36 protein-coding genes and 1 pseudogene (1 of these 37 running past the window's edge) are annotated in these 57671 nt (G+C 46.0%); 23 read left to right on the forward strand and 14 right to left on the reverse strand.

The genetic code is table 11. The features are described from left to right. Both QUB30_RS33760 and tnpA read right to left on the reverse strand, forming a co-directional pair. A partial coding sequence (locus tag QUB30_RS33760; RefSeq protein ID WP_445300465.1) for a transposase-like zinc-binding domain-containing protein occupies positions 1-97 on the reverse strand: 97 nt, incomplete at its 3' end. A 368-nt stretch (positions 98-465) separates the two neighbouring features. Further along, on the reverse strand, positions 466-879 hold the full coding sequence (gene tnpA, locus QUB30_RS03420; RefSeq protein WP_333329087.1) for an IS200/IS605 family transposase: 414 nt from the start codon (positions 877-879) through the stop codon (positions 466-468). A 62-nt stretch (positions 880-941) separates the two neighbouring features. Between tnpA and QUB30_RS03425 the strand changes: the two genes are divergently transcribed. The 3 genes from QUB30_RS03425 to QUB30_RS03435 all read left to right on the forward strand — a co-directional run bounded on the left by QUB30_RS03425 (position 942) and on the right by QUB30_RS03435 (position 10156). Next, a complete protein-coding gene (locus tag QUB30_RS03425; protein WP_333329090.1) occupies positions 942-2192 on the forward strand; it encodes a transposase in 1251 nt (416 codons plus the stop codon). A 975-nt stretch (positions 2193-3167) separates the two neighbouring features. Next, positions 3168-7763: a response regulator gene (locus tag QUB30_RS03430; RefSeq protein ID WP_333329093.1), complete on the forward strand. Its 4596-nt coding sequence runs from the start codon at positions 3168-3170 to the stop codon at positions 7761-7763. A gap of 296 nt (positions 7764-8059) precedes the next feature. Continuing rightward, the gene (locus QUB30_RS03435; RefSeq protein ID WP_333329096.1) at positions 8060-10156 is read left to right on the forward strand and encodes a WD40 repeat domain-containing protein; all 2097 of its coding nucleotides are present in this window, start codon (positions 8060-8062) and stop codon (positions 10154-10156) included. Positions 10157-10420: 264 nt separating this feature from the next. Here QUB30_RS03435 and QUB30_RS03440 read toward each other — a convergent pair whose 3' ends face one another. Next, on the reverse strand, positions 10421-12094 hold the full coding sequence (locus QUB30_RS03440) for a glycosyltransferase family 39 protein (RefSeq protein ID WP_333329099.1): 1674 nt from the start codon (positions 12092-12094) through the stop codon (positions 10421-10423). Positions 12095-12168: 74 nt separating this feature from the next. On the opposite strand from QUB30_RS03440, the gene QUB30_RS03445 reads away from it, so the two are divergent. The 4 genes from QUB30_RS03445 (at position 12169) to QUB30_RS03460 (ending at position 22385) form a co-directional block, all read left to right on the forward strand. After that, on the forward strand, positions 12169-13665 hold the full coding sequence (locus QUB30_RS03445) for a hypothetical protein (RefSeq protein ID WP_333329102.1): 1497 nt from the start codon (positions 12169-12171) through the stop codon (positions 13663-13665). A 367-nt stretch (positions 13666-14032) separates the two neighbouring features. Continuing rightward, positions 14033-14461, forward strand: coding sequence for a DUF4347 domain-containing protein (locus QUB30_RS03450; RefSeq protein ID WP_333329105.1), 429 nt, complete (start codon positions 14033-14035; stop codon positions 14459-14461). Between the two features lie 778 nt (positions 14462-15239). Then, on the forward strand, positions 15240-18704 hold the full coding sequence (locus QUB30_RS03455; RefSeq protein ID WP_333329107.1) for a DUF4347 domain-containing protein: 3465 nt from the start codon (positions 15240-15242) through the stop codon (positions 18702-18704). 492 nt (positions 18705-19196) lie between these two features. Then, positions 19197-22385, forward strand: a complete 3189-nt coding sequence (locus QUB30_RS03460; protein WP_333329109.1) for a DUF4347 domain-containing protein — start codon at positions 19197-19199, stop codon at positions 22383-22385. 236 nt (positions 22386-22621) lie between these two features. Here QUB30_RS03460 and QUB30_RS03465 read toward each other — a convergent pair whose 3' ends face one another. Both QUB30_RS03465 and QUB30_RS03470 read right to left on the reverse strand, forming a co-directional pair. Beyond that, positions 22622-26179 (reverse strand): WD40 domain-containing protein, encoded by a 3558-nt coding sequence (locus tag QUB30_RS03465; protein ID WP_333329113.1) that lies wholly within the window; start codon positions 26177-26179, stop codon positions 22622-22624. Positions 26180-26206: 27 nt separating this feature from the next. Next, positions 26207-29752 (reverse strand): AAA-like domain-containing protein, encoded by a 3546-nt coding sequence (locus QUB30_RS03470; RefSeq protein WP_333329115.1) that lies wholly within the window; start codon positions 29750-29752, stop codon positions 26207-26209. Between the two features lie 232 nt (positions 29753-29984). On the opposite strand from QUB30_RS03470, the pseudogene QUB30_RS03475 reads away from it, so the two are divergent. Beyond that, a pseudogene (locus QUB30_RS03475) lies at positions 29985-30610 on the forward strand (Uma2 family endonuclease). Here the strand turns inward: QUB30_RS03475 and QUB30_RS03480 are convergent. Then, a complete protein-coding gene (locus QUB30_RS03480) occupies positions 30611-31933 on the reverse strand; it encodes an AAA-like domain-containing protein (protein ID WP_333329118.1) in 1323 nt (440 codons plus the stop codon). 668 nt (positions 31934-32601) lie between these two features. Between QUB30_RS03480 and QUB30_RS03485 the strand changes: the two genes are divergently transcribed. The 3 genes from QUB30_RS03485 to QUB30_RS03495 all read left to right on the forward strand — a co-directional run bounded on the left by QUB30_RS03485 (position 32602) and on the right by QUB30_RS03495 (position 39265). After that, on the forward strand, positions 32602-34158 hold the full coding sequence (locus tag QUB30_RS03485) for an ATP-binding protein (protein ID WP_333329121.1): 1557 nt from the start codon (positions 32602-32604) through the stop codon (positions 34156-34158). Positions 34159-34263: 105 nt separating this feature from the next. Next, positions 34264-37929 (forward strand): GAF domain-containing protein, encoded by a 3666-nt coding sequence (locus QUB30_RS03490; RefSeq protein ID WP_333329124.1) that lies wholly within the window; start codon positions 34264-34266, stop codon positions 37927-37929. Positions 37930-38119: 190 nt separating this feature from the next. Beyond that, a complete protein-coding gene (locus tag QUB30_RS03495; protein WP_333329127.1) occupies positions 38120-39265 on the forward strand; it encodes an adenylate/guanylate cyclase domain-containing protein in 1146 nt (381 codons plus the stop codon). 24 nt (positions 39266-39289) lie between these two features. Here the strand turns inward: QUB30_RS03495 and QUB30_RS03500 are convergent, their stop codons facing one another. Beyond that, positions 39290-40570, reverse strand: coding sequence for a recombinase family protein (locus QUB30_RS03500; protein ID WP_333329130.1), 1281 nt, complete (start codon positions 40568-40570; stop codon positions 39290-39292). Between the two features lie 3 nt (positions 40571-40573). Further along, positions 40574-40933 carry a VOC family protein gene (locus QUB30_RS03505; RefSeq protein ID WP_333329133.1) on the reverse strand — a complete coding sequence of 120 codons (360 nt, stop codon included), beginning with the start codon at positions 40931-40933 and terminating at the stop codon, positions 40574-40576. A gap of 281 nt (positions 40934-41214) precedes the next feature. Between QUB30_RS03505 and QUB30_RS03510 the strand changes: the two genes are divergently transcribed. The 6 genes from QUB30_RS03510 to QUB30_RS03535 all read left to right on the forward strand — a co-directional run bounded on the left by QUB30_RS03510 (position 41215) and on the right by QUB30_RS03535 (position 45380). Then, the gene (locus QUB30_RS03510; RefSeq protein WP_333329135.1) at positions 41215-41580 is read left to right on the forward strand and encodes a hypothetical protein; all 366 of its coding nucleotides are present in this window, start codon (positions 41215-41217) and stop codon (positions 41578-41580) included. Positions 41581-41819: 239 nt separating this feature from the next. Next, positions 41820-42275, forward strand: a complete 456-nt coding sequence (locus QUB30_RS03515) for a GAF domain-containing protein (RefSeq protein ID WP_333329138.1) — start codon at positions 41820-41822, stop codon at positions 42273-42275. 421 nt (positions 42276-42696) lie between these two features. Beyond that, complete coding sequence (locus QUB30_RS03520; protein ID WP_333329141.1) at positions 42697-42849, forward strand: SpoIIE family protein phosphatase; 153 nt, start codon at positions 42697-42699, stop codon at positions 42847-42849. 228 nt (positions 42850-43077) lie between these two features. Beyond that, positions 43078-44313: an adenylate/guanylate cyclase domain-containing protein gene (locus tag QUB30_RS03525; protein WP_333329144.1), complete on the forward strand. Its 1236-nt coding sequence runs from the start codon at positions 43078-43080 to the stop codon at positions 44311-44313. A 55-nt stretch (positions 44314-44368) separates the two neighbouring features. Then, complete coding sequence (locus tag QUB30_RS03530; protein WP_445300463.1) at positions 44369-44959, forward strand: DUF6272 family protein; 591 nt, start codon at positions 44369-44371, stop codon at positions 44957-44959. Between the two features lie 67 nt (positions 44960-45026). Further along, the gene (locus QUB30_RS03535; protein WP_333329150.1) at positions 45027-45380 is read left to right on the forward strand and encodes a slr1659 superfamily regulator; all 354 of its coding nucleotides are present in this window, start codon (positions 45027-45029) and stop codon (positions 45378-45380) included. Between the two features lie 114 nt (positions 45381-45494). Here the strand turns inward: QUB30_RS03535 and QUB30_RS03540 are convergent, their stop codons facing one another. From QUB30_RS03540 to QUB30_RS03550, 3 genes are all read right to left on the reverse strand, one after another. Beyond that, positions 45495-46976, reverse strand: coding sequence for an ATP-binding protein (locus tag QUB30_RS03540; RefSeq protein ID WP_333329153.1), 1482 nt, complete (start codon positions 46974-46976; stop codon positions 45495-45497). Positions 46977-47106: 130 nt separating this feature from the next. Further along, the gene (locus tag QUB30_RS03545) at positions 47107-47349 is read right to left on the reverse strand and encodes an alpha/beta hydrolase (RefSeq protein WP_333329156.1); all 243 of its coding nucleotides are present in this window, start codon (positions 47347-47349) and stop codon (positions 47107-47109) included. Continuing rightward, positions 47318-47935, reverse strand: coding sequence for an alpha/beta fold hydrolase (locus QUB30_RS03550; protein WP_333329158.1), 618 nt, complete (start codon positions 47933-47935; stop codon positions 47318-47320). The genes QUB30_RS03545 and QUB30_RS03550 overlap by 32 nt, the downstream gene beginning before the upstream one ends. Before the next feature lie 158 nt (positions 47936-48093). On the opposite strand from QUB30_RS03550, the gene QUB30_RS03555 reads away from it, so the two are divergent. Together QUB30_RS03555 and QUB30_RS03560 are read left to right on the forward strand one after the other, a co-directional pair. After that, complete coding sequence (locus QUB30_RS03555) at positions 48094-48294, forward strand: hypothetical protein (RefSeq protein ID WP_006634481.1); 201 nt, start codon at positions 48094-48096, stop codon at positions 48292-48294. Positions 48295-48446: 152 nt separating this feature from the next. Continuing rightward, on the forward strand, positions 48447-50507 hold the full coding sequence (locus QUB30_RS03560; protein WP_333329161.1) for a BamA/TamA family outer membrane protein: 2061 nt from the start codon (positions 48447-48449) through the stop codon (positions 50505-50507). A gap of 312 nt (positions 50508-50819) precedes the next feature. Here the strand turns inward: QUB30_RS03560 and QUB30_RS03565 are convergent, their stop codons facing one another. Together QUB30_RS03565 and QUB30_RS03570 are read right to left on the reverse strand one after the other, a co-directional pair. Beyond that, entirely contained in the window at positions 50820-52121 is a 1302-nt protein-coding gene (locus QUB30_RS03565) for a HEAT repeat domain-containing protein (RefSeq protein ID WP_333329164.1), read from the reverse strand. A 45-nt stretch (positions 52122-52166) separates the two neighbouring features. Beyond that, complete coding sequence (locus QUB30_RS03570; RefSeq protein WP_333329167.1) at positions 52167-52742, reverse strand: CPBP family glutamic-type intramembrane protease; 576 nt, start codon at positions 52740-52742, stop codon at positions 52167-52169. A gap of 59 nt (positions 52743-52801) precedes the next feature. On the opposite strand from QUB30_RS03570, the gene QUB30_RS03575 reads away from it, so the two are divergent. Continuing rightward, a complete protein-coding gene (locus QUB30_RS03575) occupies positions 52802-53116 on the forward strand; it encodes an acylphosphatase (RefSeq protein WP_333329170.1) in 315 nt (104 codons plus the stop codon). Positions 53117-53245: 129 nt separating this feature from the next. Here QUB30_RS03575 and QUB30_RS03580 read toward each other — a convergent pair whose 3' ends face one another. Further along, positions 53246-53896: a phosphoribosylanthranilate isomerase gene (locus QUB30_RS03580; RefSeq protein ID WP_333329173.1), complete on the reverse strand. Its 651-nt coding sequence runs from the start codon at positions 53894-53896 to the stop codon at positions 53246-53248. 133 nt (positions 53897-54029) lie between these two features. On the opposite strand from QUB30_RS03580, the gene psaK reads away from it, so the two are divergent. From psaK to QUB30_RS03595, 3 genes are all read left to right on the forward strand, one after another. After that, the gene (gene psaK / locus QUB30_RS03585) at positions 54030-54314 is read left to right on the forward strand and encodes a photosystem I reaction center subunit PsaK (RefSeq protein ID WP_333329178.1); all 285 of its coding nucleotides are present in this window, start codon (positions 54030-54032) and stop codon (positions 54312-54314) included. Positions 54315-54395: 81 nt separating this feature from the next. Beyond that, on the forward strand, positions 54396-55592 hold the full coding sequence (locus tag QUB30_RS03590; protein ID WP_333329181.1) for a site-2 protease family protein: 1197 nt from the start codon (positions 54396-54398) through the stop codon (positions 55590-55592). A gap of 179 nt (positions 55593-55771) precedes the next feature. Beyond that, positions 55772-57671 carry the 5' portion of an adenylate/guanylate cyclase domain-containing protein gene (locus QUB30_RS03595; protein ID WP_333329184.1) on the forward strand. 56 nt of this gene lie beyond the right edge of the window, so the window shows 1900 of its 1956 coding nt (coding positions 1-1900); its start codon is at positions 55772-55774; its stop codon lies beyond the right edge, outside the window.

The raw sequence follows: 57671 nt of genomic DNA on the forward strand, positions 1-57671 counted from the left end.
CTCGACATTTGTAGTTTTGTTTACCATGCCGAGTCTGACCGTTACGACTAACTTCTTCGGAGCCACAATTGGGGCAAGAATTAATTTCTACTGTCATATCACCAATGGCAAACACTTCTCTGTAATAGTAGCTTAAGTTTACTCCATCCTTTCCTTCAGGGCACTACCGGAATTAATATTACCCACAGTCAAGACACCGCGAACACCTAAGTCCCTACAATTAATCGGGTTAGGGACTTAGGCTCTCGCGGTGTCCTCGGTATCATAAGAAGTGCAACTGGAAACGATATTATTTACACTCGGCAAAATAGCTTTTGGACTTAGAAAGTTTTTGCGGGCAAAACTAAACGCGCCAGTCCGCTCTCTCCCCAATATTTTGCAGCTATAGCGCGTCGCGTGAGAACCCCGGTCTTTCAAGCCGGGGATGAAACGCAGTCGTAGCCTGATAGCTACGAGTGTTCCATATTATTTATTCCTCTGCTCTTCAATATATTTTCTTACAGTTTCGGTTGAGACGTTGCCAACACTACAAACAAAATAACTGGGAGTCCACAAAGTAGGCAATTTTAATAATTCAGGAAACTCTTTCCTCAAGTAACTGGAAGCTCTGCCTTTGATTCTTTGCATGACAAAACTGGCGGAATCAGTCGGCTTAACGTTAACCAATAAATGTACGTGATCTGACATAATCTCCAAAGCAATAATCTTCCATCTGTTTTCGGTCACTACCTCAAAAATAATTTCTTGTAGCCGTTCCGCGATTTTGCCTACCAGGACAGCTTTACGACGTTTCGGAATAAAAACAAAGTGCATATTGATTAGTGAAACGGCGTTACTCTCGTGTCGGTACTCTAAATCCTTTTTCGACAAACTCGCCATAACAATGATTGACTCCGTTGATCGATCGTGTATAATCAACATATCACATCAATGAGGCTTAAATGTTTGGATGCCAACAAATACTACTCAATCCCGACCAAAAAGTTAAAGCAGTTTTAGAGTATATTTGTCAAGAATCGAACAAGCTGCACAATTGTGCAGTCTACTACGCTCGTCAAATATATTTCAAAGCTAATCTCTGTGTGCGTCCGTTTGACATAATCAACGCTTTGAAACGCAACCCTCATTACGGAGCTTTGTGCGCTCAAGCTGCTCAACAGACCTGTGGAGCTGTTGGTGAATCGGTAAAATCGTTCAAGGGATTAATCAAATCGTTTTGGGATGGCAAGCTTGAATTCAAGCCAAAATTCCCCAGTTACCGAACTCCTGGCGGATTTCATTTAATAGCTTATCCGAAGCAAGCGCTGGGAAAAAAGTTGATTGACGGTCAAGTTTCAATTCCTCTCGGTCAAAAAGTAACAGCTTGGTTTGGACTGAAGAATTTTCAGATTCCCATGCCTATCAACTTAGACTATGCCGACATTCGAGAAATTAGAATTCTCCCCAGGAATGGCTGTTTTTACGCCGAGTTCGTTTATAAAATACCCAGCGTTCAAACTGTTACAGACAATCAAAAAGCTTTAGGTATCGATCACGGTATTGATAACTGGCTGACTTGCGTTAGCAACTCAGGGACAAGCTTTATTGTTGATGGCAAGCAATTGAAGTCGGTTAATCAATGGTATAACAAGCGAGTAGCCACTCTGATGGAGGGCAAGCATAACGGTTTTTGGTCGCATCAATTGGCGCGACTGACCGAAAAACGAAACCGTCAAATGCGTGATGCCGTGAATAAAGCAGCTCGCTTAGTCATTAATCACTGCATCAAGAATGGAATTGGTGTTGTCGTCTTTGGGTGGAACAAGGGGCAGAAAAATTCTGCCTGTATGGGCAAAAAGACAAACCAACAGTTTGTTCAAATCCCTACGGCACGATTGAAAAACCGTATTGCTCAACTGTGCGAACAATACGGTATTAAATTTGTCGAAACTGAAGAAAGTTACACGTCTAAAGCATCATTTGTAGACCGTGATTTTCTACCTACAATCGGTGAAAAACCCGATGGGTGGAAGGAAACGGGTAGACGGGTAAAGCGCGGTTTGTACCGGACGGGTCTAAAGAATTGGTACATCAATGCTGACTGCAATGGGGCTGCCAATATTTTAAGAAAAGTAGCGACGATGTTAGGGCTTGACCTTGACGGAGTTGGTAGGGGCGAATTGACAGCGCCTTCAAGAATTGCCTTTTGGTAGTTTCTTTAGAATCTCCGTGGCTTTAGCCCGGAGAGTGTCAACAAACGCGAACTGTTTTGAGTTCGATCGCCCGTTTCTTTTGAAAATGCCGATCGTCAGGTCATAACTGGTAGGTAATAGGTTGTGCATAATAGGGAAGTGAAGTACCTATACTCTCCCGCTGACGCGGTACAGCCCGGGCTTCGCATTTCATCCGCCGTTGCCAGAGATCGGGACTTCCGAAGCAGTTCGTACCCTGTATCGTGGTCTTACACAGCGTCCGGAGGTTTGACAACTCGTGCCCTCACTCCCACAGTGCCGAAACACGCGATCGGACAGACTCCCTGCTTCCCAAGGAGTTTGTTGTTTATGTACCACATCTCTTGGATTTACGGCTATTGCCGACCAGCTAGAGATATTCCGGCGTTGCACAATTGGAGGATGATGCTTGTGGGGTGTCCCGCCTGCTTTGAAAATATATCGGACGGGCTCATGGGCCCATCCCACAAAACAATCAAAATCATCCCGCCATTATGCAACGCCGATATTCCTTCCCCGAGATCTGTTCTTTTGCTAGGTAAGCGTGTCATCCCTACATGAGCCTGTCTGTCCGATCGCTCGGGCGGGTCAACAACCATTTGTACTAAATCGGATTTCCTTAGCGAGGAATCTGCGGGGTGCGCTCGTTTCGTCGTCCTTCCTTTCCAGGAGTGCGAACTACGCCCAAGAACACTCCTGGAGGATCTGGCTCGACTTTCATCCACGCCCTAACTAAGAGTATGGTGTGGGGATTCTGGTCTGCCTAGCTAAAGGTGTGAAAATACTATACTGACTGTGGGGGGCGACATACGCGATACCTTGGAAAAACCCTTGGTATTTCCAACTCAGCCCACAACAGTCAAAACACGCAGGCTTTGCGATCGCCAATGCTAAACAACCTACGTCTCAAACCTCCCCTGGCTAGTTGCCTAGTAGCACCGTGAGGAGGGCGACGCCATGCAACTCCGAAAAAAAACACTATTAATCATCGGTGCAGCGCTAATCAGCCTGATTGTGGTTCTCTATGCCACTGCATCAACCATTTTGCTGCACGATTTTCACAACCTGGAGGCACAGTACGTCCGCCAGGATGTCGCGCGGGCTTTGGACGCATTAGATGACGACTTGTCGAATTTAGACACCAGCGCCCAAGATTACGCCGAGTGGGACGATACTTACTCTTTCGTAAATACACGGAACGAAAATTTTGTCAAGTCAAATTTCGTCGATTCGACATTTATTTACTTGAGACTAAACTTATTGGTGCTGCTCGACTCCAGCGGTCAGACGATCTTCAGCAAAGGTTTCGACCTGAAATCCCAAACCGAACTCCCGATTCCCGAAAGCTTAAAACAGCACTTGACAGACGCGCTGCGAGACTCCTCAACAGTCGGAGGATCTCGCCTCTCCGCCAAAACAGGCGTCCTCACCCTGCCAGAAGCCACGCTGCTGATTGCCTCAAAGCCCATCTTTAACAGCAACGCCCAAGGCCCGCCGCGCGGGACACTGATCCTGGGACGCTACCTCGACAGCAGCGAAATCGGTTTGCTTTCAGAACTAACTCACCTGTCAGTGGATTTTAGATTGCCGAGTTTGGATTTTAAAGTCGGAGCCGCGAACTACTCCGGCCACGGTGCCAAGTCGATGGCTCGATCGAGGCAGGAGTTGGAAAATGTCAAACTCAAAATTTCCAACCTCAAATCAGTAGAAATTTTAGTCGAGCCGCTCAGCGACACCTTAGTCGCAGGATACGCCCTGATTCGCGACATCCACGGCAAACTAGCCCTGCTGCTGCGAGTAGAGGCAGACCGCATCATCTACCGCCAAGGTCAGGCTACCTTGGAGCTGTTTACCTTATCAACACTGGCAGTAGGTTTAATATTTAGCGCGATCGCCCTGCTGTTGCTAGAAAAATTAGTCTTGGCGAGATTGGCTTCCTTAAGCACCAGCGTCAGCAACATCGCAGCCAACGGTGACCCAGACTTGCGGGTTCATATAGCCGGAGCAGATGAACTCGCAAGCTTGGCCGACACCATCAACCGAATGCTAGAAGCATTAAGCAATTCTCAAGTCGAACGCTTAGATAGCGAAGACCGCTATCGGTTGATGGCCGAAAACTCAACCGACATGATCACCAGACACAACCCCCAGGGCGTGTTGGTTTACGTATCGCCCGCCAGCCGCGCTTTGCTGGGATACGAACCTTCAGAACTAATCGGCCACGTCCCCAACGATTATTTTCACCCCGACGATTTAGAAACGATCGCCAAAGCTCACTGGAAAGTCTTGGCCCTCCCAGTTACTTACACCGTCAGCTACCGCATCCGCCGCAAAGACGGCAAATACATTTGGTTTGAAACCACCGGCCGCACGATTCGCGATCCCGAAACCGGCGAAGTGCAAGAAATTATCGGCATTTCCCGCGACATCAGCGCGCGCAAGCAAACAGAACAAGAACTGCGAGAAAGCGAAGCTGCAATTAAAGCTTTGTACCAAGTGACTTCGGCTCCACGTACAGACCCGTTCAACCGCCTCTCTACCTTTGATTTGCGCCTCCAAGAACTGCTGGCAATGGGATGCCGGCAGTTAAGCCTGTCCGTGGGAATTTTGTCCCGCATTCAAGGCGACAACTATCAAATAATGGCTGTTGAGTGTCCCGATGGGTCGATCGTGAAAGAACAAATCTATGATTTGGAAAAAACCTTTTGCGTCGCTACGGCAATGGCAAAAGAACCCATCTACTTTGAGTCGGTGAGGTTTTCGGGTTTATCCTTCAACACGGACGATCCAGCCTTCAAGATCGAAGCTTACATGGGCATTCCCGTCACAGTGGCAGGTGAAGTTTACGGGACTCTGTGCTTCTTTTCTCCAACTCCTTTGGCAGAACCGTTCCGATTTGTAGACAGAGAGTTGGTAAAACTTATGGCTCAATGGGTGGGAAGCGAACTCGAACGCCAGCAAACAGGCGTTGATTTGGCAAAAGCTCGCGATCAAGCACTCGCTGCTACCAGAGCTAAAAGCGAATTTTTAGCCACCATGAGCCACGAAATTCGCACTCCGATGAATGGAGTCATCGGCATGACGGGTTTGCTACTGGATACCCGCTTAACTCGCGAACAGCGCGATTTTGTAGAAACTATCCGCAGCAGCGGCGATGCCTTGCTGACACTGATCAACGATATTCTAGATTTCTCGAAAATTGAGTCGGGCAAATTGGACTTGGAGGAACATCCATTTGACATCCGCACTTGCATTGAGGAATCCCTCGATTTGGTAGCTGCCAAGGCGGCAGAAAAAAAACTGGAATTGGGTTACTTGATCGATCGTTCCGTACCCGTAACTGCGATCGGCGACAGCACCCGCTTGAGGCAAATTTTAATCAACTTGCTCAGCAATGCCGTTAAATTTACCGAAGCTGGAGAAGTGGTGGTTTCGGCGACTGCCAAAAAGATTTCATTGCCGGTGGCCAACGCTAAAGAACCGCTAGCAATTAACGGCCAACCACTAACACTTCACCAAGTATACGAAATACAATTTGCAGTCAAAGATACCGGTATCGGCATTCCAAGCGATCGTATGGATCGGCTGTTTAAATCTTTCAGCCAGGTAGATTCTTCAACGAGTCGGCACTACGGCGGTACCGGATTGGGTTTGGCAATTAGCAAGCATTTGGCCGAAATGATGGGTGGCAGGATGTGGGTGGAAAGTATGGGTAGTCTGGCGGGCAATCCTCCCGCAGATTTTATAGCCACAGTTTTTGATGTGGAATGGGGAGAATCTTGCGAAATTGCCGAAAAATATTGCTCTGGGAAATCTTTACTCAGCAACAAGCCGAGCGGCCAAAATCTCACATCCGTTGGCTCTACTTTTTATTTCAGCACGATCGTTTCTGGCTCCAACAGTTCCTTGCCCGTTAACTTGAGCAATTCTCAACCTGAATTAGCTGGCAAGCGAGTCTTAATTGTCGATGACAATGCTACCAACCGCCAAATTCTGACTCTCCAAGCTCAGTCTTGGGGAATGGTGGCTAGGGCTTCAGCTTCGGCTCGTTTGGCTTTAGATTGGCTAGCTGCTAAAGAGGAGTTTGACTTGGCAGTTTTGGATATGCAAATGCCAGAAATGGACGGGTTGGCTTTAGCTGCGCAAATTCGCCAGTATCCTAATTGCGAAAAGTTGCCGTTAGTCATGCTAACTTCGATCGGCAGGCAAGAAATTAACACCCCTGGGATTGAGGTGGATTTTGCTGCTTTTTTGAACACGCCGATTAAACAATCTCAGCTTTACAATGTTTTAATCAATATTTTTGGGGAACAGCCAACTGAAATTAGAGTGCAGCGCAGCAGCGGGCCTTTTTTGCAAAGCATACCTGTGCTGGCCGAGAAGTTACCCCTGCGGATTCTTTTGGCTGACGATCATTTGGTGAATCAGAAAGTGGCTTTGCAAATTTTGCAGCGGATGGGGTATCGCGCGGATGTGGCGGGAAACGGTATCGAAGTGCTCCAAGCTTTGCGCCGCCAGCCTTACGATGTGGTGCTGATGGACGTGCAAATGCCGGAAATGGACGGTTTGGAAACTACCCGCCGCATCCGCGAGCAATTTTCAGGAGATTTCACCTTAGAAAATCCCAGGGGAGAATCAGAAGTTTCCGCAACAGAACAGGAATCTAGTAATCTAAACTCGACAAATAATCCCGCGGGAGAATCAGAAGTTTCCGCAACTGACGAGGAATCTAACAATCGAAAATCCCAAATCGAAAATCCCAAATCGACTGACGAGGAATCTAACAATCGAAAATCCCAAATCGAAAATCCCAAATCGACTGACGAGGAATCTAACAATCGAAAATCCCAAATCGAAAATCCCAAATCGACGAGGCCTTGGATTGTGGCGATGACGGCAAATGCGATGCAGGGCGATCGCGAAGAGTGCATGGCTGCTGGGATGGACGATTATTTGAGCAAGCCGATCGAAATTGAGGAATTGGTTCGAGCTTTGAGCGCGTGTAAATCTCGCTCAAATGGGGAGTTCGATCGCCCGCAGCCGATTTTTGGTGTCAACTCGCAAGCCGAACAGATAGGAGGAACGAGTGAATTAGAAGTGCGACCGAATGGGGCTGTTGCGGGAAATCAACAACTGACAATTCCCAATTCGCACGCAGTCGTCGGGTGCGGTGAATCAAATCTCGATCGGGCTTTGTCAGATAGCCGCGATTCCCTGAGTGCCAAGATTATAGAGGGGCTGCGAGAAGTGGAAGCTTTGGACGAGGCGATCGAGATTTACCTCGAAACAGCTCCCGAACTGCTGCGAGGTATCTCTATGGCTCTGTGCAACGCCGATCCGCTGGCTTTGCGGCGATCGGCTCACTCTTTGAAGTCGATTAGCGGTACTCTCGGTGCTTTTCGCTTGTTTGAGCTGTGCGAGGAACTCGAAATCATGGGGCGCATCGGAACAGAGGCGAACAAGCCTTTATCAACTCCAGCCTGCGCGCTTTTAGAACAGGTTGAGGCGGAGTATCAAAGAGTGGAAACGGCCTTGAAAATAGAAAGGCAGTAAGCTAATGTCCAGATAGATTTCCTGTTATGTTCCAGAGGGGGAAAAGGGGAGAGGGGGACAATTTTTGACGAATAGGTCATAGGTCATTAGACAAGAGTGCAAAAATAGCTAGGACGGGAGCACAGGCCCGTCCGAAAATTTGATTAAAAAAACTGTTGCAAGAGGTCTATTGAAATATACAATTTAAAAGCACAACAGCTTATGATGTTCCAATGACAGTAGATGACTTTATGTCGCACGCGGTTAGTGTCAGATTCGCTATTTTTGCGCCCTAGAGCCAGAATACGAGCAATTTAGTGAGTATAGTTAAACAATTACCAGTTCCAGTAGAAATAATCAACAGCCCACCTGAGTTAAAGCAAAATTTAACAGATGGGAATCAGAGGCTCAATCAACTACAGCCAAAGGTATTAAACATGAGAACTGTGAGATGGTTTTTTGGTGTGGTGGCTCTGTTCATGGTGTTTAGAGCCTGTTTTTTTAGCGGGAAGCGAGTCAATCCAGCTAATCAGCAACTGTATCAAACTAATAATTTAGCAAATCCCATCCTGGAAACTGCTGTTTCCGATCGATTCCTTAAAGCCGCCTTGAAAGACGCCGTGGAAAACCCGAACGGAGGATTCAAACAGCTAAATGCTTTAGGCGAGACGACATTCGACATTCGACCACAAAGGATAGCTGCACCGAAACCAGCCAACAACGCAACCCTCACCGGGCATAGCGGTGTGGTCGCTAGCGTCGCATGGAGTCCCGATGGCAAAACATTGGCTTCGGCTAGCGGTGACAATACCATCAAACTGTGGAACCTGCAAACCCAAAAAGAGATAGCAACCCTCACCGGGCATAGCGCTGCGGTCACTAGCATCGCATGGAGTCCCGATGGCACAACATTGGCTGCGGCTAGCGATGACAAAACCATCAAACTGTGGAACCTGCAAACCAAAACACTGAGCGCTACCCTCACCGGGCATAGCGATCGGATCAATAGCATCGCATGGAGTCCCGATAGCAAAACTTTGGCTTCGGCTAGCGATGACAAAACCATCAAACTGTGGAACCCGCAAAGCCAAACACTGAGCGCTACCCTCACCGGGCATAGCAAATCGGTCAATAGCGTCGCCTTTAGTCCCGACGGCAAAACTTTGGCTTCGGGTGGCTATGGCAACACCCTTAAACTGTGGAACCTGCAAAGCCAAACACTGAGCGCTACCCAGACTGAGCATGGTTGTGGTTCGGTCAGCAGCCTCGCCTTTAGTCCCGATGGCAAAACTTTGGCTGCGGCTGGAGGTTCCACCATCCAACTGTGGAACCTGCAAAGCCCAACACTGAGCGCTACCCTCACTGAGCACAGCTATTCGGTAAGTAGCATCGCATGGAGTCCCGATGGCAAAACTTTGGCTTCGGGTGACTATGACAACACCATCAAACTGTGGAACCTGCAAAGCCAACCACTGAGCGCTACCCTCACCGGGCATAGCCAGGGAGTCTTGAGCATCGTCTTGAGTCCCGATGGCAAAACTTTGGCTTCGGCTAGCGGTGACCGCACCATCAAATTGTGGAACCTGCAAAGCCAAGAAGAGCTCGCTACCCTCACCGGGCATAGCAGTTGGGTCAAGAGCGTCGCATGGAGTCCCGATGGCAAAACTTTGGCTTCGGCTAGCGGTGACAATACCATTAAACTGTGGAACCTGCAAACCAAAAAAGAGCTCGCTACCCTCACCGGGCATAGCAGTGTGGTCACTAGCGTCGCATGGAGTCCCGATGGCAAAACTTTGGCTTCGGCTAGCGATGACCACACCATCAAACTGTGGGACCTGGAAACCCAAAAAGAGTTAGCTACCCTCAGCGGGCATAGTAAATTGGTCATTAGCATCGCCTTTAGTCCCGATGGCAAAACTTTGGCTTCGGCTGGCTATGACAAAACCATCAAACTGTGGGACCTGGAAACCCAAAAAGAGTTCGCTATCCTCACCGGGCATAGCCAGGGAGTCTTGAGAGTCGCCTTTAGTCCCGATGGCAAAACCTTGGCTTCGGCTAGCGGTGACACAACCATCAAACTTTGGAACCTGGAAACTCAAACACTGAGCGCTACCCTCACCGGGCATCGCGGTTTCATCTTGGATGTCGCCTTTAGTCCCGATGGCAAAACCTTGGCTTCGGCTAGCGGTGACAAAACCATCAAACTGTGGAACCTGGAAACCCAAAAAGAGCTCGCTAACCTCTCCCGCCATAGCGATGGGGTCAATAGCGTCGCCTTTAGTCCTGATGGCAAAACGTTGGCTTCGGCTAGCCGTGACAAAACCATCAAACTGTGGTACCTGCAAAGCAATTTAGTAAATGCCATGCTGGAAACTGCTGTTTCCAATCAATCATTAGACCTCTTGCAAAAATAGCCCGTCCTACCTAGTGGGATTACTCATCAAGGGGAGCATCTCAATGAAAGCAGCTAAGCTAGAAATTGGAGTTTTGAGGCCCGAGGCTGCGGGGCAGGAGGCAGAAGGAAAGAGGAAGAAGGAAGAAGCCAGAAGAAGTGTTTTTACAAATATGAGATGCTCCCTCATCAAAGGAGCTCGAGCAAGCTATTTGATAGGTTGAGTCGATCGAGTCATCAAATAGCTGGTGACGCACCCTACAATAACTGAGGACTAAAGTCCTCACTACAAACCCTTTGATTTTTTAGTTACTAACACCCAATCGTCGGCTGTTTTGACAATCTCAGCATTGGGCAAATCTAGATGTTTTAAAACTGGTTTTTCTAACAGAAAATAAGGTCGATCAAGAGTTTGCCATTTCTGTTTGAGTGTCGGCCCGTCGGCGACAATAACTTGGCGGTTGCTGTAAAAATTCAGCGAGGGACGCGGTAAGCGGTGAGAAGTAAAAACCTCCTGACCGGCCGGAGTTCCTGTGCGGACAATTTCGGCGATCGGCTTAACTGGATAATCCTCTGCCAGTTCCCAAACCCAGTTATCCGAAGCGACCAATACCAACAGCGTCAGGTAAGTTCCCCAAATTAAAACTAATATAAACTGCCGGTCTTTGCGGTGCAGCAACACCGCCGCCAGTGTCATTGTCAAAGCTACAAACATCAGCATTAACTGCAAATCTCGCTGGGGGGAGAGATTGCGCCCTCCCAGCGGCAATCCCGATCCGAAATACAGGAAACCGGCGACAGCAACTACAGCCAGTATTGCCAAAATCGCAGGATGAGGCAAAAAAGAAATAGCATCAAAATGTTCTTCTGCTTCATCTTTGACCGGCTCAGATGGCACCGACAGTTGCTCCCAAACTTCAGCGAGATAACTGCCAACGGCTAGAGCAAAAGCTGGATAAAGTGGCAAAACATACCAAGGCAATTTAGTATTCATCACAGAAATAGCCAGCAAATATACTCCAGTCCAAACCAACACTAATTTTGGCCCTGGAAAATTGCGATTTTCCCAACTAAAATACAGCCCTTGCAGATAAAATAACTGCCACGGCCAAGCTGATTCTAAAATTTCTAACAGATAATACCAGGGCGGGCCTTTGTGATTGCCCACAGGTTCCCAAATGCGACGGAAAGATTGGCTAACTAAATTAGCGTTGATAAAATCTTGGCCGTAGTGCAGCCACTGGGCAAAATACCAAGCAGCTACGGGGAAAGTTCCGATCGCCAATCCGCCCCAAAGATACCCAGAAGTGAGGAGTCGCGGTGTATCCCAAACCAGGAAAAAAAAGCCGATCGCCCCCAGCAGCAGCCCCAACATGACCCCTTTAGTCAGGCAAATGAGTCCGAACCCAATCCCCGCCGCCAAAGCGTAGCGCAAGTCGCGGCGCGATCGCAGCAAACACCACACTGCTGCGAGCAAAAAAAACAAAACTGCCCCGTCCAACATCGCCAAACGTCCGTGCCGCACTACCGGTAGCAGCGTCAGATAGACGAGGGCCGAAAAAATGGAGCTCGAACGCTGCGGAAACAACTCCCTCCCAATCGCGTAAAGCAGGGGTACTGAAGCGGCCGTCAGCATCGCCGGTACCAACCTCGCCGTCAATTCGCTGACGCCACCGGCGGCAAAACACAGCCCCATCAGCCAGTGTACCAGCGGCGGCTTGTTCAAATAAGGCATTGTGCCGATCGTCGGATACAGCCAATTTAAGTTGCCGCGCCAAATTTCGCGGCTTACCTGCGCTGCAATGCCTTCATCCCAATCCCGCAACGCCACGCCACCCAGATTCAGCCCGAAAATCAGCACTGCAGCCAACAAAAAAGCCAGCATCCACAGTCTGTCTGTAAAGCTGTCATTCCAGCGATTTTTCGGTTTGCTGCCCAGGGATGGAAAGATTTCTGACATAAGTTAAGAGAGTTATGAGCGTCCCAAACTGAAGGTAAACTTAGATAGCACTTATTTGCGACTAGGAAAATACCATGAACTTGCCTGTAATTATAGATATTATCATTGGCTTAGTATTTATCTACCTGACTTTAAGCTTGCTAGCTTCGGAAATTCAGGAACTGATTGCTACTGTTTTGCAGTGGCGGGCGGAACATTTAAAGAAGTCGATCGAAGTGCTGATTTCTGGCGGCAGCGAAGGCGTGAAAGATCCGGTGCAATTTCAGCGAGTCGGAAAGTTGGCTAATTCGATTTACACCAATCCGATTATCAAGGATTTAAATCAGGGAGCGAAAGGGATTTTAGCAGAGGGAGTCCGCGCTGTTACGCACCGCATGGGGGATTTTTACCGCCTAGTTACTGGCACTAAAAATGTTTTCGGCAATAAATCAAGTGGGCCTTCTTATATTCCAGCAGAGTGTTTTTCTGCTAGCCTTTTGGATACTTTAAAGATTTATAGTCTGATGGGTTCGATCTCTAAAATCCGATTGGAAAGATTTAAAAACTTACAGTTGGCACAAATTAAAGTGATTGGAGAGGGTCTGACTCTGCCGGAGTCTACTAAACCGATTATCGAGCAAGAATTAGGCTGGCTGACGGCGGAGTTTAATCGAGTGGTTGAAGATTATAAAAACGATTTGGGAAGTTTGAACAACAGCTTGGATCGGATGTCGGAAAAGTTAGGATTTTATATTAAGGATTCTCAGGTTTATCTGCCCGAAACCGAGTTAGGAGGTAGAGAATTTCAGAGGCAGATGGCATTTGTTAAGGCTAGTTTTGATAGCCAAGTTGAACGGGAGGCGCTGCGCTCGCAATTGCAACCGAGTTTGAGCAATCTGTTAAATACTGTTAGGAAACTTAGGACAAGTCAGGATACGATAGCAGAAATTAGGGAGGAACAAGAGGACAGTCCGATTTACCAACAAATTCAAGAAACCTTGGACAATATGCCAGAATCTTTGAAACGCAGCCTTTATATTTTAGCGCAGCGCGCTGAAAAAGGTGGCGGAGATACTCAAGAGCAGTTGCAGCGGTTTCAGCAAGAAATTGAAATTTGGTTTGACCAATCGATGCAGCGTGCTTCTGGCGTTTACAAGCGGAATTCCCGAGGGGTAGCGATTTTGCTCGGAACTGCGATCGCTGTCGCTGCTAATGCTGATAGCATTAATATTATTAATCGGTTGTCTAAGGATTCGATGCTGCGATCGACTGTTAATTTGTACGCTCAGCAGTTGGTGGAAAAAAATGCTAAGGCTAAATTAGATAATTTAACAAGTCTGAGAAAAGTTCAAAATGATGTAGATATAGCTTTGGATAGGGTAGCTCTGCCTTTTGGATGGAGCGAACCGAACAGGTTAGAACTAGATACCAAGGGGAATTTATTGTTCCCGGCTTTGATGGCAAAATTGTTTGGTTGGATATTGAGCGGCGTAGCTATTTCTATGGGTTCAGGTTTTTGGTTCGATTCGCTCAACAAGATTATTAATATTCGCAATGCAGGGAAGAAACCGCCATCTTCCACAGAATCTTGAGCTGTGGAGTTTCCCCGCCAATCAACTAACTGTTATACCATTTTAGATTTTATATTTTAGATTAAAAAATTGGCAATGACTGATAAATATCGAGGTTTGAAGCACCCGCCTGCAGTTGGATTCTTTTTTTAAAGTGGTGTCACGGATAGGATATAGGATCGCTCGGTAATTGCGGGTGTGCCGGTACTAGGGGAAAACACGCAGAATATAAATTCCGTGCGATCGCGGATGGCAGTCCAGCCAAAATAGGCCAAACTGATAGATAGGTGAAATAAGAATCAGCGAAATAAACAAGGTCAACGGCAGTTTCTGAGGATCTGACTCCAGGGGTATATCTACCACTAAACACCTTTTTGGAGGACAGAATATGTTCACTTCTATGACGCTAACCAATCCCGCCTCGGAATACCGCAATCCCCTATCCAAGAGCTTTGTATTCAATGACTCCAGTCTCCATGAGAGTGGATATTTTGTCTCGGAGATTTTGGCTGGTGAAGAAGTAATTTTACTTAACTCCAACTCTCAAGGCATCCAGCAAATTACCTCGGCACTTCAAATATATGCCTCTATCCTGAGAGAGATTGACAAAGTTCGCACAATTTCTAACAGTAGCTCGGGCAAACGGCAATTAGGCTCTGTTATCCTCAGTTCAGATGACCTCGAACCATACAAAAGTCAATTGCCACAATGGGACAGTTCCCTAAGTAAAAAAAGCGGACTTGGTTCGTGTTATGCCGATCGAAATAGTGACACACTCGGCAAAGGCAGCGGGCGCGATCGACTGTTTGCTAATTAAAGAGTGATCCAATTGAGGGTGTAGAGCGTGCTGAGGGAGACTGGTCTGAATCCAATTGTAATGAGGGGACGCAGGCGCGATCCAAATCAACGATTTGATTTGACTGAATCTGCAATCAGATCAAATCCCGCTGAATAATTCTAATCACGTTTGTAGTGACGAGAGCAGTCCTCAAAGTGCCTGCGCCACCGAACAAAACACGTGATTACCAGCGATTAAACTCCTCTTAATATCAGACTGTTTTGAGTCTTAGTAAATGCGATCCAACCCGCTGGGTATCAGTATTTTTGTATATCGAAAAACTAGGATTTTCCCAGCACATATAATTATTGTAAATGTTGTATATAATTGTGTTTTATATTGGATGAAATATAGGTAGGGAGACCGTAGTACCGTGCGTATAAGTAAAAAATCATATTCAAATGAAAACGAATAAATATAATTCTTAATGGTTGCTCATGGGGGAATTACCTCCATGATTTCCTAATTTTTAATTAGGGCTAACGTTAGTCAAATAAGGCTGAAAAACGGCGGACGATAGAAGCAGGATTTATGAGAATATTTCCGGTAAATTTTGTGCTATATTCCCCAGCGGTAGCCCTCAAAAAAATCCGTCTCTACCAGCGACAACAGGTAAATCAGGATAAAAATAATATTAAAAAAATATTTTTTTAATGTTGCACTTTTTCCAAATAGGGTGGTAAGATATAATCAAATAAGCCTGATGAGATTACTCCGGGGTGTATCTACCAATAATGCCCTTAATGGAGTATCCAATATGACTTCTACGTTCGCTCAAGTTAACTCACAATCTTCTTTTGAAACATTGCCACTGCGCTCCTTAGTCTTCATTGACTCCGGCGTGGAAGATTACGAGTCAATTGCAGCGGGAGTGCTGCCGGGACAGCAGGTAGTAATACTCGATAGCGCCAAAAACGGCATCGAACAAATCACCTCTGAAATTGAAAAATACGCCTCTACTAACGGGGCGATAGACTCGGTTCACATTATTTCTCACGGTAATTCTGGCAGCCTACAACTCGGCAATACTGCTCTGGGTTCAGATAACATAGAGCAATACAAAAGCCAGTTAGAAAAGTGGCAAACTGCACTAGCCCCACAAGCAGATATCATGCTGTACGGCTGCGATGTAGCCGTCGGTACAGGTGTTAATTTCGTCGATCGCTTCAGTCAATTAACCGGGGCTGACGTTGCCGCCTCCACCAACATAACCGGCAGCGACGGCGACTGGAATTTAGAATTTGCCTCTGGCCAAATTGAATCTCCCTTAGCCTTGCAAGCCGAGGCTATGGCAAGTTACCAAGGTAATTTAGCTACTATCGTAGTAGCCAACAATAGCGATAGCGGGCCCGGTTCATTAAGGGCTGCGATCGCCAGCGCTGTTGCCGGCGATACAATTACCTTCGCTCCCGGTTTAGCCAGCCAAACTATTACCCTCACCAGCGGGCAACTCGATATTCCCGCTGGCAAAAATATCACCATTGACGGTGCCGCCGCACCCGGTTTAACCATCAGTGGCAACAACTCATCCCGCGCCTTTTTTGTCAATGCCAACGTTGATATCGCCACCAGCTTTGCCGTCAAAAACCTCATTATTATCAACGGCAAAACGGCTGATAACGGGGGTGCGATCGGTACAACTGACGAAGTAGCAATGACTGTAGAAAACGTTCAGTTTACCAACAACGTTGCTGATAAAGGTGGCGGTGCAATCTTCAGCGGCTGGAACAACACCCTGACCGTGACCGGCAGTAAATTCACGGGAAATAACGCCACCGCAACTAACGATGAACGCGGCGCTGGGGGTATTGCTTTTGCAAGTAATAAAAACCTCACCGTTGTTAACAGCGATTTTACCAACAACTTAGGAATTAACGGCGGCGCCATTAATAGCCTCAACGGCAAGTTAAAAGTTGAAAACTCGCGATTTATCGGCAACGACACCACCGCAGCCGTTTTCGCTCCAGACGATCCCAACGGCAATTCTTTTTTAAGGGGTTTCGGCGGCGCAATTTACACAGACAGAGCTAGTTCTACTGACGAGCCTTCCGGCACAATTAGCATTACCAAAAGCGTATTTCAAGACAACAAAGGCCGGGGCGAAGGCGGAGCAGCTTACCTGTTCACCGGCGCTCAAGACAGCGTAACTGTTGCAGATAGCACTTTCCAAAACAACGAAATTCTGGCGCTACCCAACGGTGGAAATGCTGGAAACGGTGGTGGGGTAACGATTTTGAGCGACAGCACCAACCAGGGATTGACCCTTACCAACACCACCTTTGCGGGCAACAAAGCCGGCAATCAAGGTGGCGGCCTGTGGACACGCAATGCCCCTGCTACGATTACTAACAGTACGTTTTCTGGCAACTCAGTTCCTACTACTGTGCCTGATGGCTACGACAAACTCGGCGGTGCAATGACTCTTGGTGCACCCACAACTATTGTTAACACGACGATCGCCGATAATTACGCCGGCTGGGTTGGTGGAGGTATCTTCGCCGAGGCCAATAATGTCACCCTCAAAAACACGATTTTTTCCAACAATACAGCGGGCAACGGAGGAAACCCTTGGGGAATTAACCAACACACCACGGACCAATACACCGATCGAGGAGGGAATTTTCAGTGGCCGGTGATTAACACCGATACCAAGGTGACGGCAAGTGTGACGATCGCAGACCCCTTACTCGGCCCTTTGCAAAACATCAACGGCGCTTTAGTCAGGCCCCTGCTGACAGGAAGTCCGGCAATTGATACAGGGATTGACACCGGTGCACCCGCTACGGATCAGCGCGGCGGGACTCGCCCTCAAGATGGCGACATCATTCCAGGTGCGATCGTCGACAGCGGATCATTTGAATTCGGAGGTACTGTCGTCCCCACACCAACGCCGACTCCGACTCCGACGCCTGCGCCGACTCCAACTCCGACACCGACGCCCGCGCCGACTCCGACGCCCGCGCCGACACCAACTCCGACACCGACGCCTGCGCCGACTCCGACGCCTGCGCCGACACCAACGCCAACTCCAACTGAGACTCCAACTCCGACGCCTGCGCCGACTCCGACGCCTGCGCCCACTCCAACTGAGACTCCAACTCCGACGCCTGCGCCGACTCCGACGCCCGCGCCGACACCAACTCCAACTCCGACGCCCGCGCCGACTCCGACGCCTGCGCCGACACCAACTCCAACTCCGACGCCTGCGCCGACTCCGACGCCCGCGCCGACACCAACTCCGGCCTCGGATGCTGGCCCGCTGGATGACCTCAACGCCCCGCAACTCGACCCTGCTGCCATCACCCCCAACCCCGTCCAACAAACTCTCAACGGCGGTGAAGGTCCCGATTTCATCATGGGCGGCGGCATCAACGAGTCAATTAACGGACTTGCCGGTAACGACATTCTTTACGGCATGGGCGGCAATGACAACATTGACGGCGGTGCAGATAACGACATTCTTTACGGCAATGAAGGTAGCGATTTCATCTCTGGTGGTGCTGGCAACGATACCATCTACGGCGGCAAAGATAATGACACTGTTGTTGGCGCTGATGGCAGCGATTTTGTCAGGGGAGATCTCGGCAAAGATACAGTTGCCGGCGGCCTGGGCAGCGACACCATTTTTGGCGGCAAAGATGACGATATCTTGTTAGGTGAAGATGGCGACGACTACATTTTAGGCAACTTAGAAAATGACACCATTAATGCTGGAAATGGCAACGATACTGTGTTTGGCAATGAAGGTGCAGACCTAATTTTCGGCTTATTGGGAAATGACACGCTTTACGGGGGTAAAGAAAACGACAGTCTCGATGGCGGTGAGGGCAACGACTTGCTGTTGGGCGGCAATGAAAACGATGTACTCTGCGGTGACATCGGTAACGATACCATGTACGGTGGCAAAGGCAACGATATTCTCAGCGGCGGCAGCGGTGCTGATTTCCTTAGTGGCGATGTTGGGGATGATACTTTGACAGGCGGTTCGGGAAATGATGTATTTTTCCTAAATCAAAGTTTGGGTAGCGACCTCATTACTGATTTCAGTAAGGGAGAGGATTTAATTGGGTTGAATCCTGGTTTGAGTTTCAATCAACTCAGTATTACTTCTAGCAACAATCAAACTTTGATTAGCGTGACTGGCACCAATCAATTGTTAGCGAAGCTTAACGGTGCGCCCGGTAGTCTCACCGCTAGCGATTTCACTCAGGTAATAATCTAAGTAGCTGTGGTAGGGTGCGCCATCAGCACCTTACTACCGGGGAAAATCGGGTTGGTGCGCCATCAGCACCGCCCGAATAAAGCAAGCATTCTGAAAAACTTAATTTGGGATTTTTTGGAAGTTTTTGCGATCGGCAAACAGGTGAGATTGACCCAGCTTGGGTACGAATTTTCTGGTTCTAGGTAAGGCGAATGTATGGCGCACTATCTAGAGCCATCCTAAGTAATTCGGAATTCTATATCTCTTTTCTGAATTTACCTGACATCTTTTGCGCGATGTATTGAAATAAAAATAGCCATCCCCACATACAAACCGGAATGTGATACAATGACCGGACTTGAAGCGGGAGAAAAACTAACTTTTTTCCTGAAAGTGAAGGTTCCACATTTATCGTTTAGGTTTGAATTCGACTCGCTCCATTCTGCATCTATAGCCTTCTGATTTTAAGGTGAATCTACCAGCAAATAGTAAACTTTCTCATGGGTATGCCAAATGAGCTCAACTTTTGCCACCAACATGGATTCACAATCTGTTCTCCACAATTCTCGTTCTACATCTATTGTTTTTATTGACTCCGACTTAGAGGACTATCAAACTCTTGCCGGTGGGGTGCTTCCCGGTGCAGAGACAATCATTTTAGATAAAAATGGCAATGGAGTCGAGCAAATTACTGCGAAACTGGAAGCAATTGCTGCTGCGGGGGGAACTGTGGACCAAGTTCACATTTTTTCTCACGGCAATTCTGGCAGCTTGCAGCTAGGTTCTGCGACTTTGAATGCGGATAATTTGCCGCAATATGAAAGTCAGTTGCAAGGGTGGCGAAATGCGCTGAGCGACCAAGCTGATATCGTGCTTTACGGTTGCGATGTTGCTGCGGGTTCTGGGAGCGATTTTGTCGATCGCCTGGGCGAGTTAACCGGGGCTGATATTGCCGCATCTAGCGATCGCACTGGTCGCGGCGGTAACTGGAATTTGGAGTTTGCCAAGGGTGATATTGAAGCACCGCTAGCCTTGACTCCAGAAACAATGGCGGATTACCGAGGGACTTTAGCGACTGTTACCGTTACCAACAATAATGATAGCGGGCCTGGTTCATTGAGAGATGCGATCGCCTCTGCAGCGGCCGGCGATACCATTCAATTTGCCTCTACTCTTGCCAGTCAAACAATTACTCTCACTTCCGGTCAACTTGTTATCAACAAAAACTTGACAATTGATGCAGTTGGTGCGGCCAATTTAACCATCAGCGGCAACAATGCTTCGCGGGTGATCCTCACCGAAGGTTCAACCAATGTTACTCTAAAAAACCTGATTGTTGCCAACGGTAAAGTTTCTGGGATCGACCCGAATAATGATGAAACTAGCGGCGGTGGTGGCATTCAAACGGGAGGTAACAGCACTTTAACTTTAGAAAATTGCCAAGTCAATAATAATGTTGCTGGTTTTGGTGGCGGCATTTATACAGGTTTCCGCAGCACTACTACTGTAATTAACAGCAAGTTTAGCGGCAATGACGGTTCGCTAGCGGATAATACCGAACGCGGCGGCGGCGCGATCGCCACGAAAAGCGGGGGTTCTCTGACTATCAAAGATAGCGAATTTACCAACAACAAAGGCAGCTACGGCGGAGCTGTTAATAACCTGTTGGGCAGCATGACGATCGAAAACTCTAAATTCACCGGCAACCGCACAGAAAAAGGCGTTGGTGGGGCAGTTTACGTCGATGGAGCGAGCGAATTAACTAACGATGCGATCGGTGGCAACATCATTATTCGCGGGAGCAGTTTTGACGGGAATATTGGTGCTGGAGAAGGAGGCGCAGCCTTTCTGTTTGGTTATCCCCCAGATAAAGTGGTATTAGAAAATAGCACTTTTATTAATAATAAAGCCGTCAAAAATGCTGCCGGTTCTGGAGGTTCTGGAGGCGGAGTACGTCATGGCAATGCCGATTTGACTGTGACAAACTGCACCTTTGCCAACAATACATCCGATGATAACGGCGGTGGTTTGTGGTTGGGTGAAGACGGAAATATCAGCATTGTTAACAGTACATTTTCCGGCAACAGTGCTGCTAACCAGGGCGGGGGAATGGTTGTCGGTAACAGAGATTCTTTTTCGACTAATATCGTCAATTCGACTTTTGCTAAAAATACCGCTGGGGAATATTCGGGAGGTATTGCTACTTTTGGTAATCAGCCAATTACTGTCAAGAATTCGATTTTTGATAGCAACACGGCGGGTAATCCTTTTAAGGTTAAACAGCAAAGCGGGCGGGAATTAATCGACGGGGGAAATAATCTGCAATTTCCTAATAAACTCACGACGGGCGATCCTAACGACAATAATGTTACGGCAAATGTGACGATCGCAGACCCCTTACTCGGCCCTTTGCAAAATATTAACAGCGCTTTCGTGCTGCCGCTGCTAGCAGGAAGTCCTGCCATTGATACCGGTACTGGTGCGGGCGCGCCGGCTGCCGATGGGCGCGGTGTGACTCGCCCTCAAGATGGTGATAGCAACGGAAGTGCGATCGTGGATATCGGCGCTTTTGAATTCACTACACTCACACCGACTCCGACTCCGACTCCGACTCCGACTCCGACTCCGACTCCGACACCGACTCCGACTCCGACTCCGACTCCGACTCCGACTCCGACTCCGACACCGACTCCGACGCCCGCACCCACTCCAACTCCAACACCTATTGCAGATGATTGCTTATTCGATGCAGTCAGCGCCCCGGAATTAAACTCTGCCACCATTACTCCCAACCCCGTCCAACAAACTCTCAACGGCGGTGAAGATACCAGTTTCATCATGGGCGGCGGCATCAACGAATCGATTAACGGACTTGCCGGCAACGACACTCTTTACGGCATGGGCGGCAATGACAACATTGACGGCGGTGACGATAACGACTCGCTTTTCGGCAATGAAGGTAGCGATTTCATCTCTGGTGGCGCTGGCAACGATACCATCTACGGCGGCAAAGATAATGACACTGTTGTTGGCGCTGATGGCAGCGATTTTGTCAGGGGAGATATTGGCAATGATACAGTTGCCGGCGGCCTTGGCAGCGACACCATTTTTGGCGGCAAAGATGACGATATCTTGTTGGGTGAAGATGGCGACGACTACATTTTAGGCAACTTAGGAAATGACACCATTAATGCTGGAAATGGCAACGATACTGTGTTTGGCAATGAAGGTGCAGACCTAATTTTCGGCTTATTGGGAAATGACACGCTTTACGGTGGCAAAGAAAACGACAGTCTCGATGGCGGTGAGGGCAACGACTTGCTGTTCGGCGGCAATGAAAACGATGTACTATGCGGCGACATCGGCAACGATACGCTTTACGGCGGAAAAGGCAACGATATTCTCAGTGGCGGCAGCGGTGCTGATTTCCTTAGTGGCGATATTGGGGATGATACTTTGACAGGCGGTTCGGGAAATGATGTATTTTTCCTAAATCAAAGTTTGGGTAGCGACCTCATTACTGATTTCCGCAGGGGAGAGGATTTAATTGGGTTGAATCCTGATTTGAGTTTCAATCAACTCAGTATTACTTCTAGCAACAATCAAACTTTGATTAGCGTGACGGCTAGCAATCAAGTGCTGGCGAAGCTTAACAATATTACACCGGGTATTCTAACTGCTAGCGATTTTATTAGTCTGTAGTTATTATACCAAATCCAGGTTGGCTACTCCCTTTATCCGTCGCCGGTTGAAACCGCTACTACATAAACTCTCGCCCGAGCAGAAGGGGACTAAGAGATAAAGGGAGTATTTAAGCCTGATTTAGTATTATAGCCGAACCCAATACAAATTTTTTAATTTTAAAAATTATTGTCTAATTTTATGATGATATAGACCACACATATTAATCAATTTTTACTAATAAAGCGAACTTGATATTATTCCATGTCAATCTGCGAACACAACAAGCGATCGCCCTTCTCCACTATCGCATTCGTCTGCAAATAATCCCGCACGCGATCGCAACCATAACCCAACAAATTGAGATTCAACACTCGCTCCACATTCCACAGAATCAGCGTGTTATCCTCACTGACGGAAGCCACAAACTTTCCGTCAGAACTGTAAGCCAATCCCCTAATCGCCGCCGTGTGACCTCTAAGCGTTGTTAGTTGCGTACCGTCCAGTTTCCACAACTTCACCGTGTTGTCTACACTGCCAGAAGCAATAATTTGACCGTCAGGACTAAACGCCACTCCCCACACCGCTGCTGCGTGACCTACAAGCGTTCTCAATAACTTACCGTCAACAGTCCAAAGCTTAACAGTATTGTCTCCACTGCCAGAAGCAATGATATTACCTTGACGGTTAAAACCAACTCTCCAAACTGCCGCAGCGTGACCTCGCAAGGTTCTCACTAACTTACCGTCAAGCTGCCATAACTTCACAGTCCCGTCTCCTGCTGCGGAGGCAACTAACTGCCCGTCTGGGCTAAATGCTACGTGCCAAACAGGAGTATTGTGTCCTGTCAGGGTATGCAGTAACGTTCCATTGCGCCGCCAAAGCTTGACCGTGTTATCTTGACTTGAAGAAGCCAGGATTTGACCGTCAGGACTAAACGCTACTGCAAAAACCACAGCTTTATGACCTGTTAAAGTTGCACTCAAATTGCCGTTTCGCTGCCACACATTCACCTTATGGTCGTCTCTGCCAGCAGCAATTAACTGGCGATCGCGAGTTATAGCAACCCCATAAATTGCTGCATTCTCTCCGGTGAAAGTCGCCAGCAATTTGCCTTGGCGACTCCAAAGTTTAGTTGTGCCGTCCTCGCTGCCCGTAGCAATTGTAGAGCTATCAGCACTCAGAGCGATCGCCCAAATTCCGGCTTTATGTGCAGTAATAGTTGTCTGCAATGGATTTTGACTTTCCCACAGTCTGACGGTGTTTTCTGCGCCTGCCGACGCAATAAAGCTGCCGTCAGGACTCCAATCAACCCCCCAAATAGCAGCGCTGTGACCTTTGAAGGTCGTCAATTCTGTTCCGTCAACGTTCCAAAGTTTTACAGTTTTATCCCGACTGGCAGAGGCGATGGTTTGACCGTCCGGGCTGAAAGCAAGGGCAGATACCACAGCCGTATGACCTTCGAGCGTTCTCAGCAAAGTGCCGTCACGCTTCCAAAGTTTTACCGTTTTATCTCCACTTGCCGACGCAATGATCTTACCGTCGGGACTAAACGCCACTGAACACAAGACAGAAATATGACCTTCGAGAGTTCTCAGAAAAGTGCCGTCACGCTTCCAGAGTTTTACCGTTTTGTCTCCACTTGCCGAGGCAATTGTTTCACCGTCGGGACTAAAAACTACTGACCCTACCCCAGCAGTATGACCCTGAAGCGTTTTCAACAAAGTGCCGTCTTGGTTCCAGAGTTTTACGGTGTTGTCACCGCTGGCAGAGGCAATTGTTTCACCGTCGGGACTAAAAGCCACTCCCCACACGCTAGCACTGTGACCCTGAAAAGTTTTCAACAAAGTGCCGTCCAACCTCCAAACTTTCACGGTGTTATCGTCACTTCCAGAAGCAATGAGTTGACCGTTCGGGCTAAATTTGACTGTTTTGACGCTCGCTTGATGACCTGCGAGCGTGGCAACTTCTGTCCCGTCGCGCCGCCAAAGTTTAACAGTTTTATCTACACTTGCGGAGGCAATCAGCTTACTGTCAGGACTGATATCGACTGCCATAACAGCCGCTTTATGCCCAGCAAAACGGTTGTATTCATCTGCTTGATAAACCGCTTGTCGCAGTACATTTTCAACTTCGCGATCGATACTGGCATCTGCCCATTTTAATCTTTGTAATTTTCGTTTAGCTTTGATAGCTTCTATCAGTGCGTCTAATCTCCGGTTTGAGGCAAACAATCCCTCAGAAGAAGATGCCAGCGCTCTAATTTCACTAATCCTTGCTTGACGTTCGTTTTCTGCTGCTCGGCGATACTCAAAATAAGTTGTCACTCCTAAAATGCAGGCAAACAGCAATGCACCACTCACAGCAAATAGCAAAATTCTTTGTCGTTTGGCAGCTTTTTTTTCTTGTGCGAGCCGTATTTGTTCTTCTCTAAGTCGCGCTTCTACCTCTTTTGTCCGTTCTGCTTCTAAAACGAGTTGGATTTCTTGGCGATCGAGGTCTTGGCTGGCAGCGATAAATTGATAATCCAAGTCGCTCAAACTTTTTCCTTGCGCCCAAAATTGAGCGTCTTTCAGGGCTTGACCGCGCAACAGCCGCGATTCATCCTGTTGTTTAGAAGCAATCCAAGCATCGAAGGCTTGGGAGTAAGGGCGCAGTTTCCCTAATTGTTTCTCTACCCATTCGAGGTTAAATACTTCTTGATAAATTCTGTTTTTTACCTGCAAATACCCATGTTTTTTTACCACTAAACCCGATAGCAATAGTTCGATTTGATCTCGGCTGTCATCGGTTGACACCCCCCCTAGCCCCCCCTTAGTAAGGGGGGGAGCCGAAGGCGGGGGGGTCAGAATTTGTTGGTAAATGCCTAGCAATCTACCTGCGCGTTGTTCGTTGCGAAGAATGCGATCGCGTATCGTTTTCAAATGTTCCGGTTCGTCTTGCGATTCCCAGTTCTCGATAAGTTGCGCTCTGACCACAGATTCGACAAAAAATCCTTCAGTTATCGGTGGTATTGTTAAATCAACGCCGTGGGATTCTTTAGCAGTTCTTACCACCAATTCACATATTTTTTGGGTCATAAATGGCTGTCCTCCAGTCCAAGCTAATATTTGTTTGATAACTGCTGGTGGATGGGGGATTATATTTTCTAATCCTAAAGCTAATGGTTGTGCTTCCTCAAAAGAAAACCCCAGCAAATCGAGCGCTCGTCCGATATTAAAAGGAGTCCGATTTTTATCTACTATTAAATCGCTGGGCGTCGCTACTCCGAAAATGGCGAAGGTAATTCGATTGTATTCTGGATTGATGGCTCTTTGGTTGTAACAATACCGAATCAAGGCAAAAAAATCATCTACTGGAAAATCTAAACTTAAAATGCTATCAATTTCATCAACAAATATAAAAATTCTGTCTTCTGGAATTTTGGCTAACAAGATGTCTTCGATGAAATGGCTCAATCTTTGGAGGAGAGAAACTTCTTCTTCTTCTTTCCACCAACTTTTCAAATTAACTTGTCCTAAAAGATTGAAGCCGCGCCACAGTTCCCCAATCATGCCTTTATACCATTGTAGGGGAGTGATATTTTCGCTGCCGATGCGGGTCATGTCGATCGTACTGCATTGAAATCCTTCAGCTTGCAATCGGTGCAAGGTGCGGACTAATAGAGAAGATTTGCCCATTTGCCGCGAGTTGAGGACGTAACAAAATTCGCCTGCTTTTAAGGATTTATAGAGTTCGGAATCGGCTTCTCTTACTAAATAGGTAGGCGCATTATTGGCGAGACTGCCTCCGATTTGATATTGGTAATTGTTCATGGTTTTGAGTTCATGGTTTTTGAGACTTTAACGATCGCCCGCTCGATCGCACAGATGTCTATCTTCCTCCTTCAGGTCAGCATTTGTTCGCAGATAATCTCGCACGCGATCGCACGCATAACCCAGTTCATCGAGTTTGAGAATGCGCTCTAGATCCCATAAAATCACAGTGCCATCGTCTCCAACAGAGGCAATTTGTTTGCCATCGGGACTAAACGCCACCCCCCAAACGTTTCCTTCATGTCCGGTTAGCGAGGTTATTTCTGTCCCGTCGGTTTTCCAAAGTTTGAGTGCGCCAGTTGAGCCTCCCCCCACCAGTATTAGACCGTCTGAACTGAAATCAACCGCCATCATGCCTCTAGTATTTCCCTTGATGGTTTTGAGCAACGTACCATCGATCGTCCAGAGTTTAATCGTGTCATCCCTGCTGGCAGTTGCCAAAGTGCGACCGTCTGGACTGATGGCAACTTCCCAAACAGGGCTGCGATGACCCTCTAGAGTCTTGGAAAACCTACCGTCAAGACTCCACAACCGAGCAGTGCTGTCGCTACTAGCTGAAAGCAGCCTCTGTCCGTCAGGGGTAAAGTCCACATCGTAAACCCTAGCCCGATGCCCTGTGAAAGTTTTCAGTAAAGTGCCGTCTTTGTTCCACAGTTTGACGGTTTTATCGTTGCTAGCAGAAGCCAGTAGCCGACCATCTGGACTTGGGGAGATATCCCAAAGTCCAGCTTCATGACCTGTTATGGTTTTCAGTAGCGTCCCGTCGAACTGCCAGAATTTAATTGTTTTATCTTCACTAGCGGTAGCAAGGAAAGGTGCGATCGCAGGATTGGCAAAGCTGGCACCAGAGAGAAAAGCAACGGAGCGAACGGGAGTCTTATTTCCGGCAAAAGACTTCAGCAACGTACCGTCTCGCGCCCACAGTTTGAAGCTGCCATCGGAACCGGCTGAAGCTAGCATCTGACCGTCCGGGCTGAAATCCACATCCCAAATCGTGCCGCCATGTCCGTAAAGGACTTTCGAGAAGGGGTTTGTCGGATTCCAGAGTCGGGCGGTATTGTCGTCGCTGGCGGAGACAACCATTTGACTGTTAGGAACAAAGGTAACGCCTCGAATTCCAGATTGATGCCCTTTAAGAACTTTCAACAGCGTCCCGTCCGGCTTCCAGAGGTTTATAGTTTGGTCGGCGCTGGCGGAAGCAATGAGATCGCCTGCTGTGCTGACGGCGACTTCAAACACTTCCGCACTGTGACCGCTAAGAGTTCGTAGCAGGGTTCCGTCGGGTTGCCAGAGTTTGACAGTGTTGTCAGCGCTGGCAGAGACAATGGTGGGACGTTTTGTGCCGCTATTGTCGGCAAGTAAAGCGAACTCAACGTCCCAAACGGTGGCGCTGTCACCTTCCAGGGTGCTCACCAGTTCGCCGTCTAAAGTCCAAACCTTGACTGTATTATCAGTGCTGCTAGAGGCGAGCAGGTTTCCATCCGGGCTAAAGGCAATACCCCAAACTGCACCTTGATGTCCGCTCAGGGTTTTGAGCGGTTTGCCATCAACGCTCCACAGGCGAATGGTGCTGTCTTCACTGGCGGAGGCGATGCGCTCACCGTCTGGACTCACGGCGATCGCCCAAATAGCAGCCTTGTGCCCCTGAAAGGTTTTGAGCAGTTTGCCTTCCCGACTCCACAGATAAATGTTGCCGTCCACGCTGGATGTTACCAGGCGCTGACTGTCGGGACTAAAACGAAGGGCGTAGACGCTGCTGATCGTGTGTTGGAGAGTGTGCAGCAAGGTGCCATCCCGTTGCCAGATCTTGGCTGTTTGGTCGCCACCCCCAGTGGCGATGAGTTGACCGTCTGGGCTGGCATCAACTGCCAGAACCGGGCTGGAATGCCCCAACAGGCGATTGAATTCTGCCGTTCCGTAGATGGCTGGTTGCAGGACTTGTCGAACTTGAGATTGCAAGTGAGGGCTCGAATGCGCGAGAAGGTCGAGCCTGCGTCTGGCTTTGATGGCGCTCACGAGGGCGTCCAATCGCTGTTGGGAGGCGAATTGTCCTGCGGAGGAGGAGGCGAGGGCTTGAATTTCGCTGGTGAGGGCGTGATGGTATTGCCAGAGGGCGAGAATGCTGGAGGCGATCGCAACTATCAGCGCTCCACTCAACGCTCCAATCAACCTCCTCTGTCGCTTCGCTGTCTGTCGCTGTAAAACTAACCGCTTGTGTTCGTCTGCCAGTCGCGCTTCGACTTCTTTAACTCGTTCTGCTTCCAGCGCTTGCTGTACTTCCAGCCTGTCTAATTCTTGAGAAGTCGCTAAAAATTGATAATCCAAATCGCTCAAACTTTTTCCCTGGGCCCAGTAGGAAGCGTCTCTGAGGGATTGTCCCCGCAACAGTCGCGATTCATCGGTTTGTTTTGAAGCGATCCAAGCGTTGAAAGCTTGGGAGTAAGGACGCAGTTGCTCTAACTGTTTTTCTACGCATTGTAGGTTAAACACTGCTTGATAAATCGGGTTTCTGACTTTCAAAAAACCTTGTTGTTTCACTACCAAACCTGATAGCAGCAGTTCGATCTGCTCTCGACTATCATCCGCTTCAATTTCACCTCCCTGCAAGAGTTGTTGATAGATGCCTAAGTTACGTGCAGTGCGTTGTTCGTTGCAAAGGAGGCGATCGCGTATCGTCTTCAAATGCTCTGGCTCGTCTTGCGATTCCCATTTATTGATGATGTTTTCTCTCACCACCGATTCTACAAAAAATTTCTCTGTTCCCGGTGGAATTTTTAAACTTTTGCTGGGTGAATGTCCTGCCATTTTTACCACTAATTTACATATTTTTTGAGTTAAAAATGGCTGCCCTTCCGTCCAAAATAAGATTTCTTTGAGAACTGCTTGCGGATTAGTTACTACATTTTCTAATCCTTTCGCTAGAGGCTGTGCTTCCGCTAAGTTAAATCCTGGCAAATCGATCGCTCGTCCGATATTAAAAGGAGTTCTTGTTTTATCGGCAATTAAATCGCTGGGTGTCGCTACTCCGAAAAGTGCAAAGGTAATCCGGTTATATTCAGGATTGATGGCTCTTTGGTTGTAACAATACCTAACCAAAGCGAAAAAGTCATCGACGGGAAAATTTAAACTTAAAATGCTGTCAATTTCATCAACAAATATAATGATTCGCTGTGTGGAATATTTTACTAATAAGATATCTTCAATAAATTGACTCAATCTTTGCAGGAGAGAAATTTCTTCTTGTTCTTTCCACCAAGTTTTTAAATTAACTTTTCCTAATAAATTGAAGCTGCGCCATAAATCCGCAACAATTCCTTTGTACCATTGTAAAGGAGTAATGTTTTCGCTGCCGATGCGGGTCATGTCGATCGTGCTGCATTGAAAATCTTCTGCTTGCAGTCGGTGCAGGGTGCGGACTAAGAGAGAAGATTTGCCCATTTGCCGCGAATTTAGGACGTAACAAAATTCGCCAGCTTTTAAGGCTTCATAGAGTTCGGAATCTGCTTGTCTTACTACGTAGGTAGGTGCATCACTGGCGAGACTGCCACCAATTTGGTATGTTACCTGGGTCATACGGTTTATGGGTGGGTTTAAAGGTGAAAGTTTATAAAAAGAGGCAGTCTGAGCGTTAATTTTTGTCACCCTCCCTACTTAATTATAATCCATCCTTCAAATTTAGGTTTCCAGAATAGTTAGTTTAAGAATACTATTGACAAAGTAACGAGTGAAAGTTATTCAACAATATAGATAGCCTAATGTTGTTAATTTATATTAATGAAATTAACAGCAAACAAGGAGAATCAGTATGCTCGTTCAAGAACAACCCGCCCAGTCTAAACACATGACCCTAGACGAGTTTCTGGACTGGTATCCAGAGGGTCAAGGTCGCTTTGAACTACATGATGGAGCCATTATAGAAATGCAAGCAATAGGAACTCACGAACAAGTAGGGGGCTTCCTCGCCCTTGAAGTGGGAGTAGAAATTAAACGTTTGGCTTTGCCCTATTTCATTCCCCGCCAAGGAATTATTAAGGCTATTGATTCTGATGAGTCTGGCTACAGCCCAGATGTGAGGGTGTTAGATTGGCAACAAATCGAAACGGAACCGATGTGGAAAAAGCGCTCGACTATTACCAGAGGTGAAACTATCCGTTTAGTCATCGAAGTCGTGAGTACCAATTGGCAAGATGACTACTTCATGAAGTTAGGGGAATATGAAAAATTGGCAATTCCTGAATACTGGATCGTCGATTATTTAGGGTTAGGCAGCCGAAGATATATTGGCAACCCCAAACAACCCGCTATTTCCGTCAATCAATTGGTTGACGGTGAGTATATAGTTAATCAGTTTAGAAGTGATGATCGGGTGCGATCGCTTGGCTTCCCAATCTAAACTTAACCGCAGAACAGATTTGTCAGGTGGGGCAATAACTAAATAAAGTTTTGCGAACCAAAATACAGGCGGTACAACTCGCAGCTCAGCGTACAGCGGTTGTTATCGAGATGAATCAGCCCCATACTAACTAATTTAGAAGCTACAATCGGATCTAATTCCACACCACACTCCGATTTTACCACTTGTTTAAGTGCAACGGAAAGTTCGGGATACTCTTGCAATGTTGCCCAAAAACTCCGCAAGTAATCTTTATAAATTCCTCCTATTGTGGGAGCTTCTTGTAGTAGCCGATCTAGCGTTACACTGTGTTGACAGAGGTGGTAAAGAGCTAGCCGCACCAGATAAGGATGTCCCCCCACCATTGCCATCAGTCGATCGGCATTGGGGCTATCTGTCCAATCCAGTCCGTGACGCTGCGCTAAAGTAAGTATCTGCTCTTGTGTAAAATAGGGCAATTGCAGCGGCAAACCGACATTAAAAGGCGATTCAGTGAGCTTTAGAGGAATATAAATTTCTGTGGAGTGAAGAACTATTAAACGTAGTTTTTCCAGGGATTCAATCCGCTTTGCTTCTTCATGCCAGCTTCGCAGCAGTGGCAAAAATTCTCTGGCAATTTTTGGATACTCGAAAAGCCTATTGATTTCATTTAAAGCTAAGACAAGGGGGCTACTTATTTCTCTTAATACATATTGTTGCAAATAGATGATGCAGCTTACTTTGCTACCCATATCTTCATCCCAATAATCATCTAATAGAGGTGGCAATTCTAGGTGACGGCTGATGTTGGCACAAAACCACCGTAAAAATTTATCTAGGTTGTCTAAAACAGCTTCTTCGGCTTGCTGAAAATCCAAACTTACAGTGCGATAGCCAAGAGAATTAGCGCGCTCTAAAATCCTTAGCAGAAGGGAACTTTTTCCCATCTTCCTGGGAGCTTTAATCCGCAGAACACTTCCAGGTTTGGCAATCTCTCGATACGCGAGTTCTTCTATTAGTGGGTGATGGATATAAAATGGCGAACTGAGGGGCACGGGAGAGCCTGGAAATTCTACAGGTGTTGCTAGGCATTGCCTGCGGGTGAATTCTTGAATTAATTCTCGTTCCTCAGCAGTCAGGGAACGCGATTCTAGAGAGGATCTAAAATTTGATTTATTAATAGATGTCTGCAAGATTTCAGAGAGACTTTGCCACAAGCACGAGGCGATGTTTCTCAGGTAATGCTCTCCGTAATGAGAGGCAGATGCGATACTTGTATAAGTTTTTCCTTCCCAAACTTGGCGGAGTATAATTTCTTGTACTGGATATAAATCTTTTTGTAATCGGGCACGAGTTAGCTGTAGTATCTCATCTATCGTCATAACTTGCAATTACCTTATAAGTGTATCGTTGATATTATCACTTTTGAGCCTCTCAAGCTGAGTTGGTGTCAACTTAAAATTAAACTTTCCATCCGGCATGAATTGAACCCCTTCCTCACAGCTTAAGTCCTCTGAATAAAACTATAAATTAGGACTTTTAAACTCATTAGTCCTCTTCGCTGTGGAATTTAGCTATTAGCCAGAGACTTAAGTCTCTGGCAGCTTTTGGCTTAAGTTTAGATGTATCAAGAGTGAACCCAGCTCTACAGGTTTTTGAGAAGGGTTCTCTTGGTTAAGTGAAATCCGTGATATCCCCTAAATCTTGTGCTTGCCCCGTTGCCTCACGGGTAAGTGAGTGCTCTAACCGAATTTCAAGGGCCGCTGGCGCTCCTAGCTGAAAGGGAGCCGCGCTCAGTTATTCTCGCTCGTTAGCCAAAATGTCATGTAGGTGTCACAGTTGCTCGTGAAGCCACCGTTAAAAATGTGACAGTTGACATTGCTAAAGCTTAGTCAGTGGGTGCTAATCTTATTAAAAGTATTTTTAGATCCTTGCATCTGCTCATCACAAGTGTTAATTCCAAAAGCCTTATTCCTTTTTTGTGGTATGACAATTTTTTATCAGCTATAATAGCTGATAAAAAATACTAGCACATAATAGTGTTGACTTTATGCAAATGGTTCCTAAAATGTTTTCCAATTATTTTATTCCTCACGGTCATTGCTATTTGTGGAAGCCTGGATTAGTGGGGCTGCACATTGTGTCGGACGCTGCGATCGCCGTCGCTTATTTTTTGATACCCCTGACGCTGATTTATATTGTCCAGAAGCGGAAAGACGTGCCTTTTGACTGGGTTTTCATGTTGTTTGGCTCTTTTATTATCTGCTGCGGTATTACCCATATTATGGAAATATGGACGCTGTGGCATCCTAATTATTGGTTTTCGGGTTTTCTTAAAGGGATGACTGCGCTGATTTCGCTGTGTACAGCAGCAGTGCTGGTGGAACTAATCCCAAAAATCTTGGCTATCCCCAGTCCCGATCAATTGGCGGCGGCAAATTTGGCTTTACAAAGTGAGATTGGCGATCGCAAGCAAGCTCAGGAAGCACTCTCGCAATTAATGCTAGAATTGGAAAAACGGGTGATGGAGAGAACGCTGGCTTTAGAATTAACCAATGAACTTTTGCAACAAGAAAATCGCGATCGCTCTTTGGCTGAAAATTCATTGCGGCACTCGGAAGCTCAACTGCTTGAACGAACTGAGCAGCTAGAGAACACTCTGCAACAACTCAAAGACGCCCAAACTCAACTCGTGCAAACTGAAAAAATGTCTTCTTTGGGGCAAATGGTAGCTGGGGTTGCTCACGAAATCAATAACCCTGTGAACTTCATTTATGGCAATCTGATTCCGGCTGAGGAATATATTAAAGATATTTTGGGATTGATTAAGGCTTATCAAGTTTATTACCCCACTCCGGCGGCGGAAATTGCAGACAAGATTAACAGCATAGAACTCGATTTTATTTTAGAAGACTTGCAAAAAATTTTGGGTTCGATCAAAATTGGAGCAGAGCGCATTAGGGAGATTGTTAAATCTTTACGCACTTTCTCCCGGTTAGACGAAGCCGATATGAAAAAAATAAATATCCATGAAGGTATCGACAGCACTTTAATGATTTTGCAGCACCGCTTGAAAGAACAAACAAACCGTCCGCCGATCCAAGTGATTAAAGATTATGGAGAGTTGCCACTATTGGAATGCTATGCTGGACAGCTTAACCAAGTATTTATGAACATTTTTTCTAATGCTATTGATGCTTTAGAACAGATGGCGGCGCAGGGGCGTTACACAAAAGGCTATTGGGAAAATAATTTGCCCGCTCGCTTACAAAACACCCATTGCCAACTGCTAAAAATTCGCATCCGCACGCTTTTAGTTGATGGCAAGTGGGTGCAGATTCGTATTGCTGATAATGGCACGGGCATAGATGCTGAGACGATCGCTAAAATTTACGATCCGTTTTATACGACGAAACCCACCGGTTACGGTACCGGGCTGGGTTTGGCGATTTCTTATCAAATTATTCAAACCCATGAAGGTTATTTGCGCTGCACTTCCGAGGTTGGGAGAGGTACTGAGTTTATTATTGAAATTCCTTGGCGATCGCAACTTTGCAATCGCAAGTTGTTGGCCGAGAAGCAAGCTGTGATGAAGAAGTTGGGTTGAGGCGGCAATAACTCATTCCGAATTAGGCTAAAAGTTTCGATATCTTTCATTTTTTGCCTAACTTAGACAGCATCAAATCAATATTATTTACCAACACTAAATATTATGTGGGAATTCCTCAAAAATATCTTTTCCCCAACTCAGTATATGCCTCACGGTCATTGCTATCTCTGGCAAACGCCTTTAGTGTGGCTGCACGTAACGGGCGACTTTTTAATTGCGATCGCCTACTATTCAATTCCGGCGATGCTAATATATTTTATCTTCAAGCGGCGCGATATCCCTTTTTTAGGAATATTTGCTTTATTTAGTGCATTTATTATTCTCTGCGGCACGGGTCACTTGCTAGAAATTTGGACTTTGTGGCATTCCGCTTATTGGCTGTCGGGGATTGAGAAAGCAGTTACTGCACTGGTTTCCTGCTTCACTGCCGGCCAAATGGTAACACTATTACCGCAGTTTTTATGTTTAAAAACCCCGCAACAATTAGAGGCTATAAATCGCAAGTTGCAGATTGAAATTGCCGTGCGTCAAGATGCAGAATTAGCGTTGCGCCACGCTTATGATGACTTAGAAAATAAAGTCCAAGAGCGCACCGTACAGTTGACCGAAATTAACGCTTATTTAGAAGCAGAAATTAGAGTAAGAATAGCCGCTGAATCCGCTTTGCGCGAACGAGAAAATCGGTTAACAGAACAACAAAATGGTTTGCTAGAATTAGCAAAAAACTCTAGTATCTATGAGGGAAATATCAGCGAGGCGTTGAGAGAGATTACGCAAATGGCAACCCGTACTTTGAATGTTGAGCGGGGAAGTATTTGGTTTTATCAAGAAGATAAATCCGCAATCTGCTGTGCCGACCTCTACGAACTGACCCCCAATCAACACAGCGGGGGTGCAGAACTGAAAGTTGCTGACTATCCTAGCTATTTCCAAGCTTTGAATACAGAACAGGCGATCGCAGCGGTTGATGCCAAAACCGATCCGCGCACCCTAGAATTCAGCGAATCTTATTTCACGCCTTTAAACATCTCGTCGATGCTAGATGTTCCTATTACCCATCAAGGACAAATTGCAGGTGTAATTTGTTTAGAACATCAGGGAACGCTGAGGAATTGGACGCTCGACGAACAAAGCTTCGCTAGCTATGTGGCACAGATCGCAGCTTTAGCAATGGAAGCTCGCGATCGCAAGCAAGCCGAGTTAACATTGCGCTCTGTTACCGAACGCTTGCAATATTTGCTGGCGACTACCCCAGCGGTGATTTTTAGCTGCAAATTAGAAGGAAATTATGACGTAACATTTGTCAGCGAGAATATTTTTTCAATGATGGGTTACGAAGCGAGAGAATTTATTGATGGTTCCCTTGATTGGCATAGCCTCATTCACCCCCAAGATCGAGAGCTTGTTGATACTTCATTCGATCAGATATTGGAAAAAGAATTTATCTCCTACGAATACCGAGAACGGCACAAAGACGGTAGTTATCGCTGGATATACGATGAGGTTAAGTTGGTCAAAGATGCTGCTGGCATACCTGTGGAGTGCGTTGGTTATGGAGTGGATATTACTGCTCGCAAACAGGCGGAACTAGCCTTGCAGCAGCAACTAAAAAGGGAGCGGCTCGTTAATTCCATCCAAGAGCGGATTCGTTCTTCTCTTAACCTAGAAGAAGTGCTGACAATGGCTGTGGAAGAAATTCGCCAGTTTTTGTCAACTGACAGGACTGTTATTTACCGATTTAATCCAGATTGGAGTGGATTTATAGTCGTCGAGTCGGTAGCAGCCGATATCATGCCAATGTTGGGAATTGATATTAGCGATCCTTGTTTTCAGGAACGCTACGTCTCTGTTTACGAGAAGGGACACCTTCGCGCGATCGACGATATTTATACGGCAGGTATTTCAGACTGCCACATTAATTTACTCAGCCAGTTTGAAATTAAAGCTAACCTCGTTATTCCCATTTTGCAAGGTAAAAAATTATGGGGGCTACTCATTGCTCATCACTGCCGCAGTCAAAGACATTGGAACTCTTCTGAGATAGAATCTCTTAAGCAAATTTCCGTGCAGCTAGCAATTGCCATCCAGCAATCCACCCTTTTTGAACAAGCAAAAACTGAAATTGCGGAACGTAAATTAGCAGAAATAGCATTACAAAAAGCTGTCGTAGCTGCTGATACAGCTAACCGCGCCAAGAGCGAATTTCTTTCTTCTATGAGCCACGAACTGCGGACTCCCCTGAATGCCATTCTGGGATTTAGTCAGGTGATGGTGCGCGATTCATCTCTCAACAATCAACACCAGCAGCACCTAGAAATTATTAATCGCGCCGGCGAACACTTGCTTTCGCTAATTAATGACATTTTGGAAATGTGCAAAATTGAAGCGGGCAGAAGTCAGCTTAATGAAAGCAGTTTTAATTTAATGCGCCTGCTAGAAACCTTAAGAGAAATGTTTCGATTAAAAGCTAAATCTAAGAAATTGCAGCTAAATTTTGAAGTGGTTGACGGCGTACCACACTTTGTTAATGGAGATGAAGGTAAATTGCGCCAAATTTTGATTAATCTTGTCGGAAATGCGATTAAGTTTACAGAGGCGGGTAGCGTTACGTTGCAAGTGAAAAAGAAGGTAGAAGAAAGTTTGGCAGTTGAAACTGGAACTACACAAACACAACCCGCCTGTGCGGATTCTGAACAGTCGGAAAGCTGGGTGATGGAAACCGCAGCTATACAAAAAAAACCCGCCCGCGCTGGTTCTAATCAGTCCTCGCAGGCCGACTTTGATGGTGTAGACGCAAATGACCTTCACCCGGTATTTGTACGCCTTCAGTTTGAAATTGAAGATACCGGCCCGGGCATTGACGCAGAAGAGATAAATAAGTTATTTGAACCATTCGAGCAAACACAAACAGGTCGTAAATCTCAACAGGGGACTGGATTAGGTTTACCAATTAGTCGCAAGTTTGTACAAATGATGGGAGGAGATATTACTGTCAGCAGTACACCTGATGTGGGAAGTAAGTTTGCATTTGATATTGAAATGAGGCTGCCCGATCCCACGGAGATTAAAATGCTTAAACCGCAGAAAAAAGTAATGGGTTTAGCACCTAATCAACCAGAATACCGGATTTTGGTGGTTGACGATCGGGTAGATAACTGTCTAGTGATAGAGAGATTATTATCACCACTAGGCATCCCCGTCAGAGAAGCTAAAAATGGTCGAGAAGCTATTGCTGTATGGGAGGATTGGAAACCGCACCTGATCTGGATGGATATGCAGATGCCTGTCATGAATGGCTATGAAGCCACCAGAAAAATTAAAGCTCATCCTCTCGGAAAACAAACTGTAATAGTTGCTCTTACTGCTAGCGCTTTTGAAGAGGAACGAAAAACTATTTTAGCAGCAGGGTGTGATGATTTCATGCGTAAACCCTTCGATGCAAATATATTATTTGCGAAAATGGAAGAACTTTTAGGAGTGCGCTACATTTACGAGGAATCTGTTGAAGCAAAACTCGAAAATAAAAATGAAATTAGCCGAGTGACCAGCAATCAATCTGTAGAATCACAACTCTGTAAAATGCCTCTTGAGTGGGTGGAGAAGATATCTCATGCTGCTCATGAATGTTGCGACGATAAAATTATTACTTTAATTGAGGAAATGCCTAAAGAATTTGCTTTATCCGCACAAGTTTTAGCTAATTTAGTCCATGATTTCCTATTTGACGATATTATAGAGCTAGCGAAATTGGCAGTTACGGCTCGGTGAGAATACCAGTATCCAACTAATTACTACTTTGGAGAATTTTCTATTTCAAACACGGCCTAACATTCATCCCCAAAGAGCTTACCTGTCTATCTTTTGAGGATAAAAAATCGGCAGTTATACTGCTTTTTTATTAGAGAAATTTATTAAGTTTTAATATTTGTGATCTTAAAAAAATACCGTGATTAATCGCATGGACAGCAATCAATTTCCTCGCATCACAGCCAACATTTTAGTAGTTGATGATAAGCCCGATAATGTACGGCTTTTATCTACAATCTTGACCGAACAAGGGTATCAGGTTCGTAAAGCGCTGAACGGGCAAAGGGCGATCGCTACAGTGCTGGAGTTTCCCCCCACTCTAATTCTGCTGGACGTGATGATGCCTGAGATGAATGGATATGAGGTGTGTGCACAGTTGAAAGCTTCACCAAAAACCAGTTCAATTCCAGTGATTTTCTTAAGCGCCTTAGATGATGTTGTAGATAAGGTAAAAGCCTTTGATATGGGAGCAGTTGACTATATTACGAAACCTTTTCAAGATAAAGAAGTATTGGCACGAGTGGCAAATCAGTTAACAATTCAAAGTCAACAAAAGCTACTTCAAGAGCAAACGAAGCAATTAGAAGAAGTTGTCGGACGTTTGCAAAACGAAATTAAAGAGCGGCATGGGGTGGAGCTAGCTTTACGCCTTGCTCAAAAAAAGTCGGATCATTTATTGCTAAATATTTTACCAGAAGCGATTGTTGAAAAATTGAAAAAAGGCGAGGGTGCTGCTGCCGAGAGGTTTGAGTCAGCAACAGTTTTATTTGCCGATATTGTTGGTTTTACGTCTCTTTCTACCAGAAATTCACCTCTAGAATTGGTGAATTTTCTAAACCAGATTTTTTCAAAGTTTGACCAACTAACTGAAAAACACGGTTTGGAGAAAATTAAAACGAGTGGGGATGCTTATATGGTAGCAGGGGGGTTGCCAGTGCCGAGGGCAGATCATGCAGAAGCGATCGCGGATATGGCGTTGGATATGCAGGAAGCGATCGGTGATTTTCTAACTGACACGGGCGAACCCTTCCAAATTAGGATTGGCATTAATACAGGGCCAGTAGTTGCTGGCGTAATTGGCACTAAAAAATTCATCTATGACTTGTGGGGAGATACTGTTAATGTTGCTTCTCGGATGGAATCTCAAGGATTACCGGGGTATATTCAAGTTACTATTGCTATTTACGAGCAGTTAAAAGATCGTTATTTATTTGAGGAAAGAGGCGCGATCGCGGTTAAAGGTAAAGGAGAGATGACCGCCTATTGGCTCAAGGCTAAAAATGTTAGGTCAAGCTAATTGGTAAGTTGTCGATCGCTCTCCTTAAAAAATGAAAATTATTTGCACTTTTACTGTTATATTTTCGCGTATAATCTCTATTTTGCTGATGAATTCTCGAAAGTAAAACCTGCGTTCCGATTCTGACAAATCGAGCCAAAACTGGGGAAGCGAAACTGTTTGAACCGTTTCTCGCAAATTCACTGGGGGCAGTTGTGCGAGTTGGGTTTGCATTTCGGCAATTTCGGTGCGGATTTTGTAGGCTCTCAATTCGGCAGTTTCTGTGTCTAAAATGCCGCTTTCAATCAGGGCTGGCAGTTGCTCTAGGATTTCTTGTTTGGAGCCGATCGCCCTGCCAATTCCTGCTTTAATTCCATTCATGTCAGGCATTTGCAGCCCAGCGACAGCCTGCGGTAAATCCTCGCAGATTCTTTTAATGGTTAATTGCAATATTTCTTCGTAAGAAAGACCGCTGCATTTAGGCTGTTTTGGACAGTTAATCGGTCGCAAATAAAGGTATTCTTTGTCTTTGCGGTAGGAGGTAACTTTTGCTACTGTCATGGGCGATCGGCATTCGGAACAAATTGCTAAACCTGCAAGGGAACGGGGGGCACTGGCGGCGCGGGGGGAAAGTTGGCGGTTGCGGCGCAGCAATCGGTCTACTTGGGCGGCTTCTTCTCTGGAAATAATCGGGACGTGGGTGTTAGAAATTACTTGGCCGTTTTGATATTCCAAATCGCCTCGGTAGGCGGGATTTGTCAGCCAGCGGCGGCCTGTGCTGACGGAGATTTTTTTGCTGTATTTCTTTGCTAAATAGCGCACGGAACCGCGCAAAGAACCGTAGATGAGAAAGTGTTCAAAAAAGTCTTTGACGGCGGGGGCGGCCGATCGATCGATCGTGTAGCGCTCTTTGCCGCGCCGATAGCCGTAGGGAGCCTTGCCCGGTGGAATCCGCGATTTGATGCGGTTGCGGGCGTGTCCTTTGCGGATGCTGCGGCTGTGTTGGCTGCGCTGGAGTTCTGCGAGGATTTGCAGCAAGTTTTTGCGGTTTTGCGGTTCCGTTTCTGCTTGGACGATGATTTCGACGCCGAGGGTTTCGAGTTGGGCGAGGTGCAGACACACTTGCTGCAATGTGTCGCCGAGTTCTTCAAAGCGCTGAATTAATAAGTATTTGACTGGTTCTGTTTGGCAGTCTTTGAGGAGTTGCTGGAGTTGTTGTCGCCCTCCTAAGTCTTGATATATTCGATCGACCTCTTGGCCCCAAATTTCCGGTGCGGGTGCTGCTTCGAGTAGCGGTTCGGTGTAAGAATAGGCGATGACTTTCATCTGTTACTCGCTGAGTTCGATGATGTTGCCGTCGGGATCTTGGGTAAATAATGCCGATCGACCTGACGCGCTCATTTGGAACGGGCAATTGTGGGCAATTAATTGTTGTTTGGCTGCCTCTAAGTTGACCACAGAAAACGCTAGATGTCGGTTGCGTCCCCATTTGTCATTGTTTACGGCATCTGGTATAATTGTCGCAGCTAAAATTAGGTGGAGCTGGCAGTTGCCGATTTGATACCAGATTCCGGGAAATTTTAAAACTCGATCGATTTTTTGCAGTCCTAGTACGCTGCTGTAAAAGTGTTGGGATTTTTCCAGGTTGGAGATGAGTATGGCGCTGTGGAGGGCTTGAGTAATTTGCATTTTTGTCGGGTATTTATTTTTTTATTTTAACCGCTGATGCAGGCAGATGAGCGCTGATGAACGCCGATTGGTTGATGTTTGTTCAGTTTTTGATATGATAACATTGTCAGTCGCTCTTAACCTATCTACTTTTATTAGCTAATTTAGTTGATTAGACATCAACTAAAAATCCGCTCGATAATATCTCTGATGTGACTTGAAAAAGATATCGCTCCCGCGAAGCAAACGCTTCAAAGGTTTTTGATAAATATGATTTAGTAGCCGCAGAAATAGCACGAGTATTGGGAGACAGGCTCGAAGCTATCGATTTGTACGATCGCGCCATTGCTAATGCCCAAGAAAACCAATACCTTCAAGAAGAAGCACTCTTCTGCGAACTTACAGCTAAATTTTATCTAGAAGTAGGTAAAGATAAAATTGCCAGCGTCTATCTAACTGACGCATACTACGCTTATGCTCGCTGGAGAGCTCAGGCAAAAATTCAGGATTTAGAACAAAAATATCCTCACTTACTCTGGCCCCTTGTAGAAGAAGAACAAAAAACAACTTTGTATGTCGTATACACCATCGATAAAACTCTCATTACAACCATCATTTCTAATGGTAATAATATTTGCAGTATACTGGATTTTAGCACTACTTGTTAAAGCTTGTTAAACCATATTATAGCAAATTTAATATCTAAAATTTGCTATAATATTATCTTAATTTTAATCGATAAAGCTGGCAATTCATAAGGCTATATCATTTTATAAATGGCGGGCAAATTATTGATTGTTCCTAAATATTTAGACGAAATCTGCTATTTGCCAAATATTCCACTTTCTCAAAGCCAAAGTCTTCCAGTAACTGCCATTAACTACGTCGGGCGTACCAGGGGGAAACCTTGGTAATTAACCATATTGCTACTGACAATATCTTTGCTGCCGACCCCTACATTATTCAGCATCAACCTAAATCTGTATTGTGTACTCCTATGGTTAACCAACGTAAAGCGTTCGGCATTTTGTACTTAGAAAACAGTCTCGCCCCAGGTGCATTTACTCCTGACAGATTGGAAGTCTTAAAAATCCTATCTTCCCAAGCAGCTATTTCCCTCGAAAATGCTCTGCTTTATCAAACTCTAGAAGATAAAGTTGAAGAACGCACAGCCCAACTAGCCCAAGAAGCTAATCAGGCAATTTCTGCCCTCCACCAGCGCCTCAAAACCGAAAATCTTCGCATGAGGGGCGAACTGGATATCCTCAAACAAATGCAGCAGTTGATTCTGCAAAAACCTGCGGAATTAGCACCAATTACAGAGTTAAATATTGCTGGCTGGATATATGGAACCAGCAAATGAAGTTTGTGGCAATTATTACGACGTATTTTGTACTGACGGAGTAGTTACACTCTGCCTTGGTAATGTCATTATATACGGACTATAATGTGGCATTTTGAGGGTGACAACTCAAGCGGCATTTCGCACTTTGCAGGAACTTCAATAACTATATTTCGGGCGCTTTTTAGATGCCCTTAACAGCACTATTTATAAAAATATTTAGCGGATAAAATCGAACCACAACCTGACTCTAGCTCTCCTCACTTACGCAGACTCTTAAAATAGTATTAGCGGTCAAAACGAGGAAACTCTCGTAGTCAGAAAAGGCGGTCAAATTGAACGCATTAAAATGATGGGTTTATGATTTCCGATCGGCTTAGATGAGCATATTTCCGATTGGGTCCGCCATCTTTGAGTAGACTTAGAGCCGGGGGACGGGGTGGTGCTGTACACCGATGGCATCCCCGAAGCTAGAAATATGCACAAAAAATTCTACGGTATCGAAAGACTATGTGAAGTGGTTTCTCAAAACTGGCATTTGAGCGCCGAACAAATCAAGCAAGCCGCCATCGATGATTTGCGAATTTTTTTTTGAGAACAAAAGGTATTTGATGACCTTACTTTGCTAGTATTGAAGCAACAGGGACATATTGTGAATAATTTCTGATTGACGCTCGTCAACCCGGTTTTTACGCGGGAGCTTGGATTTAGTCGCCAAGCATTGAAGCAGCAACCGGATTTCTCGCTTCGGCCGTGTAAGTTGTAATAATTTACAGCGAGCGAGTCAAACAATTTTGCGATTCCAGATTCGGGAATATACATTATGAAACCAAAACTAAATTTACCACATTCTAAATATCCAGAAGAACTCAAGACCCAGCTACAGGATTTGATGAAAAAACTGGAGGAAGTCGAAGATGAAAAAAATAGCTATGAAACTCTAGTAGAAATTATCACGCAACACTCCACGGATCTGGAAAACCAGATCCGTCATAAAAATCGAGAGATGCAGACTTATATCGAGCAGGTTAAAAAGGTGATAGATGCAGCTATTGCTGTGAAAAACAACAAATTTGAACCCCAGATATTGTCAGATGTAGCAGCGCGCAGTGATGCACTGGGAGAATTGGCACAGGTATTTTCGCATATGGTGCAAACGGTGAAAGCGCGGGAACAAGAATTAGAGAAACTTTTGCAGGCTTACGGACGTTTTGTTCCCGATGAGTTTCTCCAATTTCTCGGCAAGCAAAGCATGGTTGATTTCCAGCTTGGAGATCACGTCAGCAAAGAGATGGCAATTATGTTTTCCGATATGCGTTCCTTCACCACGATGGCGGAGCAAATGACTCCTCAAGAAAACTTTGACTTCATCAATAACTATTTACAGCAAATTAGTCCCGAAATTCGCAAGCACAACGGTTTTATTGTCAAGTATATAGGAGATGGGGTTATGGCAGTTTTTCCTGATGGCGTGGATGATGCTATTCAGGCAGGAATTGTGAAATTGGAGCAGTTGCAGAAATACAATCAAAGCCGTAAAATAAATGGGGATATACCGCTGAAGATTGGCATTGGTATCCATGTGGGTGATACGATGGTTGGGATTATTGGAGATGCGAATCGGATGCAAGCAGATGCGCTCTCAGATCATGTCAATCTCACCGCTCGTCTGGAAGGTTTGACTAAGTATTATGGCGTATCTTTATTAATTTCTGGAGATGTGGTACAACGTTTGAGTCAACCCGAAAAGTATCATATCCGTTTTTTGGATCGGGCTATTGTCAAAGGTAGACAAGAAGCCATTACAGTTTGTGAGGTGTTAGATGTTGAAGTAGAACCAGTGCGATCGCTCAAAATTCAAACTTTGCCTATATTTGAGGAGGGACTCCAAGAATATTGTCAGGGAAATTTTGTTAAAGCCATAGTTTGTTTTGAACAGATAGTAGCCCTAAATCCAGATGACAAGCCCAGTCAACTTTACCTAAAACGCATCCAATCGCTGTTAGAAAATAGTATTCCTGCTAACTGGAACGGCGTGTGGAAATTCACCCAGAAGTGACATAAATACATCAATTGGAGGGATAAAAATAATGACATCTGGAAGCTTAAAAACTATGACACAAATCTTGGGAGACTTCATTGAAGAATTTCCTCCTGAACACGACTCCCTAGAACTTACATTTACCCCCAGTTCTCGTCCCATCAAGCAGCGCTGGCGCAATAACAGGCTTTCGGCTCATTTTGTAGCCGATTATTTGTCTAGTTTTCTACCGCTGGATGAAGAGGATGCTAACAGCGAACAACGGATTAAACAAAGCAAGGGAGCAGTGAGTTACGTCGCTAACGAACTGTTAGAAAACGCTATCAAATTCACCGATGATAATGATATTTACAAGGTGAAGTTTGGTATACACTTTATTGAAGATGTCGAGGTGATAGCAGTGATTTTTGCTACCAACTGTGCCAATTCAGAATCAGTCAATAAATTGCAGGCATTCATTAAAGAACTACTATCTTCCGACGACCCGAATGAACTATATTTACAGCAGCTTGAAAAAAATGCTGAAACAGAAAGTGAAACGTCGGGATTGGGATTACTAACGATGGTTAATGACTATTCAGCCAAGATCGGTTGGAGATTTGAGACAATACCAGACAGTCTTGATACCATGCTGGTGACGACGGTGGCTCAAATTATTGTCTAGTTTCTAGCATTTCCATGTTTACTCTTTTTGTGCAATCGCAATATTTTAGTCAGGAAACCAAAAAATAATGGGTATTCAAGAAATTCAAGGTGAAGATTACAGCGTTAAGTACGATCGAGAATCGGTAACAGTCCTTTTCCAAGGCGAACTCAGCCTGAGCGGACCAGCAGAGTATGCACCAATAGTCGAATTGTTAGATCAGATCGCCAATCCCGAACCGCCTACTATTACTTTGAACCTAAAGAACTTGGAATTTGTTAATAGTTCTGGTATCAGTATGCTGTCTAAATTTGTCATTACCGTGCGGAAAAAGAAAACAATTCAACTTTTGGTGTTGGGTTCAAAGGATGTTCCCTGGCAACAGAAATCTCTCAAAAATTTAGAAAAGTTGTTGCCAACTTTGAAGCTAGAATTGGAGTAGGAGATTTGCAGACGGCGCGGCGTCCCTGCAGATACCGATCGACAGGATTTGAGATCGCGAGTCCGACGCCTGCGCCACCATAAATGCAAGTGACTTTTGATTTAGATAGAGTGTTTAACTTTGCTGCACTGGCAGTTCAATGATAAACTCGGTTCCCTTGGACGGTTCAGACTCGCACCTGAGCGTTCCTCCGTGATTTTCTACTAAGATTTTGTAGACAATAGACAATCCTAAACCAGTACCTTTACCGATTTCCTTGGTGGTGAAAAACTGCTCGAACATTCGTTCTTTGATCTGTGCTGTCATTCCCGACCCCGTGTCAGCAATCCGCACTCTCACGCGATCAGATCCCGCTAATTCTGTGCTGATAGAAATTTTTAGCGCAGCATTGGGCTGATTTTCTGCTGCCTCGTCCAAAGCATCGATCGCGTTGCTAATTATATTCATAAATACTTGATTTAGCTGTCCGGCATAACACTCGACAGTCGGTAATTTTGCATAACTTTTAACTACTTGAATTTCGCGACGGCCTATTTGAGAATTGAGACGGTTTCGCAAAATTAACACGGTGCTGTCAATGCTGTCTTCCAAATCGCACAGCGTCATGTTACTGTTATCCGTTCGCGAAAAGTTGCCCATAGATTTTACAATTTCGCGAATGCGATCGGAACCAATTTGCATGGAAGACATAACTTTAGGCAAGTCTTCAACTAGAAAATCAAGATCCATCTCTTCGATTTGAGCTTGAATTTCTGGAGAGGGATTGGGATAGTATTCTCGATAGAGACGCAGCAGGTGTAGCAAATCTTGAGTATAAATTTCGGCATGGCTCAAGTTGCCGTAAATAAAACTAACTGGATTATTAATTTCGTGGACGATACTAGCCATTAGCGCTCCCAGCGAAGACATTTTTTCGCTGTGGAGGAGTTGAGCTTGAGTTTGTTTGAGTTCGCAAAGTGCGCGATCGAGCTGGGCCGCTTGAGCTTCCGCTTTCGCAGTAGCAGCACAACTTTCTTGATAAAGTTCAACCTGTTTGAGGTCGAGTTCAAATTGTTCGATTTCGCTTTCTTGCTGGTATTGACTCACCACGGCATCGAAAGCTTCTAGCAATTCGCCGCTGGCAGCTTCGACAATGTACAGCAGATGGGGATTTTCCAGCCGGAGTTCGGAATCGGGAACTTGCACCAGTGCTTTAATTCGATCGATATATTCGCGGATTTGTTTGTCTAGATACAGCGGTGCCTCAAAATACATTGCCTTGACAGTGGCTGAAGGGGCACTCAATAAGTTGATGCTGCTTTCAGTATTAATTAAGTCGCGGTGCGATTTTTCCATAAGCTCGATCGCCTCTAACAAATTTCCCCGCAGTTTGGCTCTTTCTACCCCATTCTGAGAACAAACTAACCTCATGCAAAAAAAAGCCGTGCGTTGGGAAAGCATTCGCTGACGGCCGCTGATATTAATTACCGCTGCACTAATTTTTCTGGCTGTCGTAATTTCTTCCAGATTAAAATAGTTCCTCATTGCCGCCATTGGTAATATCCCCGACTCAACTAAATGTCTGTAGCTCGTGCTGACACAAGATTTAAGAGCCATAATCAAAAATTGTACAAGACACTAAACAATATATTCCGTATTTCTTACTAAATTAGTATACTAAAACACAATTATTTTCAATTGGTGGCTTATCACAATTTTTATTATTCGGCTTCTTGCACAGTTTTTCTTAATTATTCAAAAATTTACAAATCAACTTCGCCATAATTTGAGCTTGAGTTTGCGGCAACCCGTGAGCCGAATTGGGAATAATTGCTAACTCGGCCCCCGGTATCTCGTTAGCGTAGGTTTGACAGTGCGATAGAGGAATTGTTTCGTCACTATCTGCGGCGATGACTAAGGTAGGAATTTGCAATTTGTAAATTTGTTTTTCTACTGTATCAACTGCGTCTTCCGGCCGCATCCTGCTCATTAAAAATGACTTTGCTACTGGTTGAGACATTAACTCCCTGCGCCAGCCCGAAATGTGCTGCTTTATCACTTTTTCCCGCTAAACTAGCAAAAGGTTTTGCCAACTGCAAGGCCCAATCCACCGCTGGGGTTTCCCACAACAGCGGCCGCAAAGCATCATATTGATCGCAAAAAGTGTCGTCCCGAATTCCCGCCGATGCTGCTAACACTAAACTGCTAACAGAATTAGGATATTTTAGGGAATATGCAGATACTACCCAACCGCCAAAAGAATGTCCGATGATGCAGCAAGGTTCAATATTTAGTTGTTCTAAAACTTGGCGCACAAAAGCAACTTCTACAGCTACGTCATAGCGCATTTCTGGTTTGCTGGATTCTCCAAAACCTAACATATCTAAACTGATGCACCGAAACTGAGATGGCAATAACTCAATTAATGGCAGCCAGCAAGTCTTTTCTGCTAAGAAACCGTGCAGCATCAATAAGGGTCTGCCCCACCCGATGTCGAGGTAGGCTGCTGTTTGGGCGGTGCTCTTGACAAATGTACTTAAGGTGTGATTTTGTCCTAGAACTGCTTGAGACTGCATGGGGATCGACTCCTGATACACAAGAAAGATTTGTAAAGACTTGTAACAAAAAAGCAGTCCAAAGGTTAAACTTCATTACGGAGTACACAGTTAGAAATAGACCATGATATTGTCTATGATTATTAGAAAATACTGCCAACTCAAAGCAGGAGAACACTTTGAACTCTACTTTAAAACAGTACCCGGCTTGCTCTCTTCGCGAAGATGTCAGTGAGTACGTAGCACACCTACAGCTTCACATGACTTTACAAGCTCGCAACTTGCTCCCTACCATTACCACCGCTAAGGACAGTCGCGAACAACTGTTGCAGCAGACTCAGGCTCATTTTGAGAAACGAGTTTCTCGACAAGCTATTTAAACAAATTTTACGATCGCCCGCGGTCGAACTTTCCCAAATTTCAGCATCCCAGAAACCCGGTAGCCTCAAAAATACCGGGTTTCTTTTCGGCTAATTATGCAGGGTGCCCGGTTTTGGGTAATATGCGTTGGGTGTGGTTTAATTTTATTTTTATGCGAATTCCGATTATTGCATTTTTGACTTTGGCGGCGCTGGCTGGCGGCGAATTGGCAGCGCGGGCGATCGATCCGAGTGCCGCAGCGACTGAGGCGGAGTTGAGAGAGGGAACCGCAGAAATTGACAGGCGAGACGCCTGTCCCACAAGGGCACAGAGGGAGGAGGATGAGGTCATCGGTGATAACTTAACGTCAAACCGACTGTCTCTGTTGTTTGTAGCGAAGTCCAGATCCCCCCTCACCCCCCTTAATAAGGGGGGGACAAGAAATATGCTCAAAGTCCCCCTTCTTAAGGGGGATTTAGGGGGATCTAGACTAGATGACAAGCGACATTTGTTATCGGTTCCAGTCTTAAATAGTCACCAATCGGATGAGGTGAACCCAACTGTGCAGGATTTGCCGACATCCGATGAGCTCGCAACTTCTCCAGAAGTACGCGCGGCGCAGCTATCCCCTAGGGAATCTCCCTCATATCGTTTCCGGTTGCATCAAAATAATAAAATTGAGTCAACAGTTAACACTCAACCATTCAGTTTTTCGACCCCGAGTCAACAGTCAACAGCCAACAGTCAACAGTCAACATTCATTCCGGTGCAACCGGAATTGATATCACTCAAGTCCAGCCACAATAAAGATTTTACATCTCTGTTAAAAACTCCGGCGACGATCGCGGCCAACGCCGAAATCCCCGAAGCAGTAAACAGCAACGCCCGACAGCTAGGCGGTACTCTACAAATCAGTCAAGCGGGCAATGCTGAAGGCGTTTACGTTGCAGAGGTGAAAATTCGCTTTGTTAATTCCCAAGGCGAAGCTGTCGATCAAAAAGGGAATCCGGTTGAGGGCAGAATTTCGGAAGATTTTATCCGAGGCGAACTCAAACTCAAGGCGGGGGATAACTACAGCCGGGAAGTTGTACGATCGGATTTGCAGCAGTTGCAGCAATTGGGATTGTTTGACAAAGTGACGGTTTCGATTGAAGAAGTTGGCACGGATGTTAATGTAATCTACAACGTTCAAGAGCGATCGGCTCGCTCTTTTAGCGTGAGTGCCAGTCTTAGTGATGATGTTGGCGTTGCTGTTCCTCTTTCCTATACCGATCGAACTTTCGGAACAACCCCGCAGCGGCTGGCGGTGGAACTTGAACCCAGCCTCCGAGGAATCCAGTACGATGTCGAGTTTGTCAGCCCTTACGTTGCCGCTGAAGACCGTTTGGGATACAGTGTGAGAGCTTTTGGCGATCGCAGAATATCGGAAATTTTCAACAAAGATATTGATTTGCCCAACGGGAACCGAGTTCGGGAAATTCGGGTGGGGGGAAATCTCAGGTTTACCAGACCTTTGGGCGACTGGCAATCGACTTTGGGATTAAATTATACAAATATCAGCACGCGCGATCGCAACTTAAATATCGCCCGCCGCGACGAACTCGGCAATCCTCTCACATTCAGCGGCAGCGGCGTTGACGAGTTATACACTGTTTCTTTTGGCGCGATGCTCGATCGGCGGGACAATCCCTTCAACCCCACCAGCGGATCGATTCTCAGCCTCAGCACCGAGCAGTCGATACCTCTGGGGCGAGGTAACATTGTGAGCAACAGGCTGTTAGCGAATTATATACAGTATGTACCACTAACTTTGTTGGGCATCAGCGAGTCCGAAGCCTTGCCCGAAATGCTGGCTTTTAACTTGCAAGCGGGCACGGTAATCGGGGATTTGCCACCAACGGAAGCTTTTCGCCTCGGCGGCCGCAATTCCGTGCGGGGTTACGATAGCGGGGATATTGGCAGCGGCCGGAGTTATTTTTTGGCTTCGGGTGAATATCGGTTTCCTGTGGGTCAGGATGTCGGCGGCGTAATATTTGTTGATTTTGCGTCGGATTTGGGAACGGGAGATAGCGTACTCGGGAAACCGGCGGTAGTCAGGGACAAACCGGGGACTGGGGCGGGTGTTGGGGTGGGTGTGAGGGTGCGATCGTCCTTTGGATTAATTCGCTTAGATGTGGGTGTTAGCGACTCCGGCGACATCAAATTTATACTCGGTACAAAGCAGCGATTTTAAGAATAGTGCAACAGATCGGTTAACCCACAGTCTGAAATAGATTTGGCGCGACGAAATTGCCGGCAAACCCGTTGGCAGGCGATCGTCAATCCTATCGGCCTCGGCTGGCGGGGTGTCTGCGATCTCTGCTAAGAATTGGGCGAGTTGTCGATCGAATAATTGAGTTTGATTTCTTTCTTCAACCCAACTTCCAAAGTTTGTGTTAGTAATCGAAATTGAGTGAAATACAGCACCTCGGTAAGGACACAACAATGTTGTATCCCTACTGCGTTGTAGGCAATTTACAATTGCTATATTTATCCTCGTAAATGCTTAACGCTTTGGTTTCTTCACCTCAACATTTTTCGGTTTAGCCGCCGGAGTTCGCGGATAAAACTTAAACTTATTGAGCGCAGCACTTGCTGATTTAGCCACACCGCTATCTATATCTCGCAAAGCTTTTTGTAGCAGCGGAATTACTTTTTCCGACTTAATCATTGCTAGTGCTTCCACAGCAGCTTCGCGCACCTCCGGGTGAATATCTTGAGCTAATTTTCCCAAGGTTTCTATTGCTCGCTGACCTTCGGATCTCAGAGCATTAGCAGCAGCCATTTTACCTAAAGCAGACGCTGCAAACTTGCGGGTTTTTGTGTCCTGACTTTGAACACATCCCATCAACTGCGGTAGAGAATAGCTTGGTGCTTGTCTGGTAATTGGAACCTGTTGTTCGACTGCTGGTTGATGTAAATCAATTGGTTGTGGTTCCGAAAAATCTGTGTAATTTAACTCTTCTTCAACTTCTGTTTGATTTAACTCACTTGACAGTTCCTGCCCAACTTCTTGTTGTGGTAAATCTTCTCCAAATTCTGTGGGATTTAACTGACTGAACTGCTGATCTGCGACTTCTTCTTGTTGTACATTACTCTCGTACTGCTCTTGCAAAGACCTGATAGTAGCTTGCATCTGAGCTTCGTGCTCTCTCCACTGCTCGTGAGCCGCTTGCAACTGAATCTCGTATTGCTGTTGCAAAGCCTCCATCGTTAACTGCATCTCAACCTCGCGATTCTCATATTCCTCGGCAGTTTGCCTCAATCGAATTTCGTGCTCGTTTTGCAGGCTTTGCAAATGTTGCTCCATCTGAGCTTGATAATTATGATGCAATTCGTCAGCAATTCTGAGTAAATGATGTTCGTGTTCTGCTTGCAAAGATTGGATATTTTCCTGAAGCCTTGCATTGTTAGCGGCTTCTAATTCCTCGCTGATTTGTCGCCGCAGCTCGTGTTCGTCTACGCTGGCAACTGGTTGGAACTGACTGTCGCGTTCTGCCTGAAGTTGTTGGAGCTGATTTTCGTATTGAGCCGCAACTTGTTTGAGCTGATTTTCGTATTGATTAGTAACTTGTCTGAGTAAATTTTCGTGTTCGGCAGTAGCTTTTCTAAGCTGATTTTCCCGTTCTCCTTGCTGAGATTGGACAGCTTGTTGCACCCGAGACATCTGAGCTAATTCTATTTCCTCAGTAATTCTGCGAGTTTGCTGCAAGTATTCTTGTTTTTGCTTGTTTAAGCGCTTTTCCACTAACCAGTAAGCAACTGCTATCCCTGCCAAAAAACTTACGATCGCTCCTATGATACCCACGACTCATCTCCTCCCGACAAAATAGTGATGCTGGACTTTTTACATTTAACCATACAGCCTCCTGTAACCGCCCAATAGCAGCAGCCAGGCTGTCACTGCGAGCCAGTGAACCGCCACCGCAGGCCAGATAGAACCGCTTTGTAGGTATGCGATAGAGCACGCAACTCCCAAAATTGCCGCCAGCAGCAAAAACACTGGATTCATAAAGGTCGATCGACCAACCGGGTAAAAAGTCAGCGCGTTCAGCGGGTGGTAAACTACAAAAACCGCCAAACTCGCACATCCCCAAAACCACAGCATTAACCCAGAAGCCTTCTCGAACGGGTGCGGCAGCATTAACACGCGGAAAAATACTTCCTCGGTGATTCCCGGACTTAACAAACAGCCAATGAGCACTCCCACAATTGTACGCCGATCGGTTTGCACGTCTACCTTCAGAAATCCCGACCAAAAACCGACGGAAAGCGCGATCGAAGTGTAAACCAGCGCGAGCATAGCTGCAACCAGCCAATCAGTGAAATCGGGAATAGTTGAAAAAGCTAGGGTGATGCGGCGTATCAGGAATCCCGGCAGCGCGTGAAGCGGAGCTATCCCGAAGGGAATCGCACTAAAATTTAACATAATCAAACTGATCCTTAAAATTTTCAAACAGATGTTAGCAGTAAGTTGAGCCGTTTATTATGCAAAACCAATCATTGCCGCCCGTCAGAGTCCGCGTTTTTGTTTCCGGATTAGTTCAAGGAGTAGGATACCGATATTCAACGAGGAATCAAGCAAAGTATTTCGGCCTGGGCGGCTGGGTAAGAAACCTCCCCGATGGGCGCGTCGAGGCTGTCTTTGAAGGCGATAAAAAAGCTGTGGAAGAAATGATTAGTTGGTGCCGCCGCGGCCCCACCGGTGCTACGGTTAGTGAGTTGGTTTTGGAATACGAAGACCCGGAGGGCGATTCCCTTCGCGATAGCTCCGCTTCACGCACTTTTGAGATCCGGCGGTAAAAGAATAAAGGGAATAAACTGCGGTTGCAACCGCTACTATACAAACGAAGTCTGCCTAGTCTACGGCAGGCTTCGCCCACGCCGACTAAAGAATGAATCCGATAAAAAGTGCGGATTTGGTATTAGCAATTAGCAATGACCGGCGACTTGAGTTAATTGAGCGAACAACTGAGCAACTTTGGTCAAATCTTTATCTCCCGGCGCTATTTCTACGCCGCTAGAAAGGTCTACACCGCTGAAGTTATAGCCGATCGCGCTATCAATTGCATTTAAAATATTATCCGCTGTTAAACCGCCCGCCAGCAGCCAAGGACACTGCGGTCTAAACTCTGCTAACATCATCCAGTCGATCGTTTTGCCAGTACCGCCGAGTTGATTGGGATGGTAAGCATCCAGCAGTAAAGTATCGACACTAACAGCGTAAACAGCCGCAGTCTCTAGAGTTTCACGAGTCTTAACTCTCAAAGCTTTGATAATTTCAATTCCCGGCAAAAACTCGCGCAGCCGATCGCAATATTCTGCTGTTTCATCTCCGTGTAACTGCACCCCGCTTAAATTTGACTCTGCCGTTACTTGACAGATGTTTTCTATTGTGGTATTTGCAAAAACACCGATGCGATCGACATTTTCCGGCAACTGCTCGACAATCAGGCGAATTGTTTGTGGGGTGACATAGCGGGGGGAAGCCGGCACGCAGATAAACCCCAAAGCCTGTGCTCCCAAGCGGGCGATCGCAATTCCTTGGTCTAATTTAGTGATTCCGCAAATTTTAACCCGCACTCCTAGTCCTCCGTTCCGAATTTGTATCAAAATATCAACGAATTGTTAACTATTAAAACAAATCTTAGTTTAATGCAAACCGCTTTTTATAATCTTGGAAATCAATTGATCTGTGAAATCAGGAGATAAGAACGTGATCAACTCATCTTTGCTGTTAGCCGTACAATCTACCGCTCCCTCAACGCCAGAGTGGTCGCCAATGGTAGGACTGACAATGATTTTATGCAATTTGCTGGCGATCGCGATCGGCTACTACGGCATAAACAAGCAAAACCGAGGCAAGGGCCCAGCTTTACCCGTTGCAGTCCCTGGAATGTTCAAAGGCTTCGGCATACCAGAATTGCTGGCAACAACCAGCTTCGGCCACTTGCTGGGAACAGGAGTAATTTTGGGCTTAGGAAACGCCGGAGTTCTTTAAAAATCTGGGGAAGGGGAAAGGCAAGGGGAAGAAAAGATATAATAGAAACTCTTTCTTCCTCTCCTTTGGCAGGGAAATTTCATGCAGACAGGTTGGCGAATCGGCTCTTTATTTGGCATCCCCCTAGTTATAGATTACTCGTGGTTTATAATTTTAGCCCTAGCAACCCGCCAATACGCCAGCAGTTACCGCTTGTGGGGGCCTGAGCTCTCCTGGAGTGCCGGGTTGGCAATAGCTCTGCTACTGTTTGCTTCCGTGCTCTTGCACGAACTAGGACACAGCTTGGCGGCAATGTCGCAAGGCATTAAAGTTAATTCTATTACCCTATTCTTATTTGGTGGAATTGCATCGATAGACTCGGAATCAAAAACTCCCGGTCAAGCTTTTCAAGTAGCCATCGCCGGCCCTCTCGTCAGCTTTGCGCTGTTTTTAATACTCGGTTTAGGCTCTCAAGTTCTCCCTCAGACAAGTTTGATTGCAATTGTGACAGAAAGGGTAGCAGAAATTAATTTAGTTTTGGGATTATTTAACTTAATTCCAGGCTTGCCTTTGGACGGAGGACAAGTTTTAAAAGCAGCAATTTGGAAAATTACCGGCTCTCGATTTGCAGGCGTTCGCTGGGCGGCAAAAACAGGACAAATTTTAGGTTGGCTGGCCGTTGCTTTGGGTCTAAGTTTATGCTTTTTAGCGCGCGAGTACGGCGGCTTGTGGATTGCGCTAATCGGCGGGTTTGGGATTCGCAATGCTAAAGCCTACAGCCGCTTAGCTTCCTTGCAAGAAGCCCTGCTCAAAATTAAAGCCAGCGATGCGATGAGCCGCGATTTTCGAGTGGTAGATGCAGATTTGACTCTGCGAGAATTTGCCGATCGATATTTGTTAGAAGTCAATCCGTTTCCATTTTACATTGCTGCGACCAACGGGCGGGATTTGGGCTTAGTGTCGATCGACGATATCCGTTTCACAGAACGCAGTCAGTGGCAAATTCAGACTTTGCACAACATTTTGAAACCCCTGGGAAAAACCCCCACAATCTCCGAAAAAGCATCCATAGCAGAAGTAATTAACAGCATGGAAGCCCGTCAACTCCCCCGAATCATCGTCCTGTCGCCGATTGGTTCAGTAGCGGGGACGATCGATCGGGGGGACGTGGTTAAAGTTTTGGCAAAATACCTCAAACCCCAGATTTCAGAAGCCGACATCAAGCGCAGCAAAGAAGAAAACAGCTATCCCCAAGGATTGCAATTAAGTGCGATCGCCAAAACCGCACAAGAAAACTAAAAATTTGGCATTAGTCAAACAATTTGGGATTTGGGATTAAAAGAATAAGAACCCCCGGATTCATCTGTGCGGGCCATGTAAAATCCAATTCGATTATCTCAAATCAAAAATCCCAAATTGTTTGATAAGTTAAGAGGTGGTGCATTTTTTCAAGGAAAGTTGAAAAAATAATTATCAATATGCCCAAATTTTTGCATCAATTTCATCATAAGTTGAAGGATAGAGGCTGGAGTTGGAAAAACTTAACTCATTCCTTCCCTTTCCCTGACTTGCAACCTCTTGCTATTATCTGGATTGTCGTGACGGGAACTCTATTGGGAGTGCGGCATTTAGGCGGGTTGCAGCCACTAGAATTAAATGCTTTCGACCTGATGGTGCAGTTGCGGCCAGATCCGGGCCCTGACCCCAGGTTGCTGGTAGTGACCATCACCGAGGAGGATATTAATACTATTGAAAAATGGCCAATTTCCGATCGCACTTTAGCAAAAGCGATCTCCGAAATAGCGCGTCTTGAACCCACAGCTATTGGCATAGATATGATTCGCAATATTCCCTACGAACCGGGGAATGCAGAATTAGTAACTCAATGGCAAAACCCCAAAGTAATCCCCATTACCTTGATCGGTAACTCTAAACAAGACCCAGCCCCACCACCTCCCAATATACCAGAAGAGCGGGTAGGATTTAACGATTTAGTCGTCGATCCCGACGGTATACTGCGTCGCAATTTGATGTACGCCAATAATGGTAAAACGACACTAACTTCATTCTCAATGCGACTAGCTTTTGCCTATTTTAACAGCAAAAAAATAGATTCTACATTGACCGAAAAACAAGAAATTCAGGCTAATAAAATAGTGTTTTCAAAATTGCGAGCTGACTCAGGAGGTTATCAAAACATTAATGCCGAAGGCTATCAAATCATGCTCAATTACCGCTCTCCTGAAAATATAGCAAAAACCGTGACACTAACTGAAGTTTTGGAGGGAAAAGTTGACCCGCAATGGGTGAAAGGTAAAATAGTGTTAATAGGCGTTACAGCTCTAACTGCTAAAGATTTCTTTTCCAGCCCTTACAGCGCTACTGCCAGCGGAAACCGCCCGATGCCTGGGGTATTAATTCACGCAACGGCTACCAGCCAAATTCTCAGTGCAGTTTTAGACGGCAAAGGGCTATTTTGGTATTGGGACGAATGGCAAGAAATTCTCTGGATCGCTGTTTGGAGTGCAGTGGGCGGCTGTTTAGCTTGGCGGCTAGAAAAATCGCTGAATTTGATCGCGATCGCGATCGCAGCTTGCGGTTCATTATTCGGATTCACCTTTTTTCTCTTCATGCAACAGGGGTGGATTCCTCTAATTTCCCCTGCTCTGGCACTTTTAGTCACCGCAGGAGTCGCAGTCACCTATAAGTACGAGCAGTCGAGGCAACAGGAAGGGATTGTGATGAAATTATTAGGACAACAAACTTCACCCGCGATCGCAAATGCCCTGTGGAAAGAGCGCGTCCATCTGCTCGAATCAGGGTTATTGCCGGGCCAAAAAGTTACTGCTACGATCGTCCTCACCGACTTGCAGGGTTTTAGTACAATCTCCGAAAAACTACCACCTGAAGTAGTAATGAGTTGGTTAAATGAGTATTTATCAGTAATGGCCCAAGAAGTCCAAGCACATCAAGGCGTGATTAATAAATTTACCGGAGATGGAATGCTAGCAGTATTTGGCGTACCCATTCCCCGCACCACTCCCGAAGAAATTGCCGAAGATGCTCGCCTCGCCGTATCTTGCGCTTTAGCCATCAGTTCCCGCTTGCCACAAATGAATCAAAATTGGCTCGATCGGGGTTTACCGTCCGCAAAAATGCGAGTAGGCATCTTTACAGGGCCTGTGATGGTGGGTAGTCTCGGAGGCGCAACCCGTTTAGAATATGGAGTGATCGGCGACAGCGTAAATATTGCCTCTCGGCTCGAAAGCTGTGAAAAGGATCGGCAAGAGGACACTTGCCGGATATTGATTGCAGAAGAAACCTTTCTGCATCTGGCAGACAAATTTGATGTAGAATCTTGGGGAGCTTTGCATTTAA

The organism is Microcoleus sp. BROC3 (assembly GCF_036702515.1).
Lineage (GTDB): Bacteria > Cyanobacteriota > Cyanobacteriia > Cyanobacteriales > Microcoleaceae > Microcoleus.

What these genes read in the sequence shown, in the direction of transcription:
- tnpA (WP_333329087.1), bottom strand. Translation starts at nt 879, where the DNA reads ATGGCGAGTTTGTCGAAAAAGGATTTAGAGTACCGACACGAGAGTAAC.
- QUB30_RS03425 (WP_333329090.1), top strand. Translation starts at nt 942, where the DNA reads ATGTTTGGATGCCAACAAATACTACTCAATCCCGACCAAAAAGTTAAA.
- QUB30_RS03430 (WP_333329093.1), top strand. Translation starts at nt 3,168, where the DNA reads ATGCAACTCCGAAAAAAAACACTATTAATCATCGGTGCAGCGCTAATC.
- QUB30_RS03440 (WP_333329099.1), bottom strand. Translation starts at nt 12,094, where the DNA reads ATGTCAGAAATCTTTCCATCCCTGGGCAGCAAACCGAAAAATCGCTGG.
- QUB30_RS03445 (WP_333329102.1), top strand. Translation starts at nt 12,169, where the DNA reads ATGAACTTGCCTGTAATTATAGATATTATCATTGGCTTAGTATTTATC.
- QUB30_RS03450 (WP_333329105.1), top strand. Translation starts at nt 14,033, where the DNA reads ATGTTCACTTCTATGACGCTAACCAATCCCGCCTCGGAATACCGCAAT.
- QUB30_RS03455 (WP_333329107.1), top strand. Translation starts at nt 15,240, where the DNA reads ATGACTTCTACGTTCGCTCAAGTTAACTCACAATCTTCTTTTGAAACA.
- QUB30_RS03460 (WP_333329109.1), top strand. Translation starts at nt 19,197, where the DNA reads ATGAGCTCAACTTTTGCCACCAACATGGATTCACAATCTGTTCTCCAC.
- QUB30_RS03465 (WP_333329113.1), bottom strand. Translation starts at nt 26,179, where the DNA reads ATGAACAATTACCAATATCAAATCGGAGGCAGTCTCGCCAATAATGCG.
- QUB30_RS03470 (WP_333329115.1), bottom strand. Translation starts at nt 29,752, where the DNA reads ATGACCCAGGTAACATACCAAATTGGTGGCAGTCTCGCCAGTGATGCA.
- QUB30_RS03480 (WP_333329118.1), bottom strand. Translation starts at nt 31,933, where the DNA reads ATGACGATAGATGAGATACTACAGCTAACTCGTGCCCGATTACAAAAA.
- QUB30_RS03485 (WP_333329121.1), top strand. Translation starts at nt 32,602, where the DNA reads ATGCAAATGGTTCCTAAAATGTTTTCCAATTATTTTATTCCTCACGGT.
- QUB30_RS03490 (WP_333329124.1), top strand. Translation starts at nt 34,264, where the DNA reads ATGTGGGAATTCCTCAAAAATATCTTTTCCCCAACTCAGTATATGCCT.
- QUB30_RS03495 (WP_333329127.1), top strand. Translation starts at nt 38,120, where the DNA reads ATGGACAGCAATCAATTTCCTCGCATCACAGCCAACATTTTAGTAGTT.
- QUB30_RS03500 (WP_333329130.1), bottom strand. Translation starts at nt 40,570, where the DNA reads ATGAAAGTCATCGCCTATTCTTACACCGAACCGCTACTCGAAGCAGCA.
- QUB30_RS03505 (WP_333329133.1), bottom strand. Translation starts at nt 40,933, where the DNA reads ATGCAAATTACTCAAGCCCTCCACAGCGCCATACTCATCTCCAACCTG.
- QUB30_RS03525 (WP_333329144.1), top strand. Translation starts at nt 43,078, where the DNA reads ATGAAACCAAAACTAAATTTACCACATTCTAAATATCCAGAAGAACTC.
- QUB30_RS03530 (WP_445300463.1), top strand. Translation starts at nt 44,369, where the DNA reads ATGACACAAATCTTGGGAGACTTCATTGAAGAATTTCCTCCTGAACAC.
- QUB30_RS03535 (WP_333329150.1), top strand. Translation starts at nt 45,027, where the DNA reads ATGGGTATTCAAGAAATTCAAGGTGAAGATTACAGCGTTAAGTACGAT.
- QUB30_RS03540 (WP_333329153.1), bottom strand. Translation starts at nt 46,976, where the DNA reads ATGGCTCTTAAATCTTGTGTCAGCACGAGCTACAGACATTTAGTTGAG.
- QUB30_RS03545 (WP_333329156.1), bottom strand. Translation starts at nt 47,349, where the DNA reads ATGAGCAGGATGCGGCCGGAAGACGCAGTTGATACAGTAGAAAAACAA.
- QUB30_RS03550 (WP_333329158.1), bottom strand. Translation starts at nt 47,935, where the DNA reads ATGCAGTCTCAAGCAGTTCTAGGACAAAATCACACCTTAAGTACATTT.
- QUB30_RS03560 (WP_333329161.1), top strand. Translation starts at nt 48,447, where the DNA reads ATGCGAATTCCGATTATTGCATTTTTGACTTTGGCGGCGCTGGCTGGC.
- QUB30_RS03570 (WP_333329167.1), bottom strand. Translation starts at nt 52,742, where the DNA reads ATGTTAAATTTTAGTGCGATTCCCTTCGGGATAGCTCCGCTTCACGCG.
- QUB30_RS03575 (WP_333329170.1), top strand. Translation starts at nt 52,802, where the DNA reads ATGCAAAACCAATCATTGCCGCCCGTCAGAGTCCGCGTTTTTGTTTCC.
- QUB30_RS03590 (WP_333329181.1), top strand. Translation starts at nt 54,396, where the DNA reads ATGCAGACAGGTTGGCGAATCGGCTCTTTATTTGGCATCCCCCTAGTT.